At 58.9% G+C, this 56646-nt stretch carries 52 protein-coding genes and 2 tRNA genes (1 of these 54 only partly in view); 34 read left to right on the forward strand and 20 right to left on the reverse strand.

What is annotated here, in order from left to right:
• Positions 1 to 122: 122 nt before the first annotated feature.
• Together CPY51_RS28565 and CPY51_RS28570 are read right to left on the reverse strand one after the other, a co-directional pair.
• Positions 123 to 713 carry a PIN-like domain-containing protein gene (locus tag CPY51_RS28565; protein WP_111163600.1) on the reverse strand — a complete coding sequence of 197 codons (591 nt, stop codon included), beginning with the start codon at positions 711 to 713 and terminating at the stop codon, positions 123 to 125.
• 398 nt (positions 714 to 1111) lie between these two features.
• Entirely contained in the window at positions 1112 to 1735 is a 624-nt protein-coding gene (locus CPY51_RS28570; RefSeq protein ID WP_111163601.1) for a hypothetical protein, read from the reverse strand.
• A gap of 563 nt (positions 1736 to 2298) precedes the next feature.
• Between CPY51_RS28570 and CPY51_RS28575 the strand changes: the two genes are divergently transcribed.
• The 3 genes from CPY51_RS28575 (at position 2299) to CPY51_RS28585 (ending at position 5584) form a co-directional block, all read left to right on the forward strand.
• Positions 2299 to 2865, forward strand: coding sequence for a recombinase family protein (locus CPY51_RS28575; RefSeq protein WP_111163602.1), 567 nt, complete (start codon positions 2299 to 2301; stop codon positions 2863 to 2865).
• A gap of 471 nt (positions 2866 to 3336) precedes the next feature.
• The gene (locus CPY51_RS28580) at positions 3337 to 4692 is read left to right on the forward strand and encodes a hypothetical protein (protein WP_111163603.1); all 1356 of its coding nucleotides are present in this window, start codon (positions 3337 to 3339) and stop codon (positions 4690 to 4692) included.
• A 163-nt stretch (positions 4693 to 4855) separates the two neighbouring features.
• Complete coding sequence (locus CPY51_RS28585) at positions 4856 to 5584, forward strand: hypothetical protein (protein ID WP_195909644.1); 729 nt, start codon at positions 4856 to 4858, stop codon at positions 5582 to 5584.
• A 146-nt stretch (positions 5585 to 5730) separates the two neighbouring features.
• On the opposite strand, the gene CPY51_RS28590 is transcribed toward CPY51_RS28585, so the two are convergent.
• The 5 genes from CPY51_RS28590 to CPY51_RS28610 form a co-directional block, all read right to left on the reverse strand.
• Positions 5731 to 8943, reverse strand: coding sequence for a type I restriction endonuclease subunit R (locus CPY51_RS28590; RefSeq protein ID WP_111163604.1), 3213 nt, complete (start codon positions 8941 to 8943; stop codon positions 5731 to 5733).
• A gap of 3 nt (positions 8944 to 8946) precedes the next feature.
• On the reverse strand, positions 8947 to 10227 hold the full coding sequence (locus CPY51_RS28595) for a restriction endonuclease subunit S (RefSeq protein WP_111163605.1): 1281 nt from the start codon (positions 10225 to 10227) through the stop codon (positions 8947 to 8949).
• Positions 10211 to 11803 carry a type I restriction-modification system subunit M gene (locus CPY51_RS28600; RefSeq protein WP_111163606.1) on the reverse strand — a complete coding sequence of 531 codons (1593 nt, stop codon included), beginning with the start codon at positions 11801 to 11803 and terminating at the stop codon, positions 10211 to 10213. Before CPY51_RS28600 ends, CPY51_RS28595 begins: the two co-directional genes overlap by 17 nt.
• Before the next feature lie 94 nt (positions 11804 to 11897).
• Positions 11898 to 13604: a site-specific integrase gene (locus tag CPY51_RS28605; protein ID WP_244598815.1), complete on the reverse strand. Its 1707-nt coding sequence runs from the start codon at positions 13602 to 13604 to the stop codon at positions 11898 to 11900.
• Between the two features lie 85 nt (positions 13605 to 13689).
• Positions 13690 to 13764, reverse strand: a tRNA-Thr gene (locus tag CPY51_RS28610).
• A gap of 209 nt (positions 13765 to 13973) precedes the next feature.
• On the opposite strand from CPY51_RS28610, the gene CPY51_RS28615 reads away from it, so the two are divergent.
• From CPY51_RS28615 to CPY51_RS28675, 13 genes are all read left to right on the forward strand, one after another.
• A complete protein-coding gene (locus CPY51_RS28615) occupies positions 13974 to 14159 on the forward strand; it encodes a hypothetical protein (RefSeq protein WP_111163794.1) in 186 nt (61 codons plus the stop codon).
• A 118-nt stretch (positions 14160 to 14277) separates the two neighbouring features.
• On the forward strand, positions 14278 to 15570 hold the full coding sequence (murA, locus tag CPY51_RS28620) for a UDP-N-acetylglucosamine 1-carboxyvinyltransferase (protein WP_111163607.1): 1293 nt from the start codon (positions 14278 to 14280) through the stop codon (positions 15568 to 15570).
• A 116-nt stretch (positions 15571 to 15686) separates the two neighbouring features.
• Positions 15687 to 16127, forward strand: a complete 441-nt coding sequence (locus CPY51_RS28625; protein WP_111163608.1) for a DUF2948 family protein — start codon at positions 15687 to 15689, stop codon at positions 16125 to 16127.
• A 101-nt stretch (positions 16128 to 16228) separates the two neighbouring features.
• The gene (gene hisD, locus CPY51_RS28630) at positions 16229 to 17527 is read left to right on the forward strand and encodes a histidinol dehydrogenase (RefSeq protein WP_111163609.1); all 1299 of its coding nucleotides are present in this window, start codon (positions 16229 to 16231) and stop codon (positions 17525 to 17527) included.
• A gap of 3 nt (positions 17528 to 17530) precedes the next feature.
• Positions 17531 to 18004, forward strand: a complete 474-nt coding sequence (locus CPY51_RS28635; protein WP_111163610.1) for a UPF0262 family protein — start codon at positions 17531 to 17533, stop codon at positions 18002 to 18004.
• 6 nt (positions 18005 to 18010) lie between these two features.
• Positions 18011 to 18490, forward strand: a complete 480-nt coding sequence (locus tag CPY51_RS28640) for an arsenate-mycothiol transferase ArsC (RefSeq protein WP_111163611.1) — start codon at positions 18011 to 18013, stop codon at positions 18488 to 18490.
• Positions 18491 to 18610: 120 nt separating this feature from the next.
• Positions 18611 to 18829 carry a translation initiation factor IF-1 gene (gene infA, locus CPY51_RS28645; protein WP_004117876.1) on the forward strand — a complete coding sequence of 73 codons (219 nt, stop codon included), beginning with the start codon at positions 18611 to 18613 and terminating at the stop codon, positions 18827 to 18829.
• 39 nt (positions 18830 to 18868) lie between these two features.
• Positions 18869 to 19489 (forward strand): Maf-like protein, encoded by a 621-nt coding sequence (locus CPY51_RS28650; protein WP_111163612.1) that lies wholly within the window; start codon positions 18869 to 18871, stop codon positions 19487 to 19489.
• A 5-nt stretch (positions 19490 to 19494) separates the two neighbouring features.
• Positions 19495 to 19707: a DNA gyrase inhibitor YacG gene (gene yacG, locus CPY51_RS28655; RefSeq protein WP_111163796.1), complete on the forward strand. Its 213-nt coding sequence runs from the start codon at positions 19495 to 19497 to the stop codon at positions 19705 to 19707.
• Between the two features lie 195 nt (positions 19708 to 19902).
• A tRNA-Phe gene (locus CPY51_RS28660) sits at positions 19903 to 19978 on the forward strand.
• A gap of 494 nt (positions 19979 to 20472) precedes the next feature.
• On the forward strand, positions 20473 to 22419 hold the full coding sequence (locus CPY51_RS28665) for a PrkA family serine protein kinase (protein ID WP_111163613.1): 1947 nt from the start codon (positions 20473 to 20475) through the stop codon (positions 22417 to 22419).
• A gap of 19 nt (positions 22420 to 22438) precedes the next feature.
• Entirely contained in the window at positions 22439 to 23710 is a 1272-nt protein-coding gene (locus CPY51_RS28670; protein ID WP_111163614.1) for a YeaH/YhbH family protein, read from the forward strand.
• On the forward strand, positions 23710 to 25251 hold the full coding sequence (locus CPY51_RS28675) for a SpoVR family protein (RefSeq protein WP_111163615.1): 1542 nt from the start codon (positions 23710 to 23712) through the stop codon (positions 25249 to 25251). Before CPY51_RS28670 ends, CPY51_RS28675 begins: the two co-directional genes overlap by 1 nt.
• A gap of 22 nt (positions 25252 to 25273) precedes the next feature.
• On the opposite strand, the gene CPY51_RS28680 is transcribed toward CPY51_RS28675, so the two are convergent.
• The 6 genes from CPY51_RS28680 to CPY51_RS28705 all read right to left on the reverse strand — a co-directional run bounded on the left by CPY51_RS28680 (position 25274) and on the right by CPY51_RS28705 (position 31503).
• A complete protein-coding gene (locus CPY51_RS28680; RefSeq protein WP_111163616.1) occupies positions 25274 to 26722 on the reverse strand; it encodes a DHA2 family efflux MFS transporter permease subunit in 1449 nt (482 codons plus the stop codon).
• Between the two features lie 168 nt (positions 26723 to 26890).
• A complete protein-coding gene (locus CPY51_RS28685) occupies positions 26891 to 27685 on the reverse strand; it encodes a DUF6030 family protein (protein ID WP_111163617.1) in 795 nt (264 codons plus the stop codon).
• Positions 27686 to 27794: 109 nt separating this feature from the next.
• Positions 27795 to 28505, reverse strand: a complete 711-nt coding sequence (locus tag CPY51_RS28690; protein WP_111163618.1) for a copper homeostasis protein CutC — start codon at positions 28503 to 28505, stop codon at positions 27795 to 27797.
• Entirely contained in the window at positions 28495 to 29421 is a 927-nt protein-coding gene (locus CPY51_RS28695) for an ROK family protein (RefSeq protein WP_111163619.1), read from the reverse strand. The genes CPY51_RS28690 and CPY51_RS28695 overlap by 11 nt, the downstream gene beginning before the upstream one ends.
• Before the next feature lie 67 nt (positions 29422 to 29488).
• Positions 29489 to 30847 carry a sensor histidine kinase gene (locus tag CPY51_RS28700; RefSeq protein ID WP_111163620.1) on the reverse strand — a complete coding sequence of 453 codons (1359 nt, stop codon included), beginning with the start codon at positions 30845 to 30847 and terminating at the stop codon, positions 29489 to 29491.
• Positions 30844 to 31503, reverse strand: a complete 660-nt coding sequence (locus CPY51_RS28705; protein WP_111163621.1) for a response regulator — start codon at positions 31501 to 31503, stop codon at positions 30844 to 30846. The genes CPY51_RS28700 and CPY51_RS28705 overlap by 4 nt, the downstream gene beginning before the upstream one ends.
• A 254-nt stretch (positions 31504 to 31757) precedes the next feature.
• Here CPY51_RS28705 and CPY51_RS28710 point away from each other — a divergent pair, with 254 nt between their 5' ends.
• The 9 genes from CPY51_RS28710 (at position 31758) to CPY51_RS28750 (ending at position 41511) form a co-directional block, all read left to right on the forward strand.
• Positions 31758 to 32213, forward strand: coding sequence for an RbsD/FucU family protein (locus tag CPY51_RS28710; protein WP_111163622.1), 456 nt, complete (start codon positions 31758 to 31760; stop codon positions 32211 to 32213).
• A gap of 39 nt (positions 32214 to 32252) precedes the next feature.
• Positions 32253 to 33206 (forward strand): sugar-binding transcriptional regulator, encoded by a 954-nt coding sequence (locus tag CPY51_RS28715; protein ID WP_111163623.1) that lies wholly within the window; start codon positions 32253 to 32255, stop codon positions 33204 to 33206.
• Positions 33207 to 33352: 146 nt separating this feature from the next.
• Positions 33353 to 34663, forward strand: a complete 1311-nt coding sequence (locus tag CPY51_RS28720) for an ABC transporter substrate-binding protein (protein WP_111163624.1) — start codon at positions 33353 to 33355, stop codon at positions 34661 to 34663.
• A gap of 205 nt (positions 34664 to 34868) precedes the next feature.
• Entirely contained in the window at positions 34869 to 35741 is an 873-nt protein-coding gene (locus CPY51_RS28725) for a carbohydrate ABC transporter permease (RefSeq protein WP_111163798.1), read from the forward strand.
• A 3-nt stretch (positions 35742 to 35744) separates the two neighbouring features.
• The gene (locus tag CPY51_RS28730; protein WP_111163625.1) at positions 35745 to 36575 is read left to right on the forward strand and encodes a carbohydrate ABC transporter permease; all 831 of its coding nucleotides are present in this window, start codon (positions 35745 to 35747) and stop codon (positions 36573 to 36575) included.
• 15 nt (positions 36576 to 36590) lie between these two features.
• Positions 36591 to 37589 (forward strand): ABC transporter ATP-binding protein, encoded by a 999-nt coding sequence (locus CPY51_RS28735; protein WP_111163626.1) that lies wholly within the window; start codon positions 36591 to 36593, stop codon positions 37587 to 37589.
• A gap of 129 nt (positions 37590 to 37718) precedes the next feature.
• Positions 37719 to 39197 (forward strand): mannitol dehydrogenase family protein, encoded by a 1479-nt coding sequence (locus CPY51_RS28740; RefSeq protein WP_111163627.1) that lies wholly within the window; start codon positions 37719 to 37721, stop codon positions 39195 to 39197.
• 38 nt (positions 39198 to 39235) lie between these two features.
• The gene (locus CPY51_RS28745) at positions 39236 to 39928 is read left to right on the forward strand and encodes an HAD family hydrolase (protein WP_111163628.1); all 693 of its coding nucleotides are present in this window, start codon (positions 39236 to 39238) and stop codon (positions 39926 to 39928) included.
• Positions 39928 to 41511: an FGGY-family carbohydrate kinase gene (locus CPY51_RS28750; RefSeq protein ID WP_111163630.1), complete on the forward strand. Its 1584-nt coding sequence runs from the start codon at positions 39928 to 39930 to the stop codon at positions 41509 to 41511. The genes CPY51_RS28745 and CPY51_RS28750 overlap by 1 nt, the downstream gene beginning before the upstream one ends.
• A 7-nt stretch (positions 41512 to 41518) precedes the next feature.
• Here CPY51_RS28750 and CPY51_RS28755 read toward each other — a convergent pair whose 3' ends face one another.
• Positions 41519 to 42370 (reverse strand): MurR/RpiR family transcriptional regulator, encoded by an 852-nt coding sequence (locus tag CPY51_RS28755; RefSeq protein ID WP_111163632.1) that lies wholly within the window; start codon positions 42368 to 42370, stop codon positions 41519 to 41521.
• A 249-nt stretch (positions 42371 to 42619) separates the two neighbouring features.
• Between CPY51_RS28755 and CPY51_RS28760 the strand changes: the two genes are divergently transcribed.
• Complete coding sequence (locus CPY51_RS28760) at positions 42620 to 43345, forward strand: sulfate transporter family protein (protein ID WP_111163634.1); 726 nt, start codon at positions 42620 to 42622, stop codon at positions 43343 to 43345.
• Here CPY51_RS28760 and nth read toward each other — a convergent pair.
• Entirely contained in the window at positions 43319 to 44110 is a 792-nt protein-coding gene (nth, locus tag CPY51_RS28765) for an endonuclease III (protein WP_111163800.1), read from the reverse strand. The genes CPY51_RS28760 and nth overlap by 27 nt on opposite strands.
• Between nth and CPY51_RS28770 the strand changes: the two genes are divergently transcribed.
• Positions 44109 to 44606: a DUF2244 domain-containing protein gene (locus tag CPY51_RS28770; RefSeq protein WP_111163636.1), complete on the forward strand. Its 498-nt coding sequence runs from the start codon at positions 44109 to 44111 to the stop codon at positions 44604 to 44606. The genes nth and CPY51_RS28770 overlap by 2 nt on opposite strands.
• A 69-nt stretch (positions 44607 to 44675) precedes the next feature.
• Positions 44676 to 45548, forward strand: coding sequence for a methylated-DNA--[protein]-cysteine S-methyltransferase (locus CPY51_RS28775; RefSeq protein WP_111163638.1), 873 nt, complete (start codon positions 44676 to 44678; stop codon positions 45546 to 45548).
• A 4-nt stretch (positions 45549 to 45552) separates the two neighbouring features.
• Here CPY51_RS28775 and CPY51_RS28780 read toward each other — a convergent pair whose 3' ends face one another.
• The gene (locus CPY51_RS28780) at positions 45553 to 46545 is read right to left on the reverse strand and encodes a sugar-binding transcriptional regulator (RefSeq protein ID WP_111163640.1); all 993 of its coding nucleotides are present in this window, start codon (positions 46543 to 46545) and stop codon (positions 45553 to 45555) included.
• 481 nt (positions 46546 to 47026) lie between these two features.
• Here CPY51_RS28780 and tal point away from each other — a divergent pair, with 481 nt between their 5' ends.
• The gene (gene tal, locus CPY51_RS28785) at positions 47027 to 47992 is read left to right on the forward strand and encodes a transaldolase (protein ID WP_111163642.1); all 966 of its coding nucleotides are present in this window, start codon (positions 47027 to 47029) and stop codon (positions 47990 to 47992) included.
• A gap of 71 nt (positions 47993 to 48063) precedes the next feature.
• Here tal and CPY51_RS28790 read toward each other — a convergent pair whose 3' ends face one another.
• The 4 genes from CPY51_RS28790 to CPY51_RS28805 all read right to left on the reverse strand — a co-directional run bounded on the left by CPY51_RS28790 (position 48064) and on the right by CPY51_RS28805 (position 51512).
• Entirely contained in the window at positions 48064 to 49230 is a 1167-nt protein-coding gene (locus tag CPY51_RS28790) for a CaiB/BaiF CoA transferase family protein (protein WP_111163644.1), read from the reverse strand.
• Between the two features lie 12 nt (positions 49231 to 49242).
• Complete coding sequence (locus CPY51_RS28795; RefSeq protein WP_111163646.1) at positions 49243 to 49788, reverse strand: MaoC family dehydratase; 546 nt, start codon at positions 49786 to 49788, stop codon at positions 49243 to 49245.
• Between the two features lie 34 nt (positions 49789 to 49822).
• Positions 49823 to 50659, reverse strand: coding sequence for an amidohydrolase family protein (locus CPY51_RS28800; RefSeq protein WP_111163648.1), 837 nt, complete (start codon positions 50657 to 50659; stop codon positions 49823 to 49825).
• Between the two features lie 64 nt (positions 50660 to 50723).
• On the reverse strand, positions 50724 to 51512 hold the full coding sequence (locus CPY51_RS28805; RefSeq protein WP_111163650.1) for an IclR family transcriptional regulator: 789 nt from the start codon (positions 51510 to 51512) through the stop codon (positions 50724 to 50726).
• Between the two features lie 189 nt (positions 51513 to 51701).
• Between CPY51_RS28805 and CPY51_RS28810 the strand changes: the two genes are divergently transcribed.
• The 5 genes from CPY51_RS28810 to CPY51_RS28830 all read left to right on the forward strand — a co-directional run.
• Entirely contained in the window at positions 51702 to 53009 is a 1308-nt protein-coding gene (locus CPY51_RS28810; RefSeq protein WP_244598817.1) for an extracellular solute-binding protein, read from the forward strand.
• A 175-nt stretch (positions 53010 to 53184) separates the two neighbouring features.
• Positions 53185 to 54078: a carbohydrate ABC transporter permease gene (locus tag CPY51_RS28815; protein ID WP_111163654.1), complete on the forward strand. Its 894-nt coding sequence runs from the start codon at positions 53185 to 53187 to the stop codon at positions 54076 to 54078.
• 2 nt (positions 54079 to 54080) lie between these two features.
• Positions 54081 to 54947 (forward strand): carbohydrate ABC transporter permease, encoded by an 867-nt coding sequence (locus tag CPY51_RS28820; protein ID WP_111163656.1) that lies wholly within the window; start codon positions 54081 to 54083, stop codon positions 54945 to 54947.
• Positions 54948 to 54952: 5 nt separating this feature from the next.
• Positions 54953 to 56062 (forward strand): ABC transporter ATP-binding protein, encoded by a 1110-nt coding sequence (locus CPY51_RS28825; RefSeq protein ID WP_111163658.1) that lies wholly within the window; start codon positions 54953 to 54955, stop codon positions 56060 to 56062.
• A gap of 13 nt (positions 56063 to 56075) precedes the next feature.
• Positions 56076 to 56646: the 5' portion of a mandelate racemase/muconate lactonizing enzyme family protein gene (locus CPY51_RS28830; RefSeq protein ID WP_111163660.1), read on the forward strand. 542 nt of this gene lie beyond the right edge of the window; 571 of the gene's 1113 nt are visible here — the first part of the coding sequence; its start codon is at positions 56076 to 56078; its stop codon lies beyond the right edge, outside the window.

Here is a 56646-nt window from a genome sequence, read left to right on the forward strand (position 1 = left end):
CCGGCTCCAACGCTGCGCGAGATGGAAGCTTCGCGTTTCCGCCGGTTGCTTACACCGCGCCAATTGGCGTATCCAAAACCGCCGAGGCTCTAATCGCTGCCGGATGAAAGTTCAGTGGCAGGTCACTGGCTCCACGCGATGAAATCGCCATAGCAGTCGGGCTCTCCCTTCTCTTTGATGTCCTTGAAGCCAGGAGGAACTTCCTTGTCGAATCTCTTTTTGCCATCAGCATAAAGCGCACTGAGCTGGTCCGGTGTGGGCTCGGGTCCTATTTTGCCATCAAAGAGGGAAAGCAAAAGATCTGACTCTTCATCAGCAGCCATCGATTTCTCTAGTCGAGACTTGCCTTGGGCAAGCTCTTTTAAAATTGATTCCACGGCCTTCACGGACTTACTAGACAGGTATGGCTGTTCCTGTCTAGATTCGTGTTTCTTAAGGAGCTCTTCAAGGTCTTTTTGAGCTTTCTGGAAATTTGCTATCTGCTTGCTGATTATTTTAGCTCGGTTGCGGCTGTATTCGAGCGCAAACTGGTAAGGCAAGACAATACGCGGGGCAAAATTTTCGTAAGCCGCGACCAGATCTTTTTTTGTTTCTGCGGAGTATCCATACAAATTGAGAAGCGAGCTGGCGTCGAATGTTATTAAGGCATGCGCCCAAAGTGCTTCAAATTCCTCTTTCGACGGACGAAAATACTCGTGAAGCGCAAGTCTCATTCTTATGCCCCTGAACTGGCAACGCAGTCGGCTGTAGCCAAAAACGACGGTACCGCTCAGATATACTCAGGAGCGGTGTCCAAAGCCTTAAAGTTCAATGGCTGAACGATTTCCGGGGGATAAACTGGTGCTGCTAGAGAGATTTGAATTTTCTCACAACGCCGCTATTTTACATAAAAATCAGATAGTTAGCTTCGGCTGCATTGAGTTCGATGTAGCATGCTGCTGTAGCAACTTCAAGTCGGATAACACAACCACTTGCCGCAGCACATGCTTTAATACGATCCAAAATGCAGAATGATTTTGATGTAAAATTCCGAGGTGGCATTAGAAAAGGTTGTTCGTTAGGACATCCCCCCGGTGGACCCCCTTCGCCATGGGTGGTCCTCAGAGCGAAGTCAGTCTTCGTTCACGTCACCTGTTACGGTTAATTTTAGAATGTTGGGAACAGGCAGATCACTGACTTTTGCGCTTGTGAGGTTAGGGTCACCAATAGGGCTCCTAAAAAGCTCCCAGAAAAACCGGTAGGAAGTCCAGTTGCATGCACGATATAGGTCGCGATTTGACGACCCCTGTATCTTGCTCGCAGACGCAACCCTCATGTCGTTCTTTGTGTAGTCAAAAACGAAGGATGCCGGCGTTACCCCTAACATCTTTCCACACTGTTGAACGAGATCGTTATGATCCTTCGTCGACATCTTAAAGTTGGGTTCATGGCGCTTTGCCTGTATTAAGACAGCCTTGGAATACTTTTGAATAGGCGTCGAAAGGGAAACATGTATTACCATGTCGGCCCCGATGCGACTTTCCTCGGCAGCGCTCCCTTTGCGGTGACGTAGGATGGAGCTGGACCATTGTAAACCGGCAATGCTCTTGTCGAACGTGGCGTCGAGGTTGCCGATAAGAACGCCTGTAAGATCATCTTCGTCTGTGACAAGCCCGTTGGCATATTTGAGCATGGCGCGTTGCGCAGCCTTGTCGGCTGACTTGGCAGCTTCACGCATCGCGGTGTCGAGGTTCATCGAAAACTCACTTCGGTTCTTGTAAGAAGATGGAGGCAACGGGTTTGAGGCAATGTTTCTTGAAGCGATGCACGGCTTAGGGGGACGCTATTGAGGCCATAGGGGTAACGCTCACTTTGATTGGCCGTAGAACGGCCTCAAGCCATCCGGCGTCTCGACCTCGCTTTGTCGCCGACGGCGGTCGAACCGCATCCCTGCGCTAATCGCAATCGACAGACGATCAGAAGCCGCGATACTGCAGGCTATACGAGTGACTATCAGCGGAAATCTCATTAAGGCCCATCCCCTCGTCCCGGGTTGTAGCGTTATAGTTGTGAACCGCTAACGCACTGCTAACAGAACGAATTGCTGTGCTGTCTTAATTGCGGTCCAGGGTCCGCTCACCCGATAAATGGACGCGAAATACCCAAATGGAGGCGAAAGACCTCGAGCATGGGAATGCTATAACTATGGTCTCAAAATGTATAGTTGAGAGACGAATTGTGGACGGAGGCGGTTGACAGCGTCTCTCACATGTCTCATAGGCTTGTTCTCCAAAACCCTTAGACAAGAGAGACGGCATCATGAGCATCGTAGCCTACGCCCGCGTATCCTCCACCGGACAGTCCCTCGACGTGCAGTTGGAGAAGCTGGCGGCGCTGAAACCTGCCAAGGTGTTCCAAGAGAAGAAGTCGGGTGTGGACCGGGAGCGCCCAGAGTTGAAGAAGGCCATCGAGTACTGCCGTGAGGGCGATGTGTTCCTCGTGACGAAGATCGACCGCCTTGCCAGATCGACACGCGACCTTCTGAACATCATTGATGAGCTCGCTGCCAAGGGTGTCGAGTTCAAGGTCTTGGACCAGAGCGTCGACACGACCTCGTCCACCGGGAAGCTTACGCTTCAAATCTTGGCGAGCGTTGCCGAGTTCGAGAACAACATCAGGAAGGAACGTCAGGCCGACGGGATCAAGGTTGCGCAGGCCAAGGGCGTGCAGTTCGGACGGCACCCGAAGATGACCGAAGAGACCGTGGTGACCATCAGGGAACTGAAGGAGGCCGGGGTGACCGTCAAGGAGATCATGGCGAAGACCGGCATGTCGAAGGCTTCAGTATATCGTGCGCTTGGAGGACAAGCCGTCGAGAACGGCTGAATACGCTGGCATCGTCAGGAGCTGCAGCGGAGAACCAGCGCTGGGGGGAAGGCCGTCAAGTTCAAGGGCAAGGCAGAAGACACCAAGCGGAACGGACATGTTGGCGAGTTGCTCAAGGCTGGCAAGAGCTGGACCGACGTGCAAGCCTTGACCGGCGTGAGCAGGATGACGGTGGCCAAGTGGCCAAGCGTGTACGGGCGGAAGTTGCGTAGACAGCCATCTCAATGCCGTTCTGGCCATGGGCGCAAGTCTTGAAGGCGATAGGCGCTTGGCAATCTTCCTCGGCGCGTGTACGACCCGGCTCCGCGACCTCGGCTGCGCAATGCCCCACACATGGCCGCAAGGGCACGCGTAGATCGCCGCCCGTTGGCCGGGACAGAACCTGCCGGTTGGCTTCGTCTGCGCCCATGGTCGCCTATGCGTCCGTGGAAGCGGGGTGGCCATGTTGACTAATTGACGAGACACGACACATTGACTGACCAAGCCCGCACTTTCGAAATCGACATTGTTGAAAATTGGCTGCTTCCCGACGACGATGCCGACGTGGACGCCCCGGACACGAAAAAGCCCAAGGATAGCCCGTTCAGCCCTTGGCGGTTTGCCAAGACCGCAGTGTCCAAGGCGATCATCGCAGACGCTATTGTCGACATTGAGCGCTATGAGGGGCTTCACGGGCTCCGTAAACGCAAGCGGAAGAAGGACGATCAGGAAACCTTCGAACTGACGGTAGAAGCCATCCTGTGCGACCTGATGCACCACAAGCTGTACCTGCGTCTCAACGGCATTTACGTCACGCGTTCCAAGGATGTCCTTGGGCGACGGAACCGATACCGTCCGAGGGTCTTGGGCAAAACCTTCACTCGTGTCTTGGATATGCTCGCCAAATCGGAACTCGCCTGGATCGAGCAAGATATCGGCGACGGCTACGGGGAAGGTGCGCGGCGGACGACCATTCGCCCAGGTCCACGCCTCACGGAGAGCATGGTGGACCTGAATATGGCCTTCGCCGACCTTGGCTTCCATGGTGTGAACGAGACGGTCATCTTGAAGAACAAGAAGACGGACTTCTGGGACAAGGCGGATGTCATCGACTATGAGGACACCGAGGACACAATCCGCTTTCGGCGTGAGATGCAGGAGATCAATGACTGGCTGCGGAATGCCGATCTCGACTACGGAAGCTTCCAAGGCGAGACAAGCCCCATCCCCGACACCGACGAGAGAGCCCTTCGGCGCATCTTCACCCGAGGTGAATTGGGGTGCGGTGGTCGCCTCTTCGACGGCTTTTGGCAAGGCATGAGCAAGGAGGACCGCTTTGACCGGCTGGTCATCGACGGTGAGGCCATAGCCGAGCTCGACTACTCCCAAATGAGCGCACGGCAGCTCCACGGTATGAAGGGCGTCCTTCCGCCTTCAGGTGACCTCTATGTCATCCCTGGCTTTGAAGAGTATCGCAGCGACATGAAGACCGTGTTCAATGCGATGGTCTTTAGCGACAAGCCTTTGACCAGGATGCCAAGGGGCGTGGGGAAGAAGTTCCAGAAGGGGACCAAGATCACCGACATCACCGAAGCGATCAAACGGCATCACCCCGCAATCGCCGACCTATTCTTCGAAGGTATCGGGCACCGCATCCAGTTCCAGGAAAGCCAGATCATGGTCGACATCTTGCTGAAATTGAAGCGCCTGGGGATCGTTGCGCTACCCATTCACGATGCGATCCTTGTCGCCACCTCCGCACGAGAAGCGGCAGGGCTGGTTATGCTTGATGTCTTTTCCTACCATGTTGGCTTGCCTGGGATGGTGGATGTCTCGCTAAGCCCTTAGGGACCTTGGTTGGACCTAAGTAGGGGGTCCCCTCTCGGGGTAGTCCCCTTACCTACGGGCCACCTTCGACACCATCTTCACCGGGTGGAACCTTACAACCACCTAAGCCTACTAGTAAACCTTATATCAACCCAAGTGCTACTCATTGTAGGGCCCGTAAGAGATGGCAAACTGGACGAAAAAGCGTGACCGCAAGGAAGAGGTCGCCACACGAGCAGCCGAACCAAGCCTACGGTTCCACACCTGTCGTGTAATGGGCTGCGGCAAGCCCTCCCGCGCAGCCACACAGGACGGTCTGGACACGTTCTTCTGCCGATCCCACGCCGATCGCCACAGCCGCCATGGCAGCCCGTACAAGCGCTCCTACACGGCAAAGGAGATCGCTCCGCATCGCAAGACCGCAAAGGCGTGGCTTGACGGGAACAAGGACGACATCTGGGTCACGAACGCCATCCAGCGCGTCCAGACGCTATACATGAATGCCGGTCCTCACGTCGAAGCCTTCCGGCTCAACGGTCTTTCGTCGCAGGAACGGGCAAAGGCAGCATGGGCTAGGCTTCGGAAGGCCAATGTCGATCCTCGCAAGGTCGTTGAAGCTTGCCTTGCGTTGGAATTGACCGTACGCGCTGATCTGCAGCCAGACAGCAAGGCCGAGTTTAAGCGGGTGCAGATGGCCAAGCTGGTGCACAAGATGGCTTCGGGGACACACAAGCGATGGCCGAACGCCGCAGGAGGACCGAAGGAGCTCCATGTCTACCCGAGGTCACGCGGGCAGGTCCTGCGACACCTGGGGGCAGATTTGGAGGGAGCCCTCGAGCTTTTGACTGCTAAGCATAAGATCGCGATTGAAGTTAGTCTTCTGCGACCCGTCAGGATTGACTATATGCCTTAGCCGGGACGACCTACCCCGCAAACCTCTCGCATGCGGAGATACTGCTGAAACCGATTTGCGGAGGAAGGCTGTTCCGACATCTCGGATTGCCAATCATCGTGTTGTCGTGGACAACGCCCTCGGTTGGTTGAGGTCGATGGCAGCGGTCACTGGGTCGTGCTTGTTCCCAAACCACCCGAGTACTTTTCGAATACCCACTGATACGTCCGTTCAACCTTCTCGTCGAACACGCCTTGGTCATAGGCCTGAGGAAGCCCCTCGTCATATAGCTGCTGGATCGTCGCTTTCACGGCGGCCTTGGCACGTTCCTTGAGCCGCCAATCTAGAACCAGCTTCTCAGCCTTGAGTTTCTCCAGTAGGGATTTGGCCACGCGCTTCACGAGGTCTTCGTCTTCTGGCTCAAGCTTCGGCTCCGGTTGGGTCAAGATGTCGAAGATCGCCAGCTCTTCTTCAGTCAAACCCTCGCGGATCGCTCGTTGGTCTTCGGCATTCAAGTCCCCGACCAGTGCCAACAGCTGATTGAAGAAATCGGCGGCCGTTAGGCTTCCTGCATTGTATTGTGTGACGAGAGCTTCGAAACGTTCGACGAGGCCACGGCGTGTTGGATTGCGAGCTGCCATTTCCGCAAGTTGATCCTCGACCGCCCGGCGAAGCCGCTGGGTGTCCGTCCGTTGACGATTGTCGGTGGCGAACATCGCACGCAGTCTCTCGATATCCAGTTGAGAAAGATTGAACAATCCGTCCGTATTCCCGTCCTCGCGGATCGGAGCAGTGATCTCGACGCCAGCGATAGAATTGTCGAGGAGCGCCTCAATCTTGCTTGCAACCTCGGAGATGTCTGGGCGTTCGGTGAGCGAGCGGATACGCTGGGCGATGACCTCGACGGCTGCAGAAATCTTCCTGTAGGGCTCGGCCCGGGCGTCGGGGAGGACAGCCTTGAACGTGTTCCAGACATTGAAAGCTAGGGAAAGGAATGTGCGGCGCTCAGGGTCGGTACCATTCAATGCTTCCACAGCATCGCCAAGCCTCGCCAGCCGGTCGAACCCTGTCACCTCAAGGATCGCGCCCGGGTCGACGTCCCTGGCCCGGCAAAAAGCAAGTGCCTCTTTAATGGCTTCGGCAAGATCCTCGACCAGCGCGGACTTGTCGGCAATGGGCTTGGCATTGGTTGCGCCACCAATGGCGTAGATAGCCAGTGCCTTCTCCAGATTACGAAAGATGCCGACATAATCAACGATCAGACCGGCCTTCTTACCCGGCGCATTGCGGTTGGCCCGAGCGATGGTCTGCATCAGGGTGTGGTTCTTCATCGGTTTATCAAGATAGATGGTCGAGCACGTCGGCACGTCGAAGCCGGTAATCCACATAGCGCAGACGAACACTAGCCGAAGCGGATCGCTACCCTTCTTGAACTTGGCGTCTAAGTCCTGCTCGTTCATCCGCCTCCGGTGGGTGCGAATGTCGAGACCTTTGGCCTCCATGTCGGCGATCTCATTCTGACCTTGGCTGACCACGACTGCCATGTCCGTCCGACGCATGAAGGCAATGACAGCGGCCAAGGCCTCGCGCCGATCGGCTGGAGCTGTAGCAAGGGCGGCCTCCCGGCGACCGACTTCGGCATCCCATGCCCGGCGAACTTTGTCGTACATGCGCACTGCCGTTGCCTTGTCGATGGCCACGAACATGGCCTTGCCGCGATAACCGCGACCGACGAAATGGCGAACGAGGTCCTCGGCGATCCTGTCGAGCCGGTCTTCGCGCGTGATCAGATGATACTGAGTGCCGAGGCGTTTCTCGAGTTCGCGCTCTTGTTCCTCGTCGAGATCGGCCCCTTCTATGACGGCCTCCAAATCCTCGGCGAACGTCTCGTTGGCAAACTCCAACTCGGGGATGCGGTTCTCATAGTAGAGCGGAACCGTGGCTCCATCCTCGGTCGACTGCTGGTAGGTGTAGGTCGAAACGTAGTCACCGAAGACGTCGCGGGTCTTTTCCTCTCCGGCCATAAGGGGAGTGCCGGTAAAGCCGATGAAGGCTGCGTTCGGTAGCGCTCGGCGCATGTTAGCGGCCAAGGTGTCATATTGCGAGCGATGCGCCTCGTCGGCAATGACGATGATGTCCGACCGTTCGGAGAGAACCGGGAACGTCTCACCTTTGGCCGTGCCGAACTTGTGGATCAGCGTAAAGACAAAGCGCTCGTTACCGCGTAGCAGCGTCTTGAGGTGCTCCTTGGAACCGGCTCGGACTTCCCGAACATCCTTGGTCACAGCGCCACAAGCGGCGAAGAAATCTGATATTTGTTTGTCTAGCTCCTCGCGGTCGGTGACGACTAGGAAGGTCCAGGCACCAGGCATCGTGCGGAGAACCTTCCGGGCGAAGATGAGCATGGAAAGGCTCTTGCCGGAACCCTGCGTATGCCAAAACACTCCGAGCTTGCCTTGGTTCTCCCCAAGATTGGCCACGGCCTGAACTGCCTTGTTCACTCCGAGGAACTGATGGTTCTGGGCAATCTTCTTGACGAGCCCGTCCTTGGTTTCCTCAAAAATGAGGAAGTTCTCGACAAGGTCGATTAGGCGTTCTGGCGTGGCGGCGGCCCGGATTGCGGTTTCGAGCGATATGCGGCCCGGCTCGGTCTCGTCATCGATCCGCTTCCATTCCTTGTAGGTGTCCCACGGCGAATAGGCCGATGCTCCAATCCGGGTGTCGAGCCCGTTGGAGACGAGAACAAACCCATTGGGCCGGAAGAGCTGCGGAATGCTGTCACGATAGTCGCGGACATTGTCGCGATAGGCATCCTCGATCCGCCTGTGTCCGGCCTTCAGTTCAATGAAGAGCAGCGGCACTCCGTTGACGAAGCCTATCAGGTCCGTCCGGCGGCGGTGAAGTTCGCCGGAAATCCAGGCCTGCGAGATCAGGGTGAAGTCATTGGCGGTGAGATCGCGCCAGTCGATGACACGGACCCGCTCCTTAGCTATCCCGCCGTCATCGTCGCGGTATTCGACATGGACCCCGTCCCGCACCAGTTCCAGAACTTCCCGGTTTGCGGCCATCGGTACCATTGATGCCCGGTCCTGCGTCAGGGTGTCGAAGGCGAGGTCGAGCGCGTCCTGGGGCAGGTTGGGGTTCAGCCGGGAAAGCGCGGTGCGCAGCGTCTTGGTCAGATAGGGATCTCGCAGCGTGTCGCGAAACGGTGATCCGTTGGGACCGAAGCTCTCCTCATAGAGATTGAAGTGGCTCCAGCCGAGCGTTTCCAGAAGCTCGATTGCCGGTTTCTCGACCAGCCCGTCCTCGGAGAAGCCGGTCAGCGTGGCGCGGGTGCCCTCGGGAATGCCGTATTCAATCTCCTTCGGGGTCTCGACCACGGGCTATTCCGCCGCCTCGGCAAAGGTCTCGTAGGCGGCCGAGACGTCGATCTCCCCGGAGATCAGCTTCGGGAGAAGAAGGTCGCGAGCGGCGCGGAGCCGGAAGTTCGAGCAAGTCAACGTTCTGCATTGCTCTGCTAAGGGTGCGAAGTTTGCAACCCATTTCGATTGTAGCTTCAGTGGCGGAACAATCATGGGAAGTTTCTTGAAATCCTTTAGAATGATGCGCGGGATCGCCGCACCTGATACGCTCTGCTTTATTCGCGCACTGACGTCCGGCGACTTCAAAGCTGCCGTCAAGTACTCTCGCTCCACCTGTTCGTTTGGTCGAATGATGGCGATGGAAGACAGAACGGCTAGGTCGTCCCTCTGCTCGGTTACCAGAAAAGTATGCTTGTTGAGATTTGCGCCGTCCTTGGCGACCAGAATATCGCCGAGCAATGGCAAGCAGTCATTACGAACCAGTTTGTCAAAGTCCTCGTCCGAGATGGACCGGCACTTGCTTAAATCGAAGCCCCACTCTCCCATATCCTTGACGGAAGCCATCAACTTTCCAGCCGGTTGAGAGGTCGGGCTCCAATGAGACCCATCGGTGATCTTGACGCATAGGTTGTCTAGGGAGCTTACTGACCACCCCTCAGGCACCTTCCCAAGTTCCGTCATGACCAACGGCACGGCGTCATGGCCCGGATAGCGGAAGCGGACGAACCATTCATCGAACTGCAGCCGCGCCATGTCCTCAAGGATCGCAATGCGCCGCTGGTTCACCTCGATGAGGTCGTCGTAAGTACGGAGGATGACGGCGACCCGATCCTGAACTGACAACGGCGGGACCCTAATTTGGATCGAGTTCAGCTTCTCAAGGCTCAGGTTATCTTGGGTTGTTCCACGCGAAATTTCTTTATATCGCTGCTTTAACAGGTCCAAACTGTACTTGATGAATGCGGTGTTTGCCTTAAGTGGATCGGGAATAAATCCAACTACGCTGTCGGGAAAGCACGCATCAACTGTCAGTACGGCCGTCTCCGCGATATTTGCGGCAATTGTAATGCATAGGGTCCCTGCTGGCCACAGCTTACTCTGAGCCAATCCTTTGTCACTGTACGTCTGGGAGTGCGCCGTCAGCCAATACTCGGCATGGGTGACATCGCCAGTTTGTACGAAAGGGTATTTTCCATCGTAAAGGGACGGGTCATTGCGCGGTCGATGCTTGGACTTGCCCCTTCCCAAGAAGCCCAGGTTCTTAAGCGGGATCAGAACCCATTCCTCAGATAGCTTCAGCATAAAGCACCTCTGAAAAATTCTGAGATATGGCTCGTTGAAGCCGTGCCGCCTCGATGTTCAGCGCTTCCAGCTCTTCGTGCAACTCCCCCAGCTTCTCGCGGAAGTCCTCGCCGTTCGCTTCACCGGCCGCGACCCCAACATAGCGCCCAGGGTTCAGCGACCAGCCCTGCGCCTCGATCTCGGTACGGGTGGCACTGCGGCACAGACCGGCGACGTTACCATAGGCAAGCTCCGGGAAGCGCTCTTCCAGCCACGCCTTGGACTGGGTGAAGAACTCCAGCTCCTCGCCCCGCCAAAGCCGCACGATGTTGGCTAATGCCTCGACCTGTTCTTCCGTGAAATCGCGGTGGGCGCGGTCGATCTGACGGAAGATGTGCCGGGCATCGAGGAACAGCACCTCGTCAGCCCTTTGCCCCTTCGTCTTGCCCTTGTCGAAGAACCACAGGGTGCAGGGAAGCGTGACCGTGAGGAAGAAGTTCGGCCCGACCGAGACGATGACATCGACGCTGCCGCTTTCGATCAGCTTCCTGCGGATTTCCTGTTCCCCGCCTCGCGCATCGGCTGCAGAATTGGCCATGACGAACCCGGCGCGGCCCGTCTCATTCAGCCGCGACCAGAAGAACTGTATCCAGAGATAGTTTGCATTGTCGGCATTCGGGACGCCAAAGGGAAAGCGGTTGGCGATGTCCAGCAGCTTGCTCTTGTCTAGTTCCTTCACGTTGAAGGGCGGATTGGCCATGACGAAATCGAAGCCGCCCGGTCCATCGTAACAGCCCTTGTCGTTCTTCTTCGGCATCACCTCTTCAAACACCGGATCGCGATAAGTGTCGGCGTCGAGGATCTTGCCGGAGAGGCCATGCACTGCGAGGTTCATCTGAGCGAGACGCCAAGTCTCTCGGGTGCGCTCGACGCCATAGATCGACAGATCTTTGTCAGGTTCCCGCTGATGGCGCTTCACGAAGTCTGCCGAATGAACGAACATGCCGCCCGAGCCACAGGCCGGATCCAAAATGCGACCATGATAGGGCTCGATGATTTCGACGATCAGCCGGACGATGGACGAGGGCGTATAGAACTCGCCGCCCTTCTGCATCGTGTCTTTGGCGAAGTTGCCCATGAAATACTCATAGACATGACCGAATGCGTCACCGGCAATCTTGAGCGGCTGGAGTGCTCGAAGCAGTTCAACAATGACATCGTCGGGGATGGACTGATAGGTCTTGGGAAGAACGTCGGCCAATTCCGGGTTCTTCGCCTCGATCTCGCGCATGGCCGTCGTTAGAGCGCGACCAAGGTTCGAGCCTTCTGGAAGGCTTAGCAGAAACGAGAACCGCGCCTCGGGCGGCAGAAAGATTGCTCCTTCCGCCTTGTAGGCGTCTGCGCCTGGACGGATACGCGAGCCTTCACGCGGAGCAAGCCTAGCTTCGACCTCAGAGAACCGCTCGTCTGCATGTCGCAGGAATAGAAGGCCTAGGACGGGACGGGCGTATTCGGCGGGGAGAATGCCGGAATTGGCCCGGAGCTTGTCCGCAGTATTCCAGAGCTTGTCGGAGATCGTCTTGAGGTCTGATGACATGATTTCAATCTTAAGTATTTGAGAATTAGAAGACGCGGCGAACGGGTGACGGGAACTTTGCAAGAGCGCGTGTTAGCCGTCAACCTCTGCAAGGTCAGGTCTTGCGGGATATGAGGTGGGACAGGTCCAGGCCATCATAGTGCAGCTTAGCCATTTCTTCGTTAAGCAATTGCAGACCGTAGAGGCCGTTTCCGTAGCGTCCGGCCATGCCTTTCTGAGTGTGACCTTGCAACGCGTTCATGAAGTCGAGCGGGATACGACTATTGCGACAAGCATCCTCAAAGCTATGACGGAAGCTATGGAACGAATTCTTTCCATGCTTGATCCTTAGCTTCTTAAGGCTGTTGCCGAATTTGGTGGAGTAACCCGTTGAGTAGGTGCCATCTGCAGCTTTCGGAAGCTCGGGGAACAGTCGCTTGTGCTTCTGCTTGCGCTGCCGTTCAACGAAAGTAAGGAAGCCCATGTCTTTGAGCTCCTCGTGAACTGGGATACGCCGACGCGAGCCGCCTGTCTTTACATTGAGATCCTCACCTTCGTCGGTAACTTCGATGTAGGCGATGCCTCCTTCGACCTTCACATCTTCGGTGCGAAGCTGAATGATTTCACCAGAGCGGCATCCAGTGAATAGGCCGACCAATGGCACCCAGTAAATACCTTGGTCGCTCGGGATCAGGTCGCCCGGGGAGTTATGGTAGCGGCCGCTCCGGCACCCTGTGTAAATAGGAGATCGGAAGATGGTCGACAGTTCGGCCAATGTGAACGGGTGGCGTTCGTCACTGGCCTTGCCACTAATCTTGACGTTCAGTCCGTCGAAGGGATTGGTCGGGATATCGTCGTAGTTCGCCTCAGCCCAGTTCCAGAATGCTCGTACGAACCCGAGAACCTTGTTCACGTTCTTCCCGGACATAGGCTCACGGCTCAACTCGGTGGCTCGCTTTGCCGCCTCCTTCATGGAAAGCTTCTCAAGTACTTTAATTTTGGTCCAGTTGGGCGGCAGCGACAGCAATACGGCCTTGAACTCGCGGGCATCCGCTTTGCCATAATTGTTCATCGGCCTGTCTCCGGCCATTTCGATGAAACGTTCGGCCCACAGACGGTTCGCCTTCGCGGTTGCCGGGGTCCAGCCGCCCTTGGCACGGCTCTTTTCGGCGGCCCATTCATCAATCAGCGTTGAGGCGAGCGGTCCGCTGGCCTTCGGCTTGGTTTGCGACAGCACCGGAGTTTCAACCGGGTTCCCTTCGTTGCGTTGTCGTTTGGCAGCAGTGGCGCGGACACTGGCGCTTAGGATCGCTCTCGCCACCTTTGGCCAGCTCGGGGATGCTGGATCAAGCTTGAGGCCGACATTGTCCCACGTCAGAACCTCCGCCGCTTCCGATAGGGGGAAGGTTGATGGGGCGCCTCGGGCCAGCTCATAACGATTGACAGCGTCCATATCTTCCAGCAGTTCGCCGTAAGCATCGAAATCCTGATCGTCGAGGCCCGCAAGGCGTAGCTCCTCGTCCTCATCCAGCAGATGCGCGAAATAGACTTCCTCGACGTGCTTGATCTGGGCGCCAGACAGCTCCGCCAGTGCGGGTTCTAGTTGCCGTGACAATAGCTGCCGATGTTGGTCGAAACGGTCGTCTACTTCTGCTGAGGCTTTCCGAAGCTTCTTTAGTGCGTCCTGGTAATCCCGGGTCTCCAGTGAGAACGTTTCTTCCGTTTTGGGATAGGAGCTTTTGATGTCGCGGGGGATCGAACACCGGAACCAATAGACGTTTCCGCGTTTGATTAGGCGAGGGGGCAATGGCATGTCGTTCATGGCTCCGCTGTAGCAGTGTGCTGGAGCAAACGAAACTGTAACCCATTGATTTTGTGATAAGTCCTTGTATTGAAACAAGGAAAACTGGTGCTGCTAGAGAGATTTGAACTCTCGGCCTCTCCCTTACCAAGGGAGTGCTCTACCCCTGAGCTATAGCAGCATTCTGTGACGCGGCTTGATGTTCCGTGTCGAGCGAGGCGCCTATTGCCACAGCTGGGGGGCAAGCGCAAGCCGCAAATGGCAAGTTCCATGAAACATCAGGTGAAAAAGCGCCCAAGCCTTTTGAAGGGCGTCGATTTCGGCTATGGAGACCTTATGGAAAAAGACCAGACAGAGCGTGGCGCGCCGGTGTCCGATGACGCGAGGCCCTTGGAAAGCAAGGCCGGTGGGCCGGTGAAATCACGGGCGGACCTTGGGGCGGAAAGGCGGCGCGGGCGGGCGGCCGAGAAGCTGCGCGAGAATCTGGCACGGCGAAAACAGCAGGTCCGCGCACGTCGTGCCGGGCAGGCAGATGAAACAGATGGGCTCCCTGCCGCAAAAACGGACGAATCGTAATGAAACGTCCGGCCTCACGCCAAACGAATTGAAGCCCCACCTTATTTCGTCTACACACCACCTTCCTTTTTCAAGGCTTCGAACTTTCAGGAAAGGCGGGCTCGGCCCGTAATCGCACATGGATCGTATCAGGATTGTCGGCGGCAATGAACTCAATGGGGTCATTCCGATTTCCGGCGCCAAGAATGCGGCTTTGCCATTGATGATCGCCTCTTTGTTGACGAGCGATACGCTGACGCTCGAAAACGTGCCGCATCTGGCCGATGTCGAACTGCTTCTGCGCATTCTCGGCAACCACGGCGTCGATGTCGCGGTCAATGGCCGTCGCGAGCGTCAGGAAGACGCATATTCCCGCACCATCCATTTCACATGCCGCACGATCGTCGACACGACGGCGCATTACGAGCTGGTCTCGAAGATGCGCGCTAGCTTCTGGGTCATCGGGCCGCTGCTTGCCCGTGAAGGCCAGGCCCGCGTTTCGCTTCCCGGCGGCTGCACCATCGGCACGCGCCCGGTCGACCTCTTCATCGAGGGGCTTGCGGCGCTCGGCGCCAACATGGAAATCGATGGCGGCTATATCAACGCGACGGCGCCGAAGGGCGGCCTTATCGGCGCGCGCTATACGTTCCCGAAGGTTTCCGTCGGTGCGACCCATGTGCTGATGATGGCGGCGACGCTTGCCCGGGGCACGACCGTGATCGGCAATGCTGCGCGCGAGCCGGAGGTCGTCGATCTTGCCAACTGCCTGAATGCGATGGGCGCGAAGGTTTCCGGCGCCGGTACGAGCACGATCACCATCGAGGGCGTGACGTCGCTTTCCGGCGCACGCCACAGGGTTCTGCCCGACCGCATCGAGACCGGCACCTATGCCATGGCTGTCGCAATGGCCGGCGGCGACGTCCGGCTTGAAAACACCGACATGGCGCTGCTCGACACCGCGCTCGAGACGCTTCGCCGGGCCGGCGCCGAGATCACGCAGACCGATACCGGTATCCGGGTGGTGCGCAACGGCGGCGGCATCAAGCCGGTCGACATCGTCACCGATCCGTTCCCGGGCTTCCCAACCGACCTTCAGGCGCAATTCATGGCGCTGATGACGCGCTCTTCCGGGACCTCGCACATAACAGAGACAATCTTCGAAAACCGCTTCATGCATGTGCAGGAGCTGGCGCGCCTCGGGGCGAAAATCTCGCTTTCGGGCCAGACGGCCAAGATCGAGGGCGTGCCACGGCTTCGCGGCGCGCAGGTGATGGCGACGGACCTTCGCGCGTCGGTCTCGCTGGTCATCGCCGGTCTTGTGGCCGAGGGCGAGACGGTGGTCTCCCGCGTCTACCATCTCGACCGCGGCTTCGAACGGCTGGAAGAGAAGCTGACGCGCTGCGGCGCAAACGTCGAGCGAATTAGCGAATAAGCAGGTCCGCAACCGGGGTAGATCGTATCTCCGGTTGCGTCTTCCGCCTCAGGGCCTTATCTCCATCATGGCGTTGGCGACGACCGGCATCTCGCTGGCAATGGGGAGATAAGTGAATGACCGATCTCAAGCTTCTGGCGCTTGATGGCGAAGACCTGGCGATCGTGTCTGCGCATATGCAGGACAGCGTCTTCAAGGTCGGCGACATGGAATTCTCGCCGCGCCTGAAGCAATTTGCCGTTGCTGCCAACCGCTTCGTTTGGGAGCTGTCCGATCGCAAGGACAAGTCCTTCGAGCGGCATCGCTCGGCGCTGGTCTTCAAGCGGGTGCTGGCCGTTCGTTCCACCGGTATCGACAGGCGCAGCAGCGACGCCGTGCTGTCGCTGCTTGCCATCCGGTTCGACCAGATTGGAGAAGGGCCCGAGGGGACAATCGAACTGACGCTCGCCGGCCATGCGACGATCGCGCTCGATGTCGAATGCATCGAAGTTCAGCTTGCGGATATCGGTGGTGCGTGGGAAACCGCATCCATGCCCAGTCACCCCGACGGGGCCTGAGTTTCGGCTGCCTTTGCAGCGGTTTGTTTTTGCATCATCCTGTCGGAAAACCGGCTCGCGGTTCTTCGGTAGGGGATCATGCTTCAAAGAGGATTATCGGCGTGGCTATCTGGCTGGACCATGGATCGGAAGAATTCGAGCAACGTTTCGCAACCTTCCTGACGACGAAACGAGAAGTGTCCGAAGACGTCAATGCCGTTGTCCGCACTCTCATCGACGATGTGAAGGCTCGAGGCGACGCGGCGCTTGCGGACTATTCGCTGCATTTCGACGGGCTCGATTTTGCCGTGACGCCGATGCGGGTCGGCTCTGAGGAAATCGACGCGGCGATCGAACAGGTTCCCTCGGAAGTTCTCGGTGCGCTTCGGGTCGCCTCGGTTCGGATCGAATCCCATCACCGCCGGCAGCTGCCGCGCGACGACAGCTACGAAGACGAGCTGGGCGTCATTCTCGGCTCGCGCTGGACGGCGATCGAGGCGGTCGGGCTCTATGTGCCCGGCGGCACCGCAAGCTATCCAAGCTCCGTGCTGATGAACGCCATTCCGGCAAAGGTTGCCGGTGTCGATCGCATCGTGATGGTCGTGCCGGCCAATGGCGGCGTGGTGAACCCCGCGGTTCTTGCCGCTGCACGCATGGCCGGCGTCGAGGAAATCTATCGCATCGGCGGTGCGCAGGCGATCGCAGCGCTGGCCTTCGGGACCGAGACGATTGCACCGGTCGCCAAAATCGTCGGCCCCGGCAATGCCTATGTGGCGGCTGCCAAGCGCCATGTCTTCGGCACGGTCGGTATCGACATGATCGCCGGACCGTCCGAGGTGCTGATCATCGCCGATGGGGACAATGACCCCGAATGGATCGCCGCCGACCTTCTGGCACAGGCAGAGCACGACCGGGGTGCGCAGTCGATCCTGATCACGGATAATGCGCTCTTTGCAAAGGCGGTCGAGCTTGCCGTGGAACGCCAGCTGAAGCTCCTGAGCCGCTCCGAGACGGCGACGGCAAGCTGGCAGGATTTCGGTGCTATCATCACCGTCTCGGCGCTCAGCGACGCCGTACCGCTTGCCAATCGCATTGCGGCCGAGCATCTGGAGCTGGCGGTGGATGATCCGGATGCACTGCTTCTCGGCATCCGCAATGCCGGTGCGATCTTTATCGGCCGGCACACGCCGGAAGTCATCGGCGACTATGTGGCAGGGTCGAACCATGTGCTGCCGACGGCGCGCTCGGCGCGTTTCTCGTCCGGACTTTCCGTGCTGGATTACATGAAGCGGACGTCGGTCCTCAGGCTTGGCCCCGACCAGCTGCGGGCTCTTGGCCCGGCTGCTATCGCGCTTGCAAATTCCGAAGGCCTCGACGCTCACGCCCGTTCGGTTGCGATCCGCCTCAATCTCGAGGGGTAGGAAATGGCTGCGGGCGGCTACCGGCTGAGCGACATTGTCCTCGACGATACGATCGGTCGCTCGACGCCTGATGTCGAGCACGAACGCGCGGTTGCGATCTTCGATCTGATCGAAGAGAACAGCTTCGAGCCGGTCGGGCACGCGGGCGGTCCCTACAAGCTGAACCTGTCGCTGGTAGACACCAAGCTCGTGCTGACGATCCGCACGGAGGCAGAGGAGGAGGTTGCGACGCATATCCTGTCGCTTACGCCTTTCCGGCGGATCGTGAAGGACTACTTCATGATCTGCGAAAGCTATTACGAGGCGATCCGAACGGCCACGCCCAGCCGGATCGAGGCGATAGACATGGGCCGCCGTGGCGTTCACAACGACGGATCGCACACCCTGCAGGAGCGGTTGAAAGGCAAGATCAACGTCGATTTCGACACGGCGCGTCGTCTCTTTACGCTCGTTTGCGTGCTGTATTGGCGGGGCTAGGCTGATATGGAACCCTTCGCGCCCCTTGAGCAAAGCAGCAAGACACCCACCGCCATCTTGTTCATGTGCGGCATGAACGTCATCCGCTCGCCGATGGCCGAGGCGATCGCCCGTAGCATTCTGTCGCCTAGCACCTATATCATATCGGCAGGCGTGCGTGCCGGCGAACGCGATCCGTTCGTCGACATCGTGCTCGAGGAGATCGGCCTCTCGCTCAAGCGCAAGCAACCGCAGACGCTGGAAGAGCTGGAGGATGATTTCTTCGACCTCATCATCACTCTTTCTCCCGAAGCCCACCATGCAGCACTCGAGCTGACCCGAACGCACGCGGTCGAAGTCATCTATTGGCCGACCTTCGATCCGACTGTTGTCACCGGCACGCGCGAGCAGATATTGGAGGCCTATCGCGAGGTTCGCGATCGTCTTTCCGACCTCATCGAAACCCGATTGGCCAGGCGAAATGGAATTGCCGCCCAATCGGCGTGAAACAAATGCAGAAAGCCCGATCAACGAGGTTCACAAAACCGCGTCGATTGTGTAGTTTCCGCGCAAATTTTCCGGCGGCCCCAGCCCCGGCTTTCAAACCGACAGGAAGAAAAGTCTTAAATGCCGAAAGAAGAAGTCCTAGAATTTCCCGGTGTCGTCACCGAATTGCTGCCGAATGCGACTTTTCGCGTCAAGCTCGAAAACGAGCACGAGATCATCGCCCATACGGCGGGCCGCATGCGCAAGAACCGCATCCGTGTTCTCGCCGGCGACAAGGTGCTCGTCGAAATGACGCCATACGACCTGACCAAGGGCCGCATCACCTACCGTTTCAAATAATCAGGCTCTCCGTCTCCAACTGAGATGCCTCGAGGTTCCATGGCGCTGAAACACAAGCTGATACTGGCCTCCGGCTCGCCGCGTCGCGTCGATCTCCTGCATCAGGCGGGTATCGAACCTGCACGCCTGATGCCGATGGATATCGACGAGAGCCCGAACAAGTCGGAGCATCCACGCTCGCTCGCGCGGCGGCTTTCGGCTGAAAAGGGCGAGGCAGCGTTCGCCGCGCTCAAGGGCGACCCCACCTGGCAGGGAAGCTATGTTCTTGCGGCCGATACCGTCGTTGCCGTCGGCCGGCGCATCTTGCCGAAGGCCGAGTTCATCGACGAAGCGTCGTCGGCACTGCATCTGCTCTCGGGCCGCAGCCACTGGGTTTATACGGGCATCTGCCTGATTACGCCCGGCCGCCAGCTGCGACAGAAGGTCGTTGAAACAAAAGTCCGCTTCAAACGTCTTTCGAGCGCGGATATAGAAGGATATCTCGCCTCCGGCCAATGGCGGGGGAAGGCGGGCGCCTATGCGATACAAGGCCTTGCCGGTGGCTTCGTCCAGAAGCTCGTCGGCTCCTATACAAATGTCGTCGGATTGCCCTTGTATGAGACCATGCTTCTCCTGACAGGGGAGGGCTTCGACGTCCATGCCCACTGGCAGGAAGGATGATCGTCATGACAAATGATGGGATAAAACTGGGTGCGAAAGTCGAGCCGCTGCGCAAGACGCGCGCCTGCGCCGAATGCGGCCGGCCTTCGATGCGCGAGCACTATCCGTTCTGTTCGGACCGCTGCCGCGAGGCGGATCTTTCCCGCTGGCTGAACGGATCCTACGCCATTCCGGTTACCGAAGAAGACGAGAAGATCGACTACAACGACGAGGAATAAGGTCGTCAAAGGGTCGCTTGCGGATAGCGAACCTCTTCAATTCATTGTGCAATTGTCGTCAGTCCATTTCCTGTCAAAAAACTATCATTTGACGCTGGACATGCTCCGACAAGATGCTATAACCCGCCTCGCTTCCGGGGGAAACCAACATCCCCAGACCTTTTCGAAGGTCTTCCTTACGGGCGAAGCAGAGATGCCCGGATAGCTCAGTTGGTAGAGCAGCGGATTGAAAATCCGCGTGTCGGTGGTTCAAATCCGCCTCCGGGCACCATTATTTCAGCAGATATCCGATTTGATCGATTCATAAGCAACTGTGTTCAAATGGGCACAGGTTTTTCGGTGTTCCACGGCCCCTAAAAGCCGTTATCCACAGCGCCGCGCCTGCAATACCTTTCCCGTTTGTGGCCTTGATCAATTGTTCATTGGCCAGCCGAGGATTGCTGCTGTGCGAAATGTGTGACGAGCGAACTGTCAGGCAATCAACTATTTAGCACTCGAACCGGGGTGCTGCTGGTATCCCAAAACCACTCCAGCAGGCACACTCATAAATTTACCGAGTTGAATAGTTGGCAATTAGAGGTAGGCACATCATTAAATTCAATGGCCTCCATGTTCAAGGATATTGCTGCAATGCCGAATCAAGCGTACGAATTAAGGGCAGGTTCGGTATTGATTCCAGGTGAAGTTTACCGCACCATTGCAGGCAGCAGATAGTTATCTGGCTGAATATAGGCGTATTTGCAATAGCAACCTCATAGAGGCGCCATGTACAACAACGATGTGCTCTTTAACACCTTCGCCCGTTCTTTCGAAGCACGGCGCGAAGTCGAGATGTCATTCTCTGAATACCTCGAAGCATGCCGGGATAACCCCCTCATGTATGCCAACGCCGCGGAGCGTTTGCTGGCTGCAATGGGTGAACCGCAATTCGTGGATACGGCCAAGGACTCCCGACTTGGACGTATCTTTCTAAACAGGACCATCCGAACTTATCCGGCCTTTGCCGGCTTCTACGGAATGGAAGAGACGATCGAGCGGATCGTGGCCTTCTTCCGCCATGCGGCCCAGGGGCTGGAGGAGCGTAAGCAGATCCTCTATCTGCTCGGGCCGGTCGGCGGTGGTAAGTCATCGCTTGCCGAGCGTCTCAAGGCGCTGATGGAAGTCCATCCGATCTACGTGCTCAAAGCTGGCGACGAGCTCAGTCCGGTTTTCGAAAGTCCCCTCAGCCTGTTCGATCCTGTCGCGATGGGCAGTCTTATCGAGGAACGCTACGGCATTCCGCGGCGTCGGCTGACCGGGCTGATGAGCCCCTGGTGCCTGAAACGGCTCGAGGAGTTCGAGGGTGATATCTCGCGCTTCAAAGTGGTCAAGATGCAGCCTTCGCGGCTGCGGCAGATCGGCATCGCCAAGACCGAACCCGGCGACGAGAACAATCAGGATATCTCCTCGCTGGTCGGCAAGGTCGATATCCGCAAGCTCGAAAGCCTGGCGCAGAACGATGCCGATGCCTACAGCTACTCCGGCGGCCTCAATCGCGCCAACCAGGGCGTGCTCGAATTCGTCGAAATGTTCAAAGCGCCGATCAAGATGCTGCATCCGTTGCTGACCGCGACGCAGGAAGGCAACTATATCGGCACCGAGAATATCGGAGCCATCCCGTTCTCGGGCGTCATCCTGGCGCATTCCAACGAGGCGGAGTGGCAGACCTTCAAGGCCAACAAGAACAACGAAGCCTTCATCGACCGCATCTGCGTGGTCAAGGTGCCTTATTGCCTGAGGGTTACGGAAGAGCAGAAGATCTACGAGAAGCTCATCGAGGAATCCGAGCTGAGCGAGGCGCCCTGCGCTCCGTCGACGCTCGAGACCCTCGCGCGCTTCACCGTTCTTTCGAGGCTGACGCGTCATGAGAATTCCACGGCGTTTTCAAAGCTCAGGGTCTACGACGGCGAAAGCCTGAAGGAAACGGATCCGAGGGCCAGAAGCGTTCAGGAATATCGCGATGCCGCAGGTGTCGATGAGGGAATGGACGGGGTCTCGACGCGGTTCGCGTTCAAGGTCCTGGCGGCGACCTTCAATCACGATACGACCGAAGTCGCGGCCGATCCCGTACACCTGATGTACGTGATCGAACAATCCGTTCGCCGGGAACAGCTCCCGGCAGAAACCGAAAAACTCTACATAGAATTCATCAAGGGCGAACTCGGTCCGCGCTATGCTGAATTCATCGGCCATGAAATCCAGAAGGCCTATCTCGAATCCTACGGGGATTATGGCCAGAACCTGTTCGATCGCTACGTCGACTATGCCGACGCCTGGATCGAGGACGTCGATTTCAAGGACCCCGATACCGGCCAGATGCTCGATCGCGATCTGCTCAATCAGGAGCTGACCAAGATCGAGAAGCCGGCAGGTATCGCCAACCCGAAGGACTTCCGCAACGAGGTCGTCAAGTTCTGCCTGCGGTCGCGGGCGAGCAATTCGGGCAAGAATCCATCCTGGACAAGCTATGAAAAGATCCGCGAGGTTATCGAAAAGCGGATGTTCTCGCAGGTCGAGGATTTGTTGCCGGTCATCTCCTTCGGCTCCAAGAAGGATGGCGATACGGAAAAGAAACACGGGCAATTCGTCGAGCGGATGACGGCGCGCGGTTACACCGAGCGTCAGGTTCGGCGTCTGGTAGAATGGTACATGCGTGTGAAGCAGGCAGGGTAAGCCTAGCAAGGAAGAAGGAATGCATATTGTCGACCGGCGCCTGAATCCAGGCGGCAAGAGTCTCGAAAATCGCCAGCGTTTCTTGCGACGAGCGAAAGCGTTGGTGCAAAAAGCGGTCTATGAGTCTACGCAAAACCGCGACATTCAAGACGTTCTTAAGGGCGGCGAAATCAGTATACCCCTTGGCGGAACGGAAGAGCCGCACTTCCGCCGAGGGCCTGCTGGCAAACACGAGCATGTGCTGCCAGGCAACAAGACCTTTATCGAAGGGGATATTCTGCCGCGGCAGGGCGGGGGTGGTGGCAGACCCCGCGAGGGCGGCGACGGAAGCGGCGAAGATGCCTTCCGCTTCGTACTCACCCGCGACGAATTCCTTGACATGTTCCTCGACGATCTCGAGCTTCCGGACCTCGCCAAGAAGCGGCTTGCAACCTCCGAGCAGCCGAACCCGGTGCGGGCGGGATATTCGGTCAACGGCTCGCCCGCCAATCTCGCCATCAACCGGACAATGCGTCGCGCCATGATGCGCCGCGTGGCGTTGCATCGCCCGAAACCCGAGGCGATCGCCAAGCTCAGCGCCGAGCTTGCCGAGAGCACCGACGACGAGCAGCGTCTGGCACTTGAGGCCGAGGTCAGGGCGCTGGAATCGAAGGTGCGGCGTATTCCCTATATCGATCCGATCGACATTCGCTACCGGCGATTCGAAAATGAGCCGAAGCCGGTTGCCCAGGCCGTGATGTTCTGCCTGATGGACGTTTCCGGGTCGATGTCGGAGCATATGAAGGATCTCGCCAAGCGGTTCTACATGCTGCTCTACATATTCCTCACACGGCAGTACAAGCGGGTGGAAATCGTCTTCATCCGGCATACGGACACGGCCGAGGAGGTGGACGAGGAGACGTTCTTCCGGAGTCCCGCGACGGGCGGTACGCAGGTTTCCAGTGCGCTCGAGGCGATGCGGCGGATCGTTGCCGCGCGCTACACGCCGTCAGATTGGAATATCTATGCCGCCCAGGCTTCGGACGGCGACAACGCCTATTCGGACAATGCTGCCGCCGCCACGCTGCTGACGGAGGCCATTCTCCCGGTCAGCCAATATTTCGCCTATCTGGAAGTCGGCGAGGGGCGAAGCTCGGCAATCTCGTCCGGGACGGCACTTTGGTCGCTTTATGAGCGCATCCAGAGCGGGTGGCCGGTGCTTTCGATGCGCAAGGTCAGCGATCGCAGCCAGATCTATCCTGTGTTTCACGATCTCTTTCAGCGCCGCTCAGCGGATGGAAAGGTTGGCTAATGGCAAAGGCGATGAAGCGGCTCTATGAAGGCGCCGACTGGGATTTCTCGACGCTGCAGCGTATTCACGATGCCTGCCAGGGGATCGCGCTGGAAATGGGGCTCGACGTCTATCCCAACCAGATCGAGATCATCACCGCCGAACAGATGCTCGATGTCTATTCGTCCATCGGCATGCCGCTGTTCTACAAGCACTGGTCGTTCGGCAAGCACTTCGCCCATCATGAAGCCTTCTATCGAAAGGGCCTTCGGGGCCTCGCCTACGAGATCGTCATCAACAGCTCGCCATGCATTTCCTACCTCATGGAGGAAAACACGGCGACGATGCAGGCGCTGGTCATTGCTCATGCTGCCTTCGGGCACAATCATTTCTTCAAGAACAACTACCTCTTCAAGCTCTGGACCGATGCGGAGGGGATTCTCGAATATCTGAATTTCGCCAAGGGTTATATTGCCCGCTGCGAGGAACGCTACGGCCATACCGCGGTCGAGCGTACGCTTGATGCGGCCCATGCACTGATGTCGCATGGGGTCCATCGCTATGCCGGCAAGAAGCAGCTCGATCTGCGCCAGGAGGAACTGCGCGAGCAGGAACGCCGGGAAAACGAAGCGCGTATCTTCAACGATCTCTGGCGAACCGTTCCCACCAAGGCTGGGAAGAGCACGCCCGACATGAACCTCGAACGGCGACAGGCCATCACCGGCCTGCCACAGGAAAACATCCTCTACTTCCTGGAAAAGACGGCGCCGCGGCTGAAGCCATGGCAGCGGGAGATCCTCCGGATCGTCCGCCATGTGGCGCAATATTTCTACCCTCAGGGTCAGACGAAGGTGATGAACGAGGGCACCGCGACCTTTGTGCACTACCAGATCATGACGAAGCTCCACGAGCGCGGCGGCATCGGCGACGGTGATTTCCTCGAATTCCTGAAGTCCCATACGAATGTGGTGTTTCAGCCGAGCTTCGACGACCAGCGCTATTCCGGCCTCAACCCTTATGCGGTGGGCTTTGCGATGATGCAGGACATCGAGAGGATCGTTACCAAGCCGGAAGAAGAGGACCGCCTGTGGTTTCCTGAGATTGCCGGCACGGGCGATGCTATGGCTGTGCTCCGCGATCTCTGGGCAAATTATCGCGACGAGAGCTTTATCGCCCAGTTCCTCAGCCCGAACCTGATGCGGCAGATGCGTCTCTTCCACCTGACGGACGATCCGGAAGAGGAAGAGGGGATGCGGGTCGCGGCCATCCACGACGAGCGCGGTTACAAGCGCGTTCGCCGCGAATTGTCTCGCCAATACGATATCGGCTGGATCGACCCGCATATCGAGGTGGTCGACGTCGATCTCGCCGGTGACCGCCGTTTGATCGTCAGGCATACCGTCATCAACGGCAGCCTGCTCGACGAGCATGATGCAAAACGGGTGCTGCAGCATCTGGCCGATCTCTGGAGCTACGATGTCGTGATGCAGGAGTGCGATCGATCTGGCATCATGCTGAAGGAGCATCTGGTCAGCCCGCGGAAATCGGCGATCGCGGCCTGATCTCTTGATGAACCATTCCTCTTCAGACTGCTTTCCGGCGACGGATATGACCGCTGACCTGATGGCCATCCTCGGGGTGCAGACGCATGAAGCCCGGCAAGCCGAGAAGCGGGATGAACGCCATGATCAGGAAGGTGATGTGAAATTTCTCTGGTGTCAGCGGTGAACCGTCCAACGTGACCACGCCGAGGAGCATCGCGGCGATCGATACGCCAAAACTCACACTTAATTGCTGCAGGACGCCGCCGAGGCTGGTGGCGCGGCTGAGTTGTGCCGCGGGCGTGTCTGAATAGGAAAGCGTATTGGATGTCATGAACTGGGTGGCGCGGGCAATGCCGAACACGAAGACGTAGACTATGATCATCCAGCGTGGCGTATCAGGCCCGATCAGTGCGAAGCCGGCAACCACGATGGCGCCGCCGATCGCGCTCCAAGTCAGCACGCGATCGAAGCCGAAGACGCGAAGCAGCTTTGACGCAACCGGGCGGACAGCGAGCGCGCTGAGGGCACTGACGAAAGTCAGGGAACCGGAGACGATCGGGCTCATGCCGAAGCCGACCTGAAGCATCAGCGGCAAGAGGAAGGGCACGCCGTTGAGGCCGATGCGACAGATGCCTCCGGCGAGCGTGCCGACACGGAAGGTGCGCAGCCGAAACAGGGTGAGATCCACCGCCGGCGATTTGACCATTCGGGCATAGCGAACGAAGCCGACCAGCAACAATGAGGCAGCAATCAGGACCGCGACGATGGCAAAGACGGGAATGGTGGGACGCCCGATATTTTCTATTCCATATTGCAGCAGCACGCAGCCGAAGCCGACCATCAGGAAGCCGGGAAAATCGAATTTGACGGTATGGTCGCGCGCGGTATCTTCGACATAGCGCAACGCCATGAACATGCCGATGAGCCCGAACGGCAGGTTCACCCAGAAAATCCAACGCCATGACAGATAGGTCGTCAGGAAGCCACCGAGCACCGGTCCGATGACCGGTCCGACGATGGCGGGCAACGTCATGTAGGTCATCGCGGTGACCAGCTGGCTGCGCGGAAAACTCCTGATCAGGATGAGCCTGCCGACCGGCGTCATCATGGCGCCGCCGAAACCCTGCAGTGCGCGGGTGGCGATCAGCATTGGAAAGCTTGTCGCCATGCCGCAGAGGATCGAGCCGAGGGTGAAGATCAGCAGCGACAGTGCAAAGATGCGGCGTGCGCCATAGCGATCGGCAAACCAGCCGCTCACGGGAATGAACATTGCGAGCGTCAGGATGTAGGTAGTGACCGCGAGGTTCATCGCCAGCGGCGTCACAGCGAGGCTCCGGGCAATATCGGGAACTGCGGTGACGATGATCGTCGAATCCAGCTGTTCCATGAGGAAGGCAACGGCCACGACGGCGGGGATGATGTAACGGAGACGCGGATCGCGCTCGATGGCGTAGGTCCGGTTTTCCGAGGCGTTTTCCGTGGAGGTCATGTGATTGGGTTGGCTTTCCGCGGTCGCACGCAGGATGGGCCACGCGCAATCGACCGGGTGGGCCGATCCTTCGATACTGATTCCATTCCAGCATTATGGGCGCTGCGATGCAACAAAAAGGCAGTCTCTACGGACTGATGGCGGCAGATCTCCCGAAAAAGTGACCGGCTACTGGGTCAGTCCCGGCGGAGGCAAGGGGAGCCATCGTGCCTTTTCGAAATAGGCCGAAGCCAGCCGCTGCTCGGGCGTTTGATTTTGCAGCTCGAGCAGCAGCGTGCAGTGCCGGATGTTGTTGTATTCGTGGAAGAAGGTGAGCTTGGCGCCGAACGCTGGCTGCGCGACGTTCTCGAGCCGGGAGACGGATCCGAACGAGTTCTTGTAGTCCAGCCACCCGCTTTGCTCGATCAGCATTGTGACCACGGTGAGGAACTTGTCCCTGACTGCCATGCCGGCAGGCGTGAAGGGAATGACCACTTTCATGCGAATGTCGGACACGGCTGACGAAGTAGTCCCGCGCACCGTGACAACGAAGGACGCGACGTCGGAGGCATCATCGGTCGCATCAATCGGTGCATTGGTACATTCGAAGGTTCCGGCTCCCGGCGCGGTAGGTTGCCAGTTGCCAACCGGAACGCCGGCTTCCGCCAGCTTGGTGCACAGGGTCTCGCCGGATATTCTCCAGGTTCGCACGAATGTTCCCGGCGCGTTCGACGGTTCCTTGAAGAACCGGTTCGGGACGCGGGCCTCGACGCGATTGAGTTTCGTCCTCGGCTTCGCCGCAACGATCTTGGGCGCAATTTCCTGCTTGTGGTCGAACCAGTTCAGGTGATAGCGCTCGGCTATAAGCCGAAGATTGCGCATGTCGTTGGCGAGAAGGACGGTAGCTGCGACGGCGAAAGCAACGAGGATCGTGGTGATCCAAAAGACGGTCCTATTCTTCCTTCGAGGCGGCGTACCCGTCATTCCGCTATCTCAGTTGAATCAATTTTATCTAATATATGCTTGGTTTGCCGTTGCTGACAATCACATGCCGCAATCTTTCCCAATCGTATTTTGATTGGAAGGCTCGGCTTTATACCAGGCGAGCCTTGAGTGCCCGAACAGTTGCCGCGTCGGTGCGGCGAGCTCCAGATACGGCAAAGCCCAACGCCAGCGCGCGCCCGTCCGCTTCCTCTGCAGCCACTGAGCAGGACGCGTGAATCTCGGTTATCTTCAGCCGAGGGATCAAGCTGCCGATCGTCTTCACGTTGACGCCGGAGCCCGGCATGATGGAGACGCGTCCGGCGGCGATATCTATCGCCCGTTCGAGGTCGTCGACGCCCTGCCATGCCGTTGCGGCGCGGCCGGAGGTGAGGATACGATCGAAGTCGAGGGAGACGGCGAGTTCAATTGCTTCCGTCATCTCGGGGACGAGATCGAAGGCGCGATGCAGGGTCCTGCCCAAGCCGCTGGCATGTTCGGCGAGGGTCTCGAGCGTATCCGCGTCCAGCCTTCCGTCACGTAGCGAGGCACCGAGGACCACGCCGGCAAGCCCTGCCTGCCCAGCCGCATCGATATCGGCCTTCATGACCTCGATCTCGTCGGCGGTGTATTGGAAGCTTCCTGCGCGGGGTCGGATCATCGCGTAGGCTGGAACCGGATGGCGGGCGGCGCAGGCCATCAGGCCAGCGCTCGGGGTAAGTCCGCCGACTGCGAGCGCACTGCAAAGCTCGATGCGGTCGGCGCCGCCGGCAATGGCGGCAGCAAGTCCTTCAGCATCCTCGACGCAGACTTCAAGCAGCATGGGTCTGCTCCTGGACATGGTTCAATCCCAGCAACGCCGCTCCGATCAACCCGGGCTCGACCCGGCATTGGCTCGCAACGATCAGCGGGCGATCGAATTTTCGCAAGATCCGTCGGCGCACTTCCCGGTCCAGTCTCGCAAGCAGATGTTCGGAGTTCGACAGCCCGCCGCCGACCGGCACGATCGTCGCGCCCGTTATGTTGATGGTCAGTGCCAGCGGCGGGCTGACCAGATCCATGTAGACATCTAGCGTGCGCGTCGACTGCTCATCGCCCTTCACCCAGAGATCGATGATCTCTTCGCTGCGAAGATCGGTGTCGTGGACCAGCCGATGCAGGCGTTCCAGGCCACGGGCGCCGCCGATGGTGTCGACGCAGCCTTTCTGGCCGCATGCGCAGGGGTAGGCGGGGATCGCGACCGGCGGGGTGCCGGCAAAGGAGGCTATGATCGGTCCGTGACCCCACTCGCCGGCAAAGCCGCCTGCGGCATTGACCAGTCGTCCGTCAGCTACGAGGCCGCCGCCGACGCCCGTGCCGAGGATGGCCCCGAAAACGATACGGTGGCCGCGTCCGGCGCCGGACATCGCTTCGGCCATGGCAAAGCAATCGGCATCGTTGGCAATCAGGATCGGATAGCCGAGTTCGGCCTCAAGGTCAGCGCCTAGATTGCGGCCGTGGACGCAAGGGATATTCGCGCATGTGATTGCCTGCGTGTCCGGATCGACGACACCGGCGATCGAAAAGGAGAGGCAATCCGGCCGTTCGCCCGCTTCCGCGATCAGGGCGCGAAGAGTGTCCACGAACTGACCGAAATCATTCCCGGGCGTCGGTCGCCGGGCAAGCGGTACTATGTCCGTTTCTGAACGGGCGACGCCGCCCTTGATGGCGGAGCCGCCAATGTCGAAGGAAACGATCATTCAATCAGCCTATGGAAATCCTATTCGCTTGCTCGCACCCTTTGGGCAATGTTGCAAGATCAATTGGCTATTGCGGAAGTGTGATGCGGGCCTCGAAACCATCCTTCTGTCCCGGCGCCGGCGACAGGAGGTCGAGCCGGCCGGCCATCTGGACGAGGATGCGCTCGGCGATGGCGAGGCCGAGGCCTGAGCCGGCGGCCTTTGTCTTACCGCGCCGGAAGCGTCGCTTAAGGCCGGAAAGTTCCTCTGGTGACAGTACGTCGCCGCCGTTGACGATGCTGATGGTGCCGACGGGTTCTATTCTCACGGTGATTGGCTCTTCCTCCGCCCCGTGGATGAGCGCGTTCTCGATCAGGTTGCGCAGCACTATGGCGAAGGCATCGATGTCGACGTTGCGAACCAGCGAGGCCCTTGTCTCGTTCTCAAGCAGGACCCGTCCGGCGCTTTCGCTATCTCGGTCGTAGTCGCCGATGACGGTCGCGACGATCGAGACGAGGTCGGTCGGTTTTTCGCCACTGCCGATGCCGGCCTCTGCCCGCGCGAGTTGCAGCAATTTTTCCGCCAGCCGGCGCAGATTGGAAAGCGACTGTTCGATCCGGCCGGCGCGCTCCGTCAGCGGCCCGGGCGGCAGTTCGGCCATCAGCCGTTGGGTCTGGGCAAGAGCGCCGGCGATGGGCGTCCGGAGCTCGTGCGCACTGTTTGCCGTGAACTCCCGCTCCGCCTCGAGCGCGGCGCGCAGTCGGCCGAGCAAAAGGTTGACCGAGCGTGCGATCGGCCTCAGTTCTCGTGGCAGCGTATCGCCTTCGACCGGCGCCATGTTGCCGCTATCCTTGGTGGCAATATCGTTACGCAGCTTTTCGATCGGCGCCAGCGAGCGGCCGACGATCAAACGAATGAAAAGCACGCTCGCCGGAATAAGCAGCAGGAGCGGCCAGAGCAAGGCAACGCTACCCTCGCGTAGCGCCTCGCGGCGATTCTTGAATGCATCCGCAACGTGCAGGAACAACGTGCCGTTCAGCGCCGATTCGGTGAAGATCTTGTATTTCGGCGTGTCGTGGAACCCCACCTTCAGAGGCACATCGTAAGGTGTCGTCGGTGCCTCCTGCGAATGGAGGATCACCTTCCCGGTCGCGTCGAGCACCTGATAGGTCAGGTATTCCTTGTTCAACCCCTGTTCAATGGCCTGCAGGCTCTGCGGATCGGCAGATGACTCGCGCTGCGCAAGATCATCGAGGATCAGCGGCATAAGGCGCTCGGCGGTCTCCTGAAGCGTGCCGTCGAATATCTCGGCAAATTCGCGGTTCATCACATAGGCGCCGAGCCCGACCGCAATCAGCCAGAAAATGACGACGAGGCCGGTCAGCGCCGTGATCAGGCGGCGAGTGATGCTGATGCGGCTGAGGCCGGCGGTTGTCTCTTCGCTCATCGTTCGCCCAGGCAATATCCCACCCCGCGCGCCGTCTTGATCCGCTCCTTGCCGATCTTCTTGCGCAGGCGGCTGACGTATACCTCTACCGTGTTGCTCTCTATCTCCGATCCGAAGGCATAGAGCGCCTCCTCGATCTGATCCTTGGAAACGTTGGCGCCGGGCCGCGCCACCAATAGATCGAGCACCGCCCATTCCCGTCTGGTGAGGACGACGTCCTTGCCGGAAACGTTCACCCGCCGTTGTGGCTGATCGATTTCGAGATCGTCGATGCGAATGGTCGGTTGCGGGCTGCCGGAATAGCGCCGGGCGACCGCCATGATGCGGGCGGAGAGCTCGCCCAGATTAAAGGGTTTGACCAGGTAGTCGTCAGCGCCGCTGTTCAGGCCTTCGATACGATCGGAAATCTGGTCGCGTGCGGTGAGGATGATGACTGGCGTGGTGTCGGGTCTGCGGCGGAGCTTCTGGAGGAATTCGATGCCGGCGCCGTCGGGAAGCAGCAGGTCGAGAAGGATGAGGCCGTAATTGACCGAACTGGTCACTTCCTCCGCATCGGCAATGCTTTTTACCCAGTCGACCGCATGGGTCGTGGCAGCGATGTGGTCGCGAACGGCTCCGCCGATCAGCTCGTCGTCTTCGATCAGGAGAATTCTCAACGGCCCCTCGCCATCATTGCCTCACTTCAGTAATAGCGCGCCAGCTATCAGGTCAATAAGGGCTTAAATAAGCCTCGTCCGCGCTTGCAAAATAGCATGCGCGGATGCAGCGACGATATGCGCTTTTTAGCAAGAGGCGACATGCGTCGTGGCTATGGACAGAGGCCGGACGCGCGGTTACTTCTTTGACGCGTCAAGAGCGGGTGCGCCGATGTTGCAACCGCATGTCTGCAGAGTGAGGAGGAGGCTCGTTTATGCTCAAGGGAATTTCACCGCTGCTCAATGCGGATGTCCTTTATGTGTTGAAGGCAATGGGACATGGCGACATGCTCGTCATTGTCGACACGAATTTTCCGGCTGATTCGATTGCCAGGGAGACGCAGTTCGGAACGCTGTTGCGGATCGACAATGTCACCGCCGCCGAAGCGGCCAAGGCCATTCTGTCGCTAATGCCGCTGGATAGCTTCATCGATGATGCCGCAGCTCGCATGGAAGTTGTCGGCGCGCCGCTGGAAGTGCCTGCCGTCCAGAAGGAGGTCCAGACTGTGATCGACGAGGCCGAAGGCAAGCATTGGCCGCTCGTGCCCGTCGAGCGCTTTGCCTTCTATGAGCGAGCGAAGAACGCCTATTGCGTGATCCAGACGGGCGAGCGACGGTTTTACGGCTGCTTCACCCTGACCAAGGGCGTCATCCCGCCGGAAATGGTATAAGGCTCCAAACGTTCGGATCGCTTGCGTCTAAGGAAAATGATGGCCAGGAAGTCGGAAACCCAGGGACGGCTCGACGACGCGGCGCGCGCCGGCTGGCTCTATTATGTTGCGGGCCGGACGCAGGACGAAATCGCTTCGTCGATGAGCATTTCCCGTCAGTCGGCACAGCGGCTGGTATCTCTGGCCGTTGCCGAGCGGCTGATCAAGGTGCGGCTTGACCATCCGATCGCCGCATGTCTCGAACTGGCCGAGGCCTTGCGGGAAAAATACGACCTCAAGCATATCGAGGTGGTGCCGAGCGATCCCGGCTCCACGTCTACGACGGTCGGCATCGCAGAAGCCGGCGCCGCCGAGATCGAGCGCTGGCTGAAACGCAGCGACCCGATCGTGCTGGCGATCGGCACTGGTCGCACCCTGAAGGCGGCGGTCGATCAATTGCCGATCATCGAATGCCCGCAGCATCGTATCGTGTCGCTTACCGGCAATATCGGACCTGACGGTTCGGCTGCCTATTACAACGTGATTTTCAGCATGGCCGATGCGGTCAAGGCGCGGCATTATCCGATGCCGCTGCCGGTTCTCGTGACTGCCGCGGAGGAGCGCGAGTTGCTGCACGCCCAGGCGATGGTGCGCTCGACGCTTGATATCAGCGCTCAGGCGAACGTCACCTTCGTCGGCATCGGCGAGATGGGCATCGATGCGCCACTCTGCGTCGATGGCTTTCTTGCGAAGGAAGAGATGCTCGGTTTGATGAAGATGGGAGCCGCCGGAGAAATCTGCGGCTGGATCTTCGGCGGAGATGGCAAGCTTTTGGACGACGCCATCAATGAGCGGGTCGCCAGCGCGCCCATCCCTTCGCGCGAGACCTCTACGGTCATTGGCATAGCCAAGGGAAAGCGCAAGTTCGATGCCATCAAGGCGGCGGTCGAAGGACGGCAAGTCAACGGTTTGATTACCGATGAGGCAGTCGCTGAATTTTTGCTCAACGCCTGAGCAAAAATTAATATATTTATTTTCAATACTTTAGGCTTTGTCTTCGGCATCGCAGCAACGAATGTCCATTGACAATTTTTGTCGACTGGTGAGTAATTGCCCGTGAGCCAAGCGAATGCTCAAATTTTCTCTTCTGGGAGGAAGACATGAAATTGAAGACTTTACTGCTGGGCGCCTGCTCGGCAATGATGCTTGCCGGAATGGCGTCTGCTGAGACGCTGACCATTGCCACCGTCAACAACGGTGACATGATCCGCATGCAGAAACTCACGGATGATTTCAAGACGAAGAATCCGGGTATCGACCTTGAGTGGGTCACTCTCGAAGAAAACGTGCTGCGCCAGAAGGTTACGACTGACATCGCAACCAAGGGCGGTCAGTACGACGTTCTGACGATCGGCACCTATGAAGTTCCGATCTGGGCCAAGCAGGGCTGGCTTCTGCCGCTCGACAATCTGGGCAGCAGCTATGATGTGGATGACCTTCTCCCGGCTATCCGCAGCGGCCTGACCGCAGACGGAAAGCTTTACGCTGCTCCGTTCTACGGCGAGAGCTCGATGGTCATGTACCGCAAGGACCTGTTCGACAAGGCCGGCCTGAAAATGCCGGATGCGCCGACCTGGACCTTCATTGCCGATGCTGCCAAGAAGCTCACCGACAAGGACAAGGAAGTCTACGGCATCTGCCTTCGCGGCAAGGCCGGTTGGGGCGAGAACATGGCCTTCCTGACAGCGATGTCGAATTCGTTCGGCGCTCGCTGGTTCGATGAAAAGTGGAAGCCACAGTTCGATCAGCCCGAGTGGAAGAAGACCCTCGACACCTACGTCAAGATGATGAAGGAAGACGGACCTCCGGGTGCTTCTTCGAACGGCTTCAATGAAAACCTCGCTCTGTTCCAGACCGGCAAGTGCGGCATGTGGATCGACGCGACGGTTGCTGCTTCCTTCGTTTCCGATCCGAAGCAGTCCAAGGTTGCCGATCAGGTTGGTTTTGCTCTTGCTCCTGACAATGGTCTCGGCAAGCGCGGCAACTGGCTCTGGGCTTGGAACCTTGCGATCCCTGCCGGCTCCAAAAAGACCGAAGCTGCTGAAAAGTTCATCGCCTGGGCAACGAGCAAGGATTACACCAATCTCGTCGCGCAGAAGGAAGGCTGGATCAATGCCCCTCCGGGAACTCGTACTTCGCTCTATGCGAATGCCGACTACCAGAAGGCAGCGCCTTTCGCCAAGATGACGCTTGACAGCATCAACTCTGCCGACCCGACGAAGCCTACTGTAAAGCCGGTTCCCTATGTCGGTGTGCAGTTCGTGGCAATCCCTGAGTTCCAGGGTATCGGTACGGCCGTCGGCCAGCAGTTCTCTGCTGCCCTTGCTGGTCAGGTCACCGTCGATCAGGCACTGAAGAGTGCACAACAGCTGACGACGCGCGAAATGACCAAGGCCGGCTATATCAAGTAAAAAGCCTCCCGAGATGGAGTGGAGTGCATTGCGCACTCCCTCCCTTAGGCCGCCGAATGCCCGAACTGCTTTCGGCGGCCCTCTTTCTTTCTCCGCCGGCTTTTTATCTCAGCTGCCTTGCAGCCATTCTCCCCGCATGTGACAAGATTGGCTGCTTGCATCCGACAAGATTGGCTCCCTGCTTTAGACAAGATTGGTCCTTGCCATGGCGACGTTACACACCCGTTCTGCGGCCCGCCTGATGATGGCGCCGTCTGTTGTTCTTCTCTTCGCGTGGATGATCGTCCCGCTGGTGATGACGATCTATTTCTCGCTTTTGAACTACAACCTGCTCAATCCCGGCGTCGAGACATGGGCCGGCCTGTCGAATTACTCCTACTTCCTGACTGACCCCGGCTTCTTTGCCGCACTGTTCAACACGATCGTGCTGGTGGTCGGCGTTCTGCTGATCACGATCATCGGCGGCATCGCCTTTGCGCTTCTGCTCGACCAGCCGATCTTCGGCCAGGGCATCGTGCGTATCCTGGTGATCTCGCCGTTCTTCGTCATGCCGACGGTTGCGGCGCTAGTCTGGAAGAACATGTTCATGAACCCGGTGAACGGGCTGTTTGCCTATATCGCCAAGATGTTCGGGGCACAGCCGGTCGATTTCCTGGCGACCATGCCGCTGTTCTCGATCATCCTGATCGTCGCATGGCAGTGGCTGCCGTTTGCGACCCTGATCATGCTGACGTCGTTACAGTCGCTCGATGCGGAGCAGCAGGAAGCGGCCGAGATGGACGGGGCCGGAGTGATCTCGAAATTCATCTATATCATCCTGCCGCACATGGCCCGCGCCATCACCGTGGTCATTTTGATCCAGACGATCTTCCTGCTCTCGGTCTTTGCTGAAATCCTGGTGACGACAAACGGCGGTCCAGGCACAGACAGTACGAACCTGACCTATCTGGTCTATGTCCAGGCACTGCTGCAGTTCGACATCGGTGGGGCATCCGCAGGCGGTATCGTCGCCGTGATCCTCGCCAATATCGTCGCGATCTTCCTCGTCCGCATCGTCGGCAAGAATCTGGAGGCGTGAGCCATGGCCCGCAATGTTTCAACACGACGCAAAGTGGTCATGACGGCGGTCGCGTGGGTCATCGCCATCCTGATCTTCTTCCCGATCCTCTGGATGTTCCTGACCAGCTTCAAATCCGAAGCCGATGCCATCGCTTCACCGCCGCAGTTCCTGTTCTTCCACTGGACGACGGAGAACTATGTCGAAGTGCAGTCGCGGTCGGACTATTTCCGTCACTTCTTCAATTCGGTCGTCATCTCCTTCGGGTCGACCCTTCTGGGTCTCCTGATTGCAGTTCCGGCCGCATGGGCGATGGCGTTCTCGCCGACCAAGCGCACCAAGGACGTCCTGATGTGGATGCTGTCCACGAAGATGATGCCTCCGGTCGGTGCGTTGATCCCGATCTACCTGATGTTCCGCAATACGGGCCTGCTCGATAGCCGCGTTGGCCTTGTCGTGGTGCTGACGCTGATCGACCTGCCGATCATCGTCTGGATGCTTTACACCTACTTCAAGGAAATTCCCGGCGAGATCCTCGAGGCGGCGCGAATGGACGGTGCGTCGCTCAGCAAGGAAATCATCTACGTGCTGACGCCGATGGCGGTGCCGGGGATTGCCTCGACGTTGCTCCTCAACATCATCCTGGCTTGGAACGAAGCTTTCTGGACCCTCAATCTTACCGCCTCGAAAGCGGCGCCGCTGACGGCCTTCATTGCCTCGTATTCCAGTCCCGAAGGCCTGTTCTACGCCAAGCTTTCGGCAGCATCCACCATGGCGATCGCTCCGATCCTGATCCTCGGCTGGTTCTCACAGAAACAACTCGTTCGCGGCCTCACCTTTGGCGCGGTTAAGTAAGCAAGGAAGAGAAAAATGGGCAGCATTTCCCTTCAGAAGGTTTCGAAGGTCTTCGGCGAAGCCAAGGTCATCCCATCGATCGACCTCGAAATCGAAGACGGCGAGTTCGTCGTCTTCGTCGGCCCGTCGGGCTGCGGAAAGTCGACGCTTCTCCGCCTGATCGCGGGTCTCGAGGACGTCAGCGGCGGCAAGATCACCATCGATGGCCGCAATGCCACAGAAATGCCGCCGTCGCAACGCGGCCTCTCGATGGTGTTCCAGTCCTATGCGCTTTATCCGCACATGAGCGTGCGGGGCAACATCGGCTTTCCGCTGAAGATGGCCGGTCTGCCCAAGGACGAGATCGATCGCAAGGTTAACGATGCGGCACGCGTTCTCAACCTTACCGACTATCTCGAGCGCAAGCCGCGCATGCTTTCAGGCGGTCAACGCCAGCGCGTTGCCATCGGCCGCGCCATCGTGCGTCAGCCCTCGGCCTTCCTGTTCGACGAACCGTTGTCGAACCTCGACGCCGCGCTTCGCGTCAACATGCGCCTCGAGATCAGCGAGCTTCATCAGCAGCTGAAAACGACGATGGTCTATGTGACCCACGACCAGGTCGAAGCCATGACCATGGCCGACAAGATCGTCGTACTCAATCGCGGCAATATCGAGCAGGTCGGCTCGCCGATGGAGCTCTACAAGAGCCCGGCAAATCTGTTCGTCGCCGGCTTCATCGGCTCGCCGAAGATGAACTTCGTAACCGGCGTCTATGCGGAACCGTTCGGTGCGCCGACCGTCGGCGTTCGGCCCGAACACATCATGCTGTCGACCGAGAGCGGCACGTGGCAGGGCAAGGTCATTGTTGCCGAACATCTGGGCTCCGACACCTTCCTTCACGTCGTCGTCGATGGGATCGGCACGATCACTGCCCGCGGTACCGGAGAATTCCCCGTGAAGGCCGGCGAGATGGTTTACCTGACGCCCGATCGCAACCGCGTCCACAGGTTCAACGCCCAAGGCCTGGCGATGTGAATTTCGACGTTTGGTCGCCCCGAGCTGCGGCTGAAACATACGATATCCGGGCACCTGGCCCGGGTAGATCATCAGGCGGATGGGCCCAAGACCATCTGGACCAAGGGACCTTTCAGAAGGACTGGAGACATGACGAAACTATCGCTGGCAACACTGAAAGAGGTGTCGGCAACGGCGGCGATACCTGGATATGACCGGTCATCGCTTACCCCTGGGATCGTGCACTTCGGCGTCGGCAATTTCCATCGCGCCCACCAAGCCATCTATCTCGACGATCTTTTCAACCTGGGCCAGGATCATGACTGGGCGATCGTCGGTGCCGGTGTTCTCCCTTCCGATTCTGTTATGCGCGACAAGCTGGCGGCACAGGATTTTCTGACCACGGTCGTCGAACAGGACAACAACAGCACGTCTGCCCGCGTTACTGCGCCGATGATCGACATATTGCCGACTGGCGACGCCAAGACGATCATTGCGAAGCTCGCAGACCCGGCGATCCGTATCGTTTCGCTTACAATTACCGAGGGCGGTTATTTCATCGACGCATCGGGCAAGTTCAATCCGGCGCATCCGGCAATTGCCGCGGATGGGCAGAGCCCGTCCGAGCCGAAGACGGTATTCGGCCTCATCGTTGGCGGCCTCAAGGCGCGGCGCGACAAGGGCCTCGCTCCGTTCACCGTCATGTCCTGCGATAACATTCCACACAATGGCGGCGTTACGCTGGCTGCCGTGGTCGGGACGGCAAGGCTTTCTGATCCTGCTTTTGCGGACTGGATCAAGGCTAACGTCTCCTTCCCGAACGGCATGGTCGACCGGATCACGCCTGCAACTGGCGCCCGAGAAATCGATCTTCTGAAGGACAACTTTAAGATCGAGGATAACTGGCCGGTCTATTGCGAAGAGTTCAAGCAGTGGGTGCTGGAGGACAAATTTCCGCTCGGGCGCCCGGCGCTCGAAAAGGTTGGTGTCACCTTCGTGAGCGACGTCGCTCCCTATGAGCATATGAAGATCCGTATCCTCAACGGTGGCCACGCGGCGATCGCCTATCCCTCAGCGCTGATGGACATTCACTTCGTCCACGACGCGATGGGCGATCCGCTCATCCGGGCTTTCCTCGCCAAGCTCGAGAACGAGGAGATCATTCCGATCGTCCCGCCGGTGCCGGACACCGTGCTGAAGGATTACTTCGCGATGATCGAGCATCGTCTTCTCAACCCGAAGATCGCCGATACGATCCCGCGTCTCGCCCAGGACGGGTCCAACCGTCAGCCGAAGTTCATCCTGCCATCGACCGGGGACCGGCTTGCTCGCAACGAGGATGTCATCGGCCTGTCGCTGGTCTCGGCGTTGTGGTGCCGCTACTTTGCAGGCACGACCGATAGCGGCAAGGAGATCGTGTTCAACGATGCCAGCGCCGACCGCCTGCATGCGGCCGCTCTCAAGGCCAAGACGGATCCAGCGGCCTTCCTGGTCTTTGAGGATATCTTTGGGACGGTTGCCAAGTCGGATCTCTTCCGCAAGCGCTTTGCCCAAGCGCTGAAGACTTTGTGGGCGAAGGGGACGCGCGAGACCTTGCAGCTATATCTCGACAACAAGCTGGCGGAATAGCCGCCCACATCACGACATGATTTCAGGTTGGATCGGCAATGGCTGATGCGGAATACGGGCTCGTCATCTTCGACTGCGACGGCGTCCTTGTCGACAGCGAGCCGCTTTCCATCAGCGTGCTGGTAAAGGCGATGCGCGATTCGGGGGTCGAGATCGACGAGGAGGGTGCCTACAAGCGCTTCCTCGGCAAGAGCCTTGCGACATTGATCGACACGCTGGAGACCGAATTCAACGTTTTTGCCAGCCAGGAATTTCTCGACGGCATCCGCAACGATCTTTATGCGCGTTTTCGCACTGAGCTAAAGCCTATTGCGGGCGTAGCCGAGACCCTCGATGCGCTGGATATTCCGCGCTGCGTCGCCTCTTCGAGCCAGTTGGAGCGCATCCGGCTTTCGCTCGGCCTGACCGGGCTTCTCGATCGGCTGGAGCCGCATATCTTCAGCGCGAGCATGGTCAAGCGTGGCAAACCGGCTCCCGACCTGTTCCTGCATGCCGCCCGCGAGATGGGCGTTGCGCCCGCGCGCTGCGTCGTCGTTGAAGACAGTCCTGCCGGAATTACCGCTGCTCGGGCAGCAGGCATGACCGTTTTTGCCTTTACCGGCGGCTCGCACGCGCATTCGGCGCACTATCACGCTGAACTCGACCAGCTTTCGCCCGAAGTGGTGTTTGACGCCATGCCGGATTTGATACACCTTGTCCGAAAACGAAGAACGGACGGGGCTCATACTTGATGCGTGATCACGTGGTTGCGGTCGATGTCGGCACGGGCAGCGCGCGCGCGGCCGTTTTCGACCGAGCCGGGCTGATGCTCGGCAAGGGCGAGCATCCGATCATCATGAATCGCCCCCGGGAAAACCACGCCGAGCACAGTTCCGAAGATATATGGTCGGCGGTGTGCGTTGCCGTCAGGGCGGCGCGGCAGGCGTCCGGGGTTGCGGCATCGGCGGTCGGCGCCATCGGCTTTGACGCCACCTGCTCCCTGGTCGTTCGTGATGTCGACGCCCGGCCGCTCACGGTTTCGACCGGCGGCGAAACGCGCTTCGACACGATCGTCTGGCTTGACCACAGGGCTCTCGAGGAGGCTGATTTCTGCACCGCGACCAAGCATCCGGTTCTGGAATACTCCGGTCACTTCATGTCGCCGGAAATGGAAATGCCGAAGCTGATGTGGCTGAAGAAGAACCTGCCGCAGAGCTGGGCGAAGGCCGGTTATTTCTTCGATCTCGCCGATTTCCTGACGTGGAAGGCAACAGGGTCGATTGCCCGGTCGCGCTGCACGCTGACCGCCAAATGGAACTATCTCGCTCACCACAATCCCGGCTGGCAGTCCGATTTCCTGGAGCGGATCGGTCTTTCCGATCTGCGTGAGCGTGGTCATCTGCCCGAGGAAACTGTGCCTGTCGGTGGGAGCATCGGCACGCTGACGCCACAGGCTGCAGAGGAGCTGGGGCTCGACCGCGAGTGCCGCGTTTCATCAGGCATGATCGACGCCTTTGCCGGTGCACTCGGGGCTCTTGGCGGCTATGCCGGCGATCCAGCAGGTCTCGAGCGGCAGCTGGCTTTGATTGCCGGCACGTCCAGCTGCATCATCGCCTTTTCGCAGGAACGGAAGAAAAGCACCGGGATGTGGGGTCCCTATTATGAGGCCGGCTTCCCGAATGCATGGCTGGTGGAGGCGGGGCAGTCTGCGACCGGGGCGTTGCTCGATCACATCGTGCGGATGCATGCCGCTGGCGGCGAGCCGACGGCGGCACTGCATCTGAGGATCGTTGCTCGAATTGGAGAGTTGCGCGCCGTGGAAGGCGATGCGTTCGGCGAGCGCATCCATGTGCTGCCGGACTTTCACGGAAATCGCTCGCCGCTCGCCGATCCACATGCGGTCGGCGTCATCAGCGGATTGACGCTCGACAGCTCGTTCGACGGGCTTTGCCGGCTCTACTGGCGAACGAGCGTCGCTATCGCGCTCGGCATCCGCCACATTCTCGAGAGGATGCACGAGTTCGGCTATGTTCCCGATACGCTCCACGTGGCAGGTGGGCATGTCAAGAACGCGGTCCTGATGGAGCTTTATTCCGACGTGACCGGCTGCAAGGTCATCGTACCGAAGATGAATGAGGCGGTTCTGCTCGGAACCGCGCTCGCTGCCGCGGTTGCCAGTGGCTTACACAAAGATCTGGCATCGGCGGGGGCTGCGATGTATCCGGGCGGGCACGAACGCCTTCCGGACCTCCGCAAGAAGACCCTGTACGACCGCGACTACCGACGCTTCCTGGCGATGTACAGACACCGTTCCGAGCTCGAGAGGATGGAATAGCGATTGCTTACCGAAGCGGGGCGTCGGCGAACATGCCTTCCAGCTCCGCAATCCGTCGTCCACGCGTTTCCCCGTCCTGACCGGCCGAATGAAAGACGGCGGCGGCAAAGAACTCCAGAAGCGCAGTCATTGCCGAATGGTTCTCGCGATTGCCCACACGTGAGGGTGGCAGGGATAGGGTGATATTGGCGAACTCGTGGGCCCACTCCGTGTATTGGCTCGTGATCAGCAGGACCTTATAACCGGCACGTCGCGCGGAGCGCGCAAGCAGACGCGATTTGGCGAAGCGGTGCGAATCGACGATCACCAGCAGCGAATCGGTCGTCTCGTGACACAAAAGTTCGACATAGCTGCCGCTCGCGCCGCCGGCAAACTGCACGTGATCGCGGGCCAACCCGAGATGGTCGCTGAATTGGTAGCCGAGACAGGCGGTGCCTTGATGTGAGGCGACGAACACTTCATTGGCGGCGAGGACGGCGGCGACTGCGTCGCGCCATTGCGGCTGAGCCGCCAGGTTGTAGATATAGTGCAGCATCTCGACCTGTTCGGACATGAGGCCGGCAAGCGGACGTCCTTCGGCAACATCCTTCCGCAATTGCTCGATTGCGTCCGGAAGCTGCGATGTACCCGGCGGCACGGTTTCCCGCAGATGCACCTTGATACCGTCAAGACCTTGATAGCCCAAGGCACGCAGGAACCGGCCGACCGTCATGGGGCTTAGTTCCAGTCGATCTGCAACCGACGACGCGGTTTCAAACGGAAGCTCGTTCAGATGGTCCGAGAAATACCGTGCGATGCGACGCTCCGCAGGGGTTCCCGATTTCATGTATTGCTTGAGCTTCTGGCCTAGGTCTTCCAAATTTGCCTCGCTGATGTTTCACCTAGTGAGCGACCCGGTACAACTCATAGACAATCGGGGCGGGCGAAGGTGATTCGAAACTGCTTCTCAGGTCTAAGTTGTTATTTTTTATAGCAGCTCAATATATATTAGGGTGTCCTTCTTTACAACAATTCACTTGCGTCTTTTGCGGTGCATCAGGTGCTTGCCGGCTTGCGGACAATACTATCCAGCCTTACATCCTGAGCGACGTCCAAGGAGAAGCCGCGCATGATTATCGAAGCTGCACGTCTGGCGGTTGCCAATCTACTTGCGCCGGAAACGCGCGCAGTCTTCTGGAAAGTACTCGGCATAACGCTTCTGGTTCTCGTCGGCTTGTGGCTGGCGCTACACGGCGCCTTCAATTCATTCGCCCTGCCATGGCTCCAGGCATTTTTCCCGGATATTCCCAGTTGGGTCGGCTGGCTGGCTTATGCCTTTGCCGTAGTGGCAGGGTTCGGACTTGCGATCAGTCTGTCACTGCTGCTTTCGCCGGTGACGGCGCTGATCGCCGGGCTCTTTCTCGATGATGTTGCCGAGGTGGTAGAGCAACGCGACTATTCGGGTGATGCGCCAGGGCGAGCGATGCCCTTTGGTCCGGCGATGGTAAGTTCGCTTAAATTTCTCTTTGTGGTTGTCATCGGAAATATTTTCGCTCTCATTCTACTCTTCGTACCTGTCGTCAACCTTGCCGCCTTCTTCATGGTCAATGGTTATTTGCTCGGCCGCGAATTCTTCGAGTTTGCCGCGATGCGCTTCCGCCCGCCTGATGAGGCGAGGCTATTTCGTGCCAAACACGGATCGACGGTTTTTCTCGGTGGTCTGCTGATTTCAGCGTTTCTGGCTATTCCGATCGTCAACCTTTTGACGCCGTTCTTCGCGGCGGCGATGATGGTGCATCTTCACAAGCTGCTCAGCCGCAAGGATCCGTCATTCTCCGAGAATCTTCGCCGGTAGCTCGACGAGGGGTGCTGGAATATCGCAGGTCTTTTCCGGCGAGCGACAGAGATCCGCGATGACGCAGTGTTCGCATTCCGGTTTCCGCGCCTTGCAGCAGTAGCGCCCGTGCAGGATCAGCCAGTGATGAGCGTGGTAGAGGTAGCGGTCGGGGATAACCTGCATCAGCCGCTGCTCGACTTCGTCTGGTGTCTTGCCCGGCGCGAGCCCAATGCGGTTGGCAATGCGGAAGATGTGGGTGTCAACCGCAAGCGTCGACTGACCGAAGGCCATCGAGAGCACGACATTGGCAGTCTTCCGCCCGACGCCCGGCAGCGTCATCAGTCCCTCGCGCGTCTGGGGCACTTCGCCGTCAAAATCCTGGAGCAGCTTGGCTGATAGCGCGACGACATTCTTCGCCTTGTTCCTGTAAAGGCCGATCGTCTTGATGAAGTCGCGAATGCGCTCTTCGCCGAGATCGAGCATCTTCTGCGGCGTGTCGGCCGCAGCGAAAAGGGCGCGGGTCGCCTTGTTGACACCTACGTCGGTCGCCTGTGCCGAGAGCGCCACGGCGACCACGAGCGTGAAGGGATTGATGTGCTCGAGCTCGCCCTTTGGCTCCGGGCGCTGGAGCGAGAAGCGCCGGAATATCTCATCGATTTCCGCCTTCGAATAAATGCTGCGAAAGGCGGGCTTGCGACCTGTCGCCACATTTGACTTTTTCACGGTTTGGGTGCTGGATTTGCTTCTGGGGTTTGCCATGAACGACCTATACTCAAGTCCTATGACAGAACGCAACGGCGATACACAGAGCGAAAAGCCGGTGTTTGCGGCAGAGCTTTTTCCCCATCGTTCGCTCGGGCGAAAGGGGTTCAAGGTCATGCTGGCATTGGCAGGTGTCGTTTGCCTGTTTTATGGCGGGCTCTTCATGGAAAAGGGTGCCTGGCCGATCGGAATTTTCTTCGGGTTCGATTTCCTGCTGCTCTATGGCGCATTCTGGTTGAACTACCGCTCCGGCCGCGTGCGGGAGGAGGTGACGGTTTCACGGACCGACGTTTCCGTTCGCAAGTTCTCGCCTTCCGGCCGGATGGTCGAGCATCGGTTCAACCCGTTCTGGGCGCGGTTCCAGGTGCTGCGACGCAAGGGGGTCGGCATCTGGTCGATGCGTATCCAGGGCGAGGGGCGGAAGACGGAAATCGGCTCATTCCTCAATCCCGAGGACCGTGAGAGCTTCGCCAAGGCATTCACGGGCGCGCTTGCCACAGTTAAGCGGCGAATTTAGTTGGTTGTGCAAGAAATGGGTGGCAACCTGCGGCCCGAATGATCATCTTCGGGTCAAAGGAGAAAGATCATGAATATGGCACCACAGCTCCAGGCCGACATCACGCCCGAGGGCCCGGACTACGATATCGTCCGGAGCGTCATCGAATTCCTGACCGTGGAATACCGCGAGCAGCCGTCGCTCGAAGCGATCGCCGCTCACCTCAACCAATCGCCGACGCAATTGCAAAAGACCTTCACCCGCTGGGCGGGGCTTTCACCCAAGGCCTTCCTGCAGGCCGTGACGCTCGACCATGCCAAGCGGCTGCTGCGGCAGGAGAACATGCCGCTGCTGGAGACCTCGATCGAGGTCGGACTTTCCGGTCCCAGCCGGCTGCACGATCTTTTCGTGACGCATGAGGCGATGTCGCCGGGCGAATGGAAGGCGAAAGGCGGTGGGCTCGTTATTCGCTACGGTTTCCACCAGTGCCCCTTCGGGACGGCGCTTGTCATGACGACGGATCGGGGCCTTGCCGGGCTTGCTTTCGGCGACGGCGGTGACGACGCGACCTGCCTCGAAGACATGACGTCGCGCTGGCCGAATGCAAAGTTCATCCAGGATAGCGAGGCGACGAGCAGCTACGCCAAGCGGATCTTCGAGCCGGGCAACTGGTCGTCGGACCAGCCGTTGCGCGTCGTCCTGCTGGGCACGGATTTCCAGGTGCGGGTCTGGGAATGCCTGTTGAAGATTCCGATGGGAAGGGCCGTCACCTATTCCGATATTGCGAGGGATATCGGGCAACCGACAGCGAGCAGGGCAGTTGGTGCCGCGGTCGGCAGCAATCCTATTTCCTTCGTCGTTCCCTGCCACCGGGCGATCGGCAAGAATGGTGCGCTGACCGGGTATCATTGGGGCCTGACGCGCAAGCGCGCCATGCTCGGATGGGAGGCCGGCAAAGCCTGAAATTTCAGGCCGCCGCCTGGTTCTCATGAAGAGCGAGGAGCGCCTTGGCGGCGCTTTCGTCGGTAATCAGCGTGTTGCAGCCGATGCGTTTGATGGTGGCGTTGATCGCCACAGCGCGGTGCGCGCCGCCAGAAGACAGGACGATGTGCCTTGCCTTCTTCAGCGTGTCGAGATCGACCGACATGACGCGGCTGTTGATGCTGTGGTCGATCGAATTGCCTTCGGCATCGAGAAAATTGAACATGGTGTCGCAGACGCAGCCCGCCGCGATCAACTCGTCCAGCTCGGCCGTCGAGATGAAGCCCTCTGACAACGACGTCGAATGCGGGCCGATGTCGCCGCAGCTGACGATGGCGAGATCGAGGTTTTCGGCGAGGCGGTAGATCGATTCCAGGCCACATTTCTCGATGAGATTGCGCTTGGTCTCGATCGAGTCGACCAGGAGAGGCGCCAGGAACATATAGCATTCGGCGCCGAGCTGGCTTGCCAGTCTCCAGGTGTAGTCGATTGGATTGGTCTGATGGACGGCGACGATGCCGCCGAGCAGGGAAACGACCTTGCAGTTGTCACGACGTGGCGGCCGGAAGCTTGCGAGAGATGCTGTCATCGTCCGGCCCCAGCCGACGCCGATGGTGTAATCATCGGGAATGGCTTCCGAAAGGAACTGTCCGAGCGCCAGGCCGACGCATTTTGCCTGGGCGTTCGGGTCGGCGCTTGCCGGCGCCGGCACCACGATCGCCTCGTCGAGCCCGAAGGCGCGCTCCAGCTTGATCGCCAGTTCGACGCAATCATCAATGCCTTCGTTAATCCAGATCTGCACTTCGCTGCGGCGCATTGCCTCATCGAGCAGGCGGATCACGGTCGTGCGGCTGATGCCGAGCTGCTCGGCAACATCCTTTTGCGTCAGGCCCTGATTGTAATAGAGCCAGGCGGCCCGAAGACGGAGCGACGCCGTTTCGGAATAGGCGGTGTGCGTTCCCCGTCTGAGCTTGACCACTGGTCCTCCTAGAAATAGCGACCTGATATTGCGATCGCAAATGACAAGAGTCGCGCTCTTGCGCATGATAGAATTCGTAACATCGATCCTGTCGGGTTGATATTCTATGACGTGAAACTTATGTCAATTGAAATGCACAAATGTCCTTGACTTTCAGCCGTGGGATTGGCGATAGTCGAGGCTGGAAATTCGGTCTTGTCCATATGAGGAGGACAATGTGCGGGACTGCGATACGAAGCGCATCTGGTCGGCCGCAGTGTCATTGATGAGCATTGTGTCTTTCGCCTCGAAGCTTGCTGTTGTAGCCTCGCATTTTCGACGTAGTGCAGCTGCCGCCCATGGAACATACCTCTCAGCAATCCCGTTGTTGACGGATTGGATAGGGCAGCGGTCATCCGCCTGAAACATTCGTACCGTCTACGAGAAGGCCCCACGGGATTTTGCGCCGGTCAACAGTCCCAATTCAACAAGGATATTCATCATGACTTCCAAACTTGACCAACTTCGTGAAATGACGACCGTCGTCGCCGACACTGGTGATATCGAAGCGGTGGCTCGGCTGAAGCCGGTGGATTGCACGACCAATCCATCCATCGTCCTTAAGGCACTCGGAACGCCGATGTTTGCCGACACATTCAAGGAAGCCGTCGCCTGGGGCAAGAAGCAGTCCGGCAATCCGGAAGCCGTCGCCTCGCATGTCGCCGACCGCCTGGCGATTTCGGTCGGCGCAGCTTTGTCCAAGCTCGTACCCGGCCGCGTGTCGACCGAGGTGGATGCCGATCTTTCCTTTGACACCCAGGCTTCCATCGCCAAGGCGCACAGCATCGTTGCCGCCTACAAGGAGCGTGGCATCGAGCATGACCGGATCCTGATCAAGCTGGCCTCGACCTGGGAAGGCATCCGTGCCGCCGAAGTGCTGCAGAAGGAAGGCATCGACTGCAATCTGACGCTGCTCTTCAGCAAGGCCCAGGCCGTTGCCTGCGCTGACGCCAAGGTGTTCCTGATCTCGCCGTTCGTTGGGCGTATTCTCGACTGGTACAAGAAGTCGACCGGCAAGGACTACACGCCAGAAGAAGATCCAGGCGTTCTTTCCGTCCGCGAGATCTACAACTACTACAAGGCGAACGACATCAAGACGATCGTCATGGGTGCCTCGTTCCGCAGCGCGCCTGAAGTCGAGGCATTGGCCGGTTGCGACCGCTTGACGATCAGCCCCAATCTCCTGGACGAACTGTCGAAGGACGAAGGCAAGCTGGAGCGCAAGCTTTCGCCTGACAACAAGAAGCCGGCTGCGAAGATTTCGGTCGACGAGAAGACGTTCCGCTGGATGATGAATGAAGATGCGATGGCGACCGAGAAGCTCGCCGAAGGCATCCGTCAGTTCGGCAAGGATCTCGTAACCCTGCGCACCATGGTCACCAAGGAACTGCAGCTCGCTGCGGCATAAATTTCGGCTGGCTGAAATCAAAAAGGTCCGGCTGCAATCCGCAGCCGGGCCTTTTTCGTTGGGGGCAGGTTTCACTCTGCCTGAGCGGCAAGTTCTGCCCGGATGTCTTCAGTCTGGCTGCCGATCTTCGGTGCGGCCTGGTCGTTCTTGTGACGATGGCCGTTGACGCGGATCGGGCTCGCGGTGGTTCGAACGGAAACGCCGTCGCCGCGGTTGACCGTTTGCAGCATATCGAGTTGGCGGAATGCAGCGGTCTGCATCAGCTTTGGCCAGTCGAGGACTTCGGCTGCCCAGATATCCGCTGGCTCAAGGATCCCGAGCCATTGCCGGACGGTCTTTTCCCGGAGCTTTCCGGCAATCATGGTCTTGATCTCGTCACGATGCGAGAAAGCTTCGGCTGGTGTATAGCTGTCCAACGCCGGCAGATCGAGCAGCGGCGCCAGTTTCGCCAGCGGCATCATCGCCAACGCCATCCAGCCATCGGCGCATTGATAGACACCGTAGGGGGCCGAGAGATAGGCGTGGGCGTTGCGCACCGAAGACTTTTTCGGCAGGCGCCCACCGTCGTTGAGATGGGTCGTCAGCACTTCGAACTGGAAGTCGATCATGGCCTCGATGAGGCTTGTTTCCACGTGGACGCCAATTCCGGTGACGCTACGCCGGACGAGGCCGGCAAGCACGCCCTGCACCAGCAGATTTCCGGCGAGCATATCGGCGACCGCGAGGCCGAACGGGACGGGGCCGTCGTCGGCCTCGCCGTTCAACCACATGGCGCCCGAGCGGGCCTGGGCAAGAAGATCCTGACCCGGCAAGGCGCGCCATTCGTCGGCGGTGCCATAGCCCGTGATGCTGCCGTAGACGATGCGGGGATTGATCGCCTTTGCCGCTTCATAGTCGAGGCCGAGCCGCTCTATGACGCCGGGGCGAAAGTTCTGGATGACGACATCGGCCTTGGCGATCAGCGCGCGGATTGCCTCCAGGTCCTGCGGGTCCTTCATGTTTCCGGCAAAACTTTCCTTGCCGCGATTGATCGCGTGGAAAAGCGTGCTATCGCCGCCGATTTCGGTGTCGCTGAGATAAAGCCGGCGGCAGAGATCGCCGCCGTCCGGCCGCTCGACCTTGATGACGCGCGCGCCAAGATCGCCGAGCCGCAGAGCCGCCATCGGGCCGGCCAGAAACTGGCTCATGTCGAGCACGGTGATACCCGACAGCAGGCCCTCTTCAGTCTTGTCGATCATTGCAGCCTGTCCTTAAGTGTTGAGTTCGGGCGCGTCGGTGGGCCGGCCGTTCTTGTAGCGCACCGTCTGGATGTGCTCGCAATAAAGTACGAGTTCGCCTTCGCCCTTGAAGACCTGGTAGGAGGCCCGGATCAGGCCGAGATCCGCATATTTCGGCTGTTTGTCGAGATTGGTGCGGATGGTGTAGATCGTGTCGCCGATGAAGGTCGGCTTGATGAAGCGTAGCTTGTCGTAGCCGTAGGAGAAGGCGTTGATGCAGTTTGTCGCCACCAATCCGAGACCGGCGGAGAAGACGAAGGCGCCGGCCACCAGTCGCTTGCCGAACAGGCCCTCCGTCTCGGCGAAGATCTGGTCGCCGACATAGGGATGCATGTCGAGGACCAGCGCGTTGAACTGCATCGATTCGCCCTCGGAGATGGTGCGGCGAAGCGAGCGAATCTTGTGGCCGATTTCGAAGTCCTCGTAAAACCAGTTTTCGGAGTTCCACACGGGAATGGCAGAATGGTCTTCCGGCATCGTCTTCGGATGAGTGCTCGATACACCGACTGTTGCAGTCATGGTATTGGCCTTTCGATAGGCTGGGTTGAAACGTTCAAACGTTCCAGAAGCGCTTGGCATTGCGCTGATAGAGCCGCGCGCGTTCGTCGTCACCGCAGCCCGACGTCAGCGCATGGGTTGCTGCGACCCAGGTCGCCAGTCCGCCCCCGAGAGTGCACACCGGCCAGTCGCTGCCCCAGATGACGCGGTCCCAGCCGAAGCTCGCGATGGAATGTTCGACGAAAGGTCTCAGGGTCTCGACCGTCCATGTATCCGGATCGGCATAGGCGACCACGCCCGATATCTTGACAACGACGTTGGGCCGGCGGGCGATCTCGGCGATGCCTGACTTCCAGAGGTCGCTGACGCCGTCCTTGACGGCGGGAACGCCGCAGTGGTCGAGTACGAATTGCACGTCCGGGTTTAGGTCGATGAGTGCGATCGCCTTGGCGATCTGATGCGGCAGGACGCAGAGATCGAAGGTCAGGCGTGAACCCGCCAGTCGTCTCAGGTTCTCGCGAAAGAGGGGATCTTCAGACAGGTCGTCCGGCATCACATGCAGCACGCGCCTGAAACCCTTCACGAAAGGATTTGCCAGAACGCGTTCAAGATAGTCTGCGAAACCATCCTCCTCCGGGCGGCATGAGGCAATCGCGCCGCGGATCAGACTGCCGGGTCGACGGCTCAGCGTCTGAATATAGGCCGTTTCAGCCTCGATATCCTGTGGGGCGACGTCGACTTCCATGTGCAGCACATCGGTGATGCCGCAGCGGTGCGCTTCGCGTGCATAGTCGGGGTAGAGGCTGTCGCGGTTCAATGCGCCGGCGCCTTCCAGCCAGGGATAATTCAGTCGCTCCCGGTCGACGACATGAAGGTGACTATCGAAAAGCATGGTGATCCTCCCCTGCACGCTTCCCAATATATACTCACAGAAGAATAATTTATTCAAATAGAAATTATAGATCCGCCTCGTCCACAGTGCCGGCGACCGTCTCCGACACTTTCGCGGCGGCCTCGCGGACCAAATCTATCACTTTTTCGTAGCTTGGCGCTTTTCCGTTCACTGGCTGGATGTAGGGGCAGGTGAGGGCTGCCAACGCGTTGCCGTCGAGGGCGAGAACCGGCGCGGAAATGTTGCGCACTCCCGTCGTCTGAAGACTGTCCATCGTCTCGAAGCCGCGCTCCTTGATCGACCGCAATTTATCGCCGAGGTCTTCGGGCATCGGGATATCGTCCTCACGCCTCTGCTGTTCCGAAATCATCATGCGCCGTTGTTTCTCGTCGCGGAAGGCGAGGAGGATGTGGCCGGAGCCGGTGTTGAAAAGATTGATCTGCGCCCCGACGCGGATCGAGATTCCCCAATAAGTGGGCGAATCCTGCTGGGCGATGACGACGACCGAGCCGCGATCGAATACGGCCAGATGACAGGCCTGTTCGGCGCGATTGGAAAATTCGCGCATCAGCGGCGTTGCAAAGGAGACGAGGCGGCGCACGGGCGCATGGAAGTGGGCAAGTCCGAACAGCTTCAGCGTCAGGAAGAACCGATCGCCTTCCTGGCGCTGCACGTAGCCGCGCCTGACCAGCCGATCCAGCATCCGATAGAACTCGTTGGGGCTTTTGCCGAGCTGCTTGGCGATCTCCGCCTGCGTCAGCCCGCCGTCGACCTTCGAGAGCAGCTCAAGGATATCGAGCCCCTTGTCCAGCGCCGGCGCCCGGTAGCGATCGATATCTTCTTCGGATGTCATGGTCGACCTTTCATGCATTTGCAGTGCGATATGTTCATATATGAATGAATATCATTTGCAATGGGCTGTTGATCTCCGCTTGACCACTTAAAAATATGATGTTTACATATAAATCAATGATCCATATTTGGATCGTGGAGGAGGCTCGGACTACGGTCCGGCGCAATGGGAGGAGTTCCGATGACCAGAATGAGAGCCGGCATCGCTGCCGGGATATTGGCATTGCTTACGAGTTCCGCAGTCTTCGCTGCGGATTTGCCGGGCAAGTTTCCCGGTGTTTCGATCGACGCCAAGCTGATCGGCGGTCAGCAGTACGAGCCGCTTTATGCGCGCATCGCCGAGTGGGAGAAGGAGACCGGTGCCAAGGTCAACATTCTTTCCAAGAAGAACCATTTCGAGCTCGATAAGGAAATCAAGTCGGACATGGCGTCGGGCGACATCAGCTGGTGCGTCGGCTCGAACCATTCGTCCTTCGCGCCGCAATACCCCGATCTCTATACGGATCTGAGCAAACTTCTGCCGAAGGAGGAGATCGCCGAATTCGTCGATTCGACGATCCAGGCCTCGACGATCAACAACCGGCTGATCATGCTGCCGCGCGCCCAGTTCGACGTCTCGGCGCTCTACTATCAGAAGAGCCTCTACACCGACGATGCCAAGAAGACGGCGTTCAAGACCAAATACGGCTACGATCTGGCCCCGCCGAAGACCTGGAAGGAAGTCACTGACCAGTCGATCTTCTTTGCCAATCCGCCGAACTTCTTCGGCACGCAGTTCCCTGGCAAGGAAGAGGCGATCAATGGTCGTTTCTTTGAAATGCTGGTCGCCGAAGGCGGCGAATATCTCGACAAGGACGGCAAGCCGGCGTTCAACTCCGAAGCAGGCGTGCGTGCGCTCGACTGGTTCGTGAACATGTACAAGGCGAAGGCTGTTCCGGTCGGCACGACCAACTATCTCTGGGATGACCTCGGCGCAGGCTTTGCTTCCGGCACCGTGGCGCTCGATCTCGATTGGCCGGGCTGGGCGACCTACTTCAACGACCCGAAGTCCTCGAAGGTTGCCGGCAATGTCGGCGTCGTCGTGCAGCCCGTCGGTTCGTCGGGCAAGCATACCGGCTGGTCCGGCCATCACGGCTTCTCGGTCACAGAGTCCTGCGCCCACAAGGACGCTGCTGCTTCGCTCGTCTGGTTCCTGACCAACAACGACTCGCAGAAGCTCGAAGCGGCCAACGGCACGCTGCCGACCCGCAAGGCCGTATGGGAATGGGATATCCAGCAGGCTGCGTCCGACCCCTACAAGAAGGAAGTGCTGAGCACTTTCCAGGAATCGATGAAGTATGCCTTCCCGGTTCCGCGCACCCCGCAATGGATCGAGATTTCCAACGTGGTCTATCCTGAACTCCAGGCCGCCATCCTCGGCGACAAGACCTCCAAGGAAGCGCTCGATACCGCTGCCCAGAAGGCTACCGACGTTCTGAAGGATGCCGGCTCGCTCTAAGCTCATGATCGGGGTCCCGCACTCGAAAGGGTGCGGGGGCCCGAACGCCATTTGAAAACGGTCCTTGACCGGTACCCTTGGGGCCTGTCTGACCGGCTATCGCACGGCACGGTCCCGGCCCCCGGCCCATGAAACAGCATTCCAAGCAGCCCCGGAATGCCGACAGGTACAAACTATGTTCAAAAAGATTTCTCCACCGGTTCTGCTGCTTCTGCCGGCGATCGTCGTCCTTGCGGGGGTGGTGCTTTTTCCGCTGCTGCTGTCATTCTATTCGAGTTTCACGCCCTTTCGCCTGACCCGGCCGGATACGCTTTTCGTCTTCGTCGGCCTGCGCAACTATATCCGTATCCTCAGCGATCCGATTTTTCTGGCGGCGTTCGTGCGCACCGTGGTGCTTCTGACAATTGCCCTCAATCTGGAAATGCTGCTCGGCCTCGGCCTGGCGCTGCTGGTCAACAAGGCGACCCACGGCAAGCGCATCCTGCGGACGATGATGATGTTTCCGATGATGTTCTCGCCGGTGCTCGTCGGTTTCCAATTCAAGTTCATGTTCAACGACAATGTCGGCGTCATCAACAACGCGCTTCAGTCGCTTGGGATCACGTCGAACGCCATTCCCTGGTTGATCGATGGTAACCTGGCGCTGTTTTCGATCGTGGTCGCCGAGGTCTGGTCCTCGACCTCCGTGTTTGCGATTCTCATTCTGGCCGGCCTCTTCGCCATGCCGCAGGAACCCGTCGAGGCCGCGAAGGTCGATGGATGTACGCCCTGGCAGACCTTTCGCTATGTCACCTGGCCGTTCCTGATGCCCTTTGCCTTCATCGCCATGACGATCCGCTCGCTCGACGTCGCTCGCGCCTATGACATCGTCAAGATCATGACCGACGGCGGCCCGGCGCGGCGCACCGAGCTGATCTGGACGCTCGTCGGCCGTACTGCCTACGCCGATGCGCAGATGGGTCTCGCCAATGCCATGGCCTATGTCTCGATCTTTCTCTCGATCGCCTTCACCGTCTATTTCTTCCGCAAGCTGGCGCTTGCCCGCACCCAGATCGGAGCGGAGTGGTAATCATGGATCGCAACGCTGAACAACGTATTCGCCGTCGCCTCTGGAACGTCGCCTATCTCATCGGCCTGTTTCTGGCGATGCTCATCATCTGCCTGCCGGGGATCTGGATCGTCCTCAGTTCGCTGCGCCCGACGGTCGAGATCATGGCAAAGCCGCCGGTCTGGATTCCGCGCGAACTCTCCTTCGATGCCTACCGCGCCATGTTTGGCGGCCTCGGGCAGGGCGGTATCCCGGTCTGGGAGTATTTCCGCAACTCGTTGATCGTCTCGATCACCTCGACGGCGATTGCCCTGATCATCGGCATGTCCGGTGGCTACGCCTTTGCGCGCTTCCGGTTTCGCGCCAAGTCGGGTGTGTTCCTCGGCCTCATGCTGACGCGGTCGGTTCCGGGCGTTGCTTTGTCGCTGCCGCTTTTCATGGTCTATTCCCGGCTCGGGATCATCGATACGCATTTCGGTCTGATCGTCACCTATGTCGCGCTGAACGTGCCCTTTACCATCTGGCTGATCGACGGCTTCTTCCGACAGGTGCCGAAGGATCTCGCCGAGGCGGCGCAGATCGACGGGTGCACGCGCTGGCAGGCCTTCTGGCAGGTCGAGTTTCCGCTTGCAGGTCCCGGCATCGCATCTGCCGGCATCTTCGCCTTCCTCACCTGTTGGAACGAATACGCGCTCGCCTCGCAATTGACCCGCTCGGTCAGCTCGAAGACGTTGCCGGTCGGGCTGCTCGACTATACGTCGGAATTCACCATCGATTGGCGCGGCATGTGCGCGCTTGCGGTTGTGATGATCATTCCGGCGCTCGCTCTAACTTTCATCATTCAGAAGCATCTCGTGTCCGGTCTGACATTCGGCGCGGTCAAAGGTTGAACTCGATGGCTCAGGTCTCACTCAAGAAACTCGTCAAGCGCTATGGTGCGCTTGAAATCGTCCACGGGATCGAACTCGACATCAAGGACAAGGAATTCATCGCGCTGGTCGGTCCGTCCGGCTGCGGCAAGTCGACGACGCTACGCATGATCGCCGGCCTCGAAGACATCTCCGGCGGCACGATCGAGATCGGCGGCATTGTCGTCAACGACCTGCCTCCGCGTGATCGCAACATCTCGATGGTGTTCCAATCCTACGCGCTCTATCCGCATATGACGGTTCGCGAGAACATGGGCTTCTCGCTCAAGATCGCCAAGGTCGCGCAACCCGAGATCGACCAACGCGTCAACGAGGCAGCGGCAATTCTCGGGCTCGACACACTGATGGACCGGCGTCCGGCCCAGCTTTCCGGCGGCCAGCGCCAGCGCGTCGCCATGGGCCGCGCCATCGTCCGCAAGCCGGAGGTGTTCCTGTTCGACGAGCCGCTGTCGAACCTCGACGCCAAGCTGCGTACGCAGATGCGCACCGAAATCAAGAAGCTGCATGCCAAGGTGCAATCGACTGTCGTCTATGTCACCCACGACCAAGTCGAGGCGATGACGCTTGCCGACAGGATCGTCATCATGCGCGACGGTTATATCGAGCAGGTCGGGACGCCTGACGAAGTGTTCAAACGTCCGGCAACGCGCTTCGTTGCCGGTTTCATCGGCTCGCCGCCGATGAATATGGAAGAAGCGACGGTGACCGCAGGCTCGGTCGTCTTCAGAAACGGTGATAAGATTCCGGTTCCCGAGCAGTTCAAGGATCGGGTCAAGGACGGCGACAAGGTGGTCTTCGGCCTGCGCCCCGACGACATTTTTCCGACGGGACACGGACTTTCGTCGGGTTCGGACAGTGCCGTCCATGAGGTGACCCTGCCGGTCTCGATCACCGAGCCGCTTGGCAACGAGACGCTGGTCTTCGTGGAATTCGCCGGTCGCGAATGGGTGTCGCGCATGCTCAACCCGCACGCGCTGAAGAGCGGAGAAATGCTGAAGATGAGCTTCGACCTGTCGCAGGCGCATCTCTTTTCCGGTGAGACGGGCAGGACACTTGCGGCGACGTCGGCAATCTGAGGAGGGAGCGAACATGGCTCGCATCGAAAGAATTGAACTTCGGATGGTCGACCTGCCGCCGAAGGTGAAGCGGACGGATGCCATTCAGAGCTTCGTCAGCCAGGAAACGCCGATCGTCACCATCACCGATTCCGATGGCGCGGTCGGCACCGGCTATAGCTATACCATCGGCACCGGCGGCTCCTCGGTCATGCGGCTGCTGTCCGACCATCTCGTGCCGCTGTTGATCGGGCAGGATGCCGATTGCATCGAGGCCATCTGGCACAAAATGGAGTTTGCCACCCACGCGACGACGATCGGCGCGATTACCGCACTGGCGCTTGCCGCGGTCGATACGGCGCTGTGGGACCTTCGCGCGAAGAAGCAGAAGCTGCCGCTCTGGAAGCTTGCAGGGGGCGCCAAGGACAGCTGCCCGCTCTATACGACCGAAGGCGGCTGGCTGCATATCGAGAAGGAAGCTTTGGTCGAGGATGCTCTGCAGGCGAAAGCCAAGGGCTTTTCCGGCTCGAAGGTGAAGATCGGCAAGCCGCATGGCTCGGAAGACTATGCCCGTCTGTCGGCCGTTCGCGCCGCACTTGGCGACG

The organism is Arminella tubonensis, from assembly GCF_003240585.1.
Classification (GTDB): Bacteria; Pseudomonadota; Alphaproteobacteria; order Rhizobiales; family Rhizobiaceae; genus Rhizobium; species Rhizobium tubonense.

What these genes read in the sequence shown, in the direction of transcription:
- CPY51_RS28565 (WP_111163600.1), bottom strand. Translation starts at nt 713, where the DNA reads ATGAGACTTGCGCTTCACGAGTATTTTCGTCCGTCGAAAGAGGAATTT.
- CPY51_RS28570 (WP_111163601.1), bottom strand. Translation starts at nt 1,735, where the DNA reads ATGAACCTCGACACCGCGATGCGTGAAGCTGCCAAGTCAGCCGACAAG.
- CPY51_RS28575 (WP_111163602.1), top strand. Translation starts at nt 2,299, where the DNA reads ATGAGCATCGTAGCCTACGCCCGCGTATCCTCCACCGGACAGTCCCTC.
- CPY51_RS28585 (WP_195909644.1), top strand. Translation starts at nt 4,856, where the DNA reads ATGGCAAACTGGACGAAAAAGCGTGACCGCAAGGAAGAGGTCGCCACA.
- CPY51_RS28595 (WP_111163605.1), bottom strand. Translation starts at nt 10,227, where the DNA reads ATGCTGAAGCTATCTGAGGAATGGGTTCTGATCCCGCTTAAGAACCTG.
- CPY51_RS28600 (WP_111163606.1), bottom strand. Translation starts at nt 11,803, where the DNA reads ATGTCATCAGACCTCAAGACGATCTCCGACAAGCTCTGGAATACTGCG.
- CPY51_RS28605 (WP_244598815.1), bottom strand. Translation starts at nt 13,604, where the DNA reads ATGAACGACATGCCATTGCCCCCTCGCCTAATCAAACGCGGAAACGTC.
- murA (WP_111163607.1), top strand. Translation starts at nt 14,278, where the DNA reads ATGGATCGTATCAGGATTGTCGGCGGCAATGAACTCAATGGGGTCATT.
- CPY51_RS28625 (WP_111163608.1), top strand. Translation starts at nt 15,687, where the DNA reads ATGACCGATCTCAAGCTTCTGGCGCTTGATGGCGAAGACCTGGCGATC.
- CPY51_RS28635 (WP_111163610.1), top strand. Translation starts at nt 17,531, where the DNA reads ATGGCTGCGGGCGGCTACCGGCTGAGCGACATTGTCCTCGACGATACG.
- CPY51_RS28640 (WP_111163611.1), top strand. Translation starts at nt 18,011, where the DNA reads ATGGAACCCTTCGCGCCCCTTGAGCAAAGCAGCAAGACACCCACCGCC.
- infA (WP_004117876.1), top strand. Translation starts at nt 18,611, where the DNA reads ATGCCGAAAGAAGAAGTCCTAGAATTTCCCGGTGTCGTCACCGAATTG.
- CPY51_RS28650 (WP_111163612.1), top strand. Translation starts at nt 18,869, where the DNA reads ATGGCGCTGAAACACAAGCTGATACTGGCCTCCGGCTCGCCGCGTCGC.
- yacG (WP_111163796.1), top strand. Translation starts at nt 19,495, where the DNA reads ATGACAAATGATGGGATAAAACTGGGTGCGAAAGTCGAGCCGCTGCGC.
- CPY51_RS28665 (WP_111163613.1), top strand. Translation starts at nt 20,473, where the DNA reads ATGTACAACAACGATGTGCTCTTTAACACCTTCGCCCGTTCTTTCGAA.
- CPY51_RS28670 (WP_111163614.1), top strand. Translation starts at nt 22,439, where the DNA reads ATGCATATTGTCGACCGGCGCCTGAATCCAGGCGGCAAGAGTCTCGAA.
- CPY51_RS28675 (WP_111163615.1), top strand. Translation starts at nt 23,710, where the DNA reads ATGGCAAAGGCGATGAAGCGGCTCTATGAAGGCGCCGACTGGGATTTC.
- CPY51_RS28680 (WP_111163616.1), bottom strand. Translation starts at nt 26,722, where the DNA reads ATGACCTCCACGGAAAACGCCTCGGAAAACCGGACCTACGCCATCGAG.
- CPY51_RS28685 (WP_111163617.1), bottom strand. Translation starts at nt 27,685, where the DNA reads ATGACGGGTACGCCGCCTCGAAGGAAGAATAGGACCGTCTTTTGGATC.
- CPY51_RS28690 (WP_111163618.1), bottom strand. Translation starts at nt 28,505, where the DNA reads ATGCTGCTTGAAGTCTGCGTCGAGGATGCTGAAGGACTTGCTGCCGCC.
- CPY51_RS28695 (WP_111163619.1), bottom strand. Translation starts at nt 29,421, where the DNA reads ATGATCGTTTCCTTCGACATTGGCGGCTCCGCCATCAAGGGCGGCGTC.
- CPY51_RS28700 (WP_111163620.1), bottom strand. Translation starts at nt 30,847, where the DNA reads ATGAGCGAAGAGACAACCGCCGGCCTCAGCCGCATCAGCATCACTCGC.
- CPY51_RS28710 (WP_111163622.1), top strand. Translation starts at nt 31,758, where the DNA reads ATGCTCAAGGGAATTTCACCGCTGCTCAATGCGGATGTCCTTTATGTG.
- CPY51_RS28715 (WP_111163623.1), top strand. Translation starts at nt 32,253, where the DNA reads ATGGCCAGGAAGTCGGAAACCCAGGGACGGCTCGACGACGCGGCGCGC.
- CPY51_RS28720 (WP_111163624.1), top strand. Translation starts at nt 33,353, where the DNA reads ATGAAATTGAAGACTTTACTGCTGGGCGCCTGCTCGGCAATGATGCTT.
- CPY51_RS28725 (WP_111163798.1), top strand. Translation starts at nt 34,869, where the DNA reads ATGGCGACGTTACACACCCGTTCTGCGGCCCGCCTGATGATGGCGCCG.
- CPY51_RS28730 (WP_111163625.1), top strand. Translation starts at nt 35,745, where the DNA reads ATGGCCCGCAATGTTTCAACACGACGCAAAGTGGTCATGACGGCGGTC.
- CPY51_RS28735 (WP_111163626.1), top strand. Translation starts at nt 36,591, where the DNA reads ATGGGCAGCATTTCCCTTCAGAAGGTTTCGAAGGTCTTCGGCGAAGCC.
- CPY51_RS28740 (WP_111163627.1), top strand. Translation starts at nt 37,719, where the DNA reads ATGACGAAACTATCGCTGGCAACACTGAAAGAGGTGTCGGCAACGGCG.
- CPY51_RS28745 (WP_111163628.1), top strand. Translation starts at nt 39,236, where the DNA reads ATGGCTGATGCGGAATACGGGCTCGTCATCTTCGACTGCGACGGCGTC.
- CPY51_RS28750 (WP_111163630.1), top strand. Translation starts at nt 39,928, where the DNA reads ATGCGTGATCACGTGGTTGCGGTCGATGTCGGCACGGGCAGCGCGCGC.
- CPY51_RS28760 (WP_111163634.1), top strand. Translation starts at nt 42,620, where the DNA reads ATGATTATCGAAGCTGCACGTCTGGCGGTTGCCAATCTACTTGCGCCG.
- CPY51_RS28770 (WP_111163636.1), top strand. Translation starts at nt 44,109, where the DNA reads ATGACAGAACGCAACGGCGATACACAGAGCGAAAAGCCGGTGTTTGCG.
- CPY51_RS28775 (WP_111163638.1), top strand. Translation starts at nt 44,676, where the DNA reads ATGAATATGGCACCACAGCTCCAGGCCGACATCACGCCCGAGGGCCCG.
- tal (WP_111163642.1), top strand. Translation starts at nt 47,027, where the DNA reads ATGACTTCCAAACTTGACCAACTTCGTGAAATGACGACCGTCGTCGCC.
- CPY51_RS28790 (WP_111163644.1), bottom strand. Translation starts at nt 49,230, where the DNA reads ATGATCGACAAGACTGAAGAGGGCCTGCTGTCGGGTATCACCGTGCTC.
- CPY51_RS28795 (WP_111163646.1), bottom strand. Translation starts at nt 49,788, where the DNA reads ATGACTGCAACAGTCGGTGTATCGAGCACTCATCCGAAGACGATGCCG.
- CPY51_RS28800 (WP_111163648.1), bottom strand. Translation starts at nt 50,659, where the DNA reads ATGCTTTTCGATAGTCACCTTCATGTCGTCGACCGGGAGCGACTGAAT.
- CPY51_RS28805 (WP_111163650.1), bottom strand. Translation starts at nt 51,512, where the DNA reads ATGACATCCGAAGAAGATATCGATCGCTACCGGGCGCCGGCGCTGGAC.
- CPY51_RS28810 (WP_244598817.1), top strand. Translation starts at nt 51,702, where the DNA reads ATGAGAGCCGGCATCGCTGCCGGGATATTGGCATTGCTTACGAGTTCC.
- CPY51_RS28815 (WP_111163654.1), top strand. Translation starts at nt 53,185, where the DNA reads ATGTTCAAAAAGATTTCTCCACCGGTTCTGCTGCTTCTGCCGGCGATC.
- CPY51_RS28820 (WP_111163656.1), top strand. Translation starts at nt 54,081, where the DNA reads ATGGATCGCAACGCTGAACAACGTATTCGCCGTCGCCTCTGGAACGTC.
- CPY51_RS28825 (WP_111163658.1), top strand. Translation starts at nt 54,953, where the DNA reads ATGGCTCAGGTCTCACTCAAGAAACTCGTCAAGCGCTATGGTGCGCTT.